Annotated in this window: 47 protein-coding genes and 1 pseudogene (1 of these 48 only partly in view); 35 read left to right on the forward strand and 13 right to left on the reverse strand. The window is 41.8% G+C overall.

Annotation, left to right across the window (positions count from 1 at the left end; all coding sequences use genetic code 11):
- From truB to H5183_RS07850, 12 genes are all read left to right on the forward strand, one after another.
- Positions 1-598, forward strand: the 3' portion of a protein-coding gene (gene truB, locus H5183_RS07795) for a tRNA pseudouridine(55) synthase TruB (protein WP_182731378.1). The gene continues 353 nt to the left of window position 1, outside the view; 598 of the gene's 951 nt are visible here — the last part of the coding sequence; its start codon lies beyond the left edge, outside the window; the stop codon is at positions 596-598.
- 108 nt (positions 599-706) lie between these two features.
- A complete protein-coding gene (gene rpsO, locus H5183_RS07800) occupies positions 707-976 on the forward strand; it encodes a 30S ribosomal protein S15 (protein WP_016707659.1) in 270 nt (89 codons plus the stop codon).
- 353 nt (positions 977-1,329) lie between these two features.
- A complete protein-coding gene (gene pnp, locus H5183_RS07805; RefSeq protein ID WP_145240442.1) occupies positions 1,330-3,456 on the forward strand; it encodes a polyribonucleotide nucleotidyltransferase in 2,127 nt (708 codons plus the stop codon).
- A gap of 138 nt (positions 3,457-3,594) precedes the next feature.
- Positions 3,595-4,473 (forward strand): lipoprotein NlpI, encoded by an 879-nt coding sequence (gene nlpI, locus H5183_RS07810; protein WP_182731379.1) that lies wholly within the window; start codon positions 3,595-3,597, stop codon positions 4,471-4,473.
- The gene (locus H5183_RS07815) at positions 4,457-5,668 is read left to right on the forward strand and encodes a hypothetical protein (protein ID WP_182731380.1); all 1,212 of its coding nucleotides are present in this window, start codon (positions 4,457-4,459) and stop codon (positions 5,666-5,668) included. The genes nlpI and H5183_RS07815 overlap by 17 nt, the downstream gene beginning before the upstream one ends.
- Positions 5,669-5,881: 213 nt before the next feature.
- Positions 5,882-8,674: a monovalent cation/H+ antiporter subunit A gene (locus tag H5183_RS07820; protein WP_149983002.1), complete on the forward strand. Its 2,793-nt coding sequence runs from the start codon at positions 5,882-5,884 to the stop codon at positions 8,672-8,674.
- Positions 8,674-9,021: a Na+/H+ antiporter subunit C gene (locus H5183_RS07825; protein WP_145240450.1), complete on the forward strand. Its 348-nt coding sequence runs from the start codon at positions 8,674-8,676 to the stop codon at positions 9,019-9,021. Before H5183_RS07820 ends, H5183_RS07825 begins: the two co-directional genes overlap by 1 nt.
- Positions 9,018-10,535 carry a monovalent cation/H+ antiporter subunit D gene (locus tag H5183_RS07830; protein ID WP_145240452.1) on the forward strand — a complete coding sequence of 506 codons (1,518 nt, stop codon included), beginning with the start codon at positions 9,018-9,020 and terminating at the stop codon, positions 10,533-10,535. Before H5183_RS07825 ends, H5183_RS07830 begins: the two co-directional genes overlap by 4 nt.
- On the forward strand, positions 10,535-11,071 hold the full coding sequence (locus H5183_RS07835) for a Na+/H+ antiporter subunit E (RefSeq protein ID WP_145240454.1): 537 nt from the start codon (positions 10,535-10,537) through the stop codon (positions 11,069-11,071). The genes H5183_RS07830 and H5183_RS07835 overlap by 1 nt, the downstream gene beginning before the upstream one ends.
- Positions 11,065-11,334, forward strand: a complete 270-nt coding sequence (locus H5183_RS07840) for a K+/H+ antiporter subunit F (protein WP_016707651.1) — start codon at positions 11,065-11,067, stop codon at positions 11,332-11,334. Before H5183_RS07835 ends, H5183_RS07840 begins: the two co-directional genes overlap by 7 nt.
- A gap of 11 nt (positions 11,335-11,345) precedes the next feature.
- A complete protein-coding gene (locus H5183_RS07845) occupies positions 11,346-11,678 on the forward strand; it encodes a Na+/H+ antiporter subunit G (RefSeq protein WP_145240456.1) in 333 nt (110 codons plus the stop codon).
- Positions 11,679-11,796: 118 nt separating this feature from the next.
- On the forward strand, positions 11,797-12,381 hold the full coding sequence (locus H5183_RS07850) for a hypothetical protein (protein WP_145240458.1): 585 nt from the start codon (positions 11,797-11,799) through the stop codon (positions 12,379-12,381).
- A 62-nt stretch (positions 12,382-12,443) separates the two neighbouring features.
- Here H5183_RS07850 and H5183_RS07855 read toward each other — a convergent pair whose 3' ends face one another.
- Both H5183_RS07855 and H5183_RS07860 read right to left on the reverse strand, forming a co-directional pair.
- On the reverse strand, positions 12,444-13,514 hold the full coding sequence (locus H5183_RS07855) for an efflux RND transporter periplasmic adaptor subunit (RefSeq protein WP_259397131.1): 1,071 nt from the start codon (positions 13,512-13,514) through the stop codon (positions 12,444-12,446).
- A 17-nt stretch (positions 13,515-13,531) separates the two neighbouring features.
- Positions 13,532-16,629, reverse strand: a pseudogene (locus tag H5183_RS07860) (efflux RND transporter permease subunit).
- 260 nt (positions 16,630-16,889) lie between these two features.
- Between H5183_RS07860 and H5183_RS07865 the strand changes: the two are divergent.
- Positions 16,890-17,918: a DUF2804 domain-containing protein gene (locus H5183_RS07865; RefSeq protein ID WP_220496291.1), complete on the forward strand. Its 1,029-nt coding sequence runs from the start codon at positions 16,890-16,892 to the stop codon at positions 17,916-17,918.
- 535 nt (positions 17,919-18,453) lie between these two features.
- Here H5183_RS07865 and H5183_RS07870 read toward each other — a convergent pair.
- The 4 genes from H5183_RS07870 to map form a co-directional block, all read right to left on the reverse strand.
- The gene (locus H5183_RS07870) at positions 18,454-19,467 is read right to left on the reverse strand and encodes a tetratricopeptide repeat protein (protein WP_257326216.1); all 1,014 of its coding nucleotides are present in this window, start codon (positions 19,465-19,467) and stop codon (positions 18,454-18,456) included.
- A gap of 240 nt (positions 19,468-19,707) precedes the next feature.
- Complete coding sequence (dapD, locus tag H5183_RS07875; RefSeq protein ID WP_145240464.1) at positions 19,708-20,535, reverse strand: 2,3,4,5-tetrahydropyridine-2,6-dicarboxylate N-succinyltransferase; 828 nt, start codon at positions 20,533-20,535, stop codon at positions 19,708-19,710.
- 9 nt (positions 20,536-20,544) lie between these two features.
- The gene (glnD, locus tag H5183_RS07880) at positions 20,545-23,163 is read right to left on the reverse strand and encodes a [protein-PII] uridylyltransferase (protein WP_145240466.1); all 2,619 of its coding nucleotides are present in this window, start codon (positions 23,161-23,163) and stop codon (positions 20,545-20,547) included.
- Between the two features lie 53 nt (positions 23,164-23,216).
- Positions 23,217-24,002 carry a type I methionyl aminopeptidase gene (gene map, locus H5183_RS07885; RefSeq protein WP_145240468.1) on the reverse strand — a complete coding sequence of 262 codons (786 nt, stop codon included), beginning with the start codon at positions 24,000-24,002 and terminating at the stop codon, positions 23,217-23,219.
- A 271-nt stretch (positions 24,003-24,273) separates the two neighbouring features.
- Here map and rpsB point away from each other — a divergent pair, with 271 nt between their 5' ends.
- The 14 genes from rpsB (at position 24,274) to H5183_RS07955 (ending at position 37,635) form a co-directional block, all read left to right on the forward strand.
- Positions 24,274-25,002: a 30S ribosomal protein S2 gene (gene rpsB / locus H5183_RS07890; protein WP_145240470.1), complete on the forward strand. Its 729-nt coding sequence runs from the start codon at positions 24,274-24,276 to the stop codon at positions 25,000-25,002.
- A 105-nt stretch (positions 25,003-25,107) separates the two neighbouring features.
- Positions 25,108-25,959 carry a translation elongation factor Ts gene (gene tsf / locus H5183_RS07895; protein WP_145240472.1) on the forward strand — a complete coding sequence of 284 codons (852 nt, stop codon included), beginning with the start codon at positions 25,108-25,110 and terminating at the stop codon, positions 25,957-25,959.
- 159 nt (positions 25,960-26,118) lie between these two features.
- The gene (pyrH, locus tag H5183_RS07900; protein WP_145240474.1) at positions 26,119-26,868 is read left to right on the forward strand and encodes a UMP kinase; all 750 of its coding nucleotides are present in this window, start codon (positions 26,119-26,121) and stop codon (positions 26,866-26,868) included.
- Positions 26,869-26,918: 50 nt separating this feature from the next.
- On the forward strand, positions 26,919-27,440 hold the full coding sequence (gene frr, locus H5183_RS07905; RefSeq protein WP_215909106.1) for a ribosome recycling factor: 522 nt from the start codon (positions 26,919-26,921) through the stop codon (positions 27,438-27,440).
- A 58-nt stretch (positions 27,441-27,498) separates the two neighbouring features.
- The gene (locus H5183_RS07910) at positions 27,499-28,278 is read left to right on the forward strand and encodes an isoprenyl transferase (protein ID WP_145240478.1); all 780 of its coding nucleotides are present in this window, start codon (positions 27,499-27,501) and stop codon (positions 28,276-28,278) included.
- A 17-nt stretch (positions 28,279-28,295) separates the two neighbouring features.
- Complete coding sequence (locus H5183_RS07915) at positions 28,296-29,162, forward strand: phosphatidate cytidylyltransferase (RefSeq protein ID WP_145240480.1); 867 nt, start codon at positions 28,296-28,298, stop codon at positions 29,160-29,162.
- On the forward strand, positions 29,159-30,364 hold the full coding sequence (gene ispC, locus H5183_RS07920; protein WP_145240482.1) for a 1-deoxy-D-xylulose-5-phosphate reductoisomerase: 1,206 nt from the start codon (positions 29,159-29,161) through the stop codon (positions 30,362-30,364). The genes H5183_RS07915 and ispC overlap by 4 nt, the downstream gene beginning before the upstream one ends.
- 1 nt (position 30,365) lies before the next feature.
- Positions 30,366-31,718: a sigma E protease regulator RseP gene (rseP, locus tag H5183_RS07925; protein ID WP_145240483.1), complete on the forward strand. Its 1,353-nt coding sequence runs from the start codon at positions 30,366-30,368 to the stop codon at positions 31,716-31,718.
- Positions 31,719-31,822: 104 nt separating this feature from the next.
- Positions 31,823-34,294 (forward strand): outer membrane protein assembly factor BamA, encoded by a 2,472-nt coding sequence (bamA, locus tag H5183_RS07930; RefSeq protein ID WP_182731381.1) that lies wholly within the window; start codon positions 31,823-31,825, stop codon positions 34,292-34,294.
- An 11-nt stretch (positions 34,295-34,305) separates the two neighbouring features.
- Positions 34,306-34,824: an OmpH family outer membrane protein gene (locus H5183_RS07935; protein ID WP_145240487.1), complete on the forward strand. Its 519-nt coding sequence runs from the start codon at positions 34,306-34,308 to the stop codon at positions 34,822-34,824.
- A gap of 10 nt (positions 34,825-34,834) precedes the next feature.
- A complete protein-coding gene (gene lpxD / locus H5183_RS07940; RefSeq protein ID WP_182731382.1) occupies positions 34,835-35,872 on the forward strand; it encodes a UDP-3-O-(3-hydroxymyristoyl)glucosamine N-acyltransferase in 1,038 nt (345 codons plus the stop codon).
- Positions 35,873-35,885: 13 nt separating this feature from the next.
- Complete coding sequence (gene fabZ, locus H5183_RS07945) at positions 35,886-36,338, forward strand: 3-hydroxyacyl-ACP dehydratase FabZ (RefSeq protein WP_145240491.1); 453 nt, start codon at positions 35,886-35,888, stop codon at positions 36,336-36,338.
- A gap of 2 nt (positions 36,339-36,340) precedes the next feature.
- Entirely contained in the window at positions 36,341-37,111 is a 771-nt protein-coding gene (gene lpxA, locus H5183_RS07950; protein ID WP_182731383.1) for an acyl-ACP--UDP-N-acetylglucosamine O-acyltransferase, read from the forward strand.
- Between the two features lie 140 nt (positions 37,112-37,251).
- Positions 37,252-37,635, forward strand: coding sequence for a septal ring lytic transglycosylase RlpA family protein (locus H5183_RS07955; protein ID WP_310736578.1), 384 nt, complete (start codon positions 37,252-37,254; stop codon positions 37,633-37,635).
- On the opposite strand, the gene cydC is transcribed toward H5183_RS07955, so the two are convergent.
- Genes cydC through H5183_RS07980 form a run of 5 tightly spaced genes read right to left on the reverse strand, consistent with a single transcriptional unit; the run spans position 37,632 to position 44,035 of the window.
- A complete protein-coding gene (gene cydC / locus H5183_RS07960; RefSeq protein WP_182731384.1) occupies positions 37,632-39,365 on the reverse strand; it encodes a thiol reductant ABC exporter subunit CydC in 1,734 nt (577 codons plus the stop codon). The two genes, H5183_RS07955 and cydC, sit on opposite strands and share 4 nt — an antisense overlap.
- Positions 39,358-41,142 (reverse strand): thiol reductant ABC exporter subunit CydD, encoded by a 1,785-nt coding sequence (gene cydD / locus H5183_RS07965; RefSeq protein WP_182731385.1) that lies wholly within the window; start codon positions 41,140-41,142, stop codon positions 39,358-39,360. The genes cydC and cydD overlap by 8 nt, the downstream gene beginning before the upstream one ends.
- Positions 41,132-41,284 carry a cytochrome bd-I oxidase subunit CydX gene (cydX, locus tag H5183_RS07970; RefSeq protein ID WP_064667585.1) on the reverse strand — a complete coding sequence of 51 codons (153 nt, stop codon included), beginning with the start codon at positions 41,282-41,284 and terminating at the stop codon, positions 41,132-41,134. The genes cydD and cydX overlap by 11 nt, the downstream gene beginning before the upstream one ends.
- A 13-nt stretch (positions 41,285-41,297) precedes the next feature.
- Positions 41,298-42,437 (reverse strand): cytochrome d ubiquinol oxidase subunit II, encoded by a 1,140-nt coding sequence (gene cydB, locus H5183_RS07975; protein ID WP_145240499.1) that lies wholly within the window; start codon positions 42,435-42,437, stop codon positions 41,298-41,300.
- Positions 42,434-44,035, reverse strand: a complete 1,602-nt coding sequence (locus H5183_RS07980; RefSeq protein ID WP_182731386.1) for a cytochrome ubiquinol oxidase subunit I — start codon at positions 44,033-44,035, stop codon at positions 42,434-42,436. Before H5183_RS07980 ends, cydB begins: the two co-directional genes overlap by 4 nt.
- A gap of 378 nt (positions 44,036-44,413) precedes the next feature.
- Between H5183_RS07980 and lpxB the strand changes: the two genes are divergently transcribed.
- The 6 genes from lpxB to H5183_RS08010 all read left to right on the forward strand — a co-directional run bounded on the left by lpxB (position 44,414) and on the right by H5183_RS08010 (position 52,380).
- The gene (lpxB, locus tag H5183_RS07985) at positions 44,414-45,571 is read left to right on the forward strand and encodes a lipid-A-disaccharide synthase (RefSeq protein WP_145240502.1); all 1,158 of its coding nucleotides are present in this window, start codon (positions 44,414-44,416) and stop codon (positions 45,569-45,571) included.
- Positions 45,561-46,157: a ribonuclease HII gene (gene rnhB, locus H5183_RS07990; RefSeq protein WP_145240504.1), complete on the forward strand. Its 597-nt coding sequence runs from the start codon at positions 45,561-45,563 to the stop codon at positions 46,155-46,157. The genes lpxB and rnhB overlap by 11 nt, the downstream gene beginning before the upstream one ends.
- Entirely contained in the window at positions 46,157-49,648 is a 3,492-nt protein-coding gene (gene dnaE, locus H5183_RS07995) for a DNA polymerase III subunit alpha (protein ID WP_145240506.1), read from the forward strand. The genes rnhB and dnaE overlap by 1 nt, the downstream gene beginning before the upstream one ends.
- 16 nt (positions 49,649-49,664) lie before the next feature.
- The gene (gene accA / locus H5183_RS08000) at positions 49,665-50,621 is read left to right on the forward strand and encodes an acetyl-CoA carboxylase carboxyl transferase subunit alpha (protein WP_145240508.1); all 957 of its coding nucleotides are present in this window, start codon (positions 49,665-49,667) and stop codon (positions 50,619-50,621) included.
- Positions 50,622-50,728: 107 nt separating this feature from the next.
- The gene (gene tilS / locus H5183_RS08005) at positions 50,729-52,036 is read left to right on the forward strand and encodes a tRNA lysidine(34) synthetase TilS (protein ID WP_182731387.1); all 1,308 of its coding nucleotides are present in this window, start codon (positions 50,729-50,731) and stop codon (positions 52,034-52,036) included.
- Positions 52,033-52,380 carry a hypothetical protein gene (locus tag H5183_RS08010; RefSeq protein WP_182731388.1) on the forward strand — a complete coding sequence of 116 codons (348 nt, stop codon included), beginning with the start codon at positions 52,033-52,035 and terminating at the stop codon, positions 52,378-52,380. Before tilS ends, H5183_RS08010 begins: the two co-directional genes overlap by 4 nt.
- Positions 52,381-52,427: 47 nt before the next feature.
- Here H5183_RS08010 and H5183_RS08015 read toward each other — a convergent pair whose 3' ends face one another.
- A complete protein-coding gene (locus H5183_RS08015) occupies positions 52,428-53,324 on the reverse strand; it encodes a GGDEF domain-containing protein (protein ID WP_145240514.1) in 897 nt (298 codons plus the stop codon).
- 150 nt (positions 53,325-53,474) lie between these two features.
- Between H5183_RS08015 and H5183_RS08020 the strand changes: the two genes are divergently transcribed.
- Complete coding sequence (locus H5183_RS08020) at positions 53,475-55,451, forward strand: monovalent cation:proton antiporter-2 (CPA2) family protein (protein WP_182731389.1); 1,977 nt, start codon at positions 53,475-53,477, stop codon at positions 55,449-55,451.
- A gap of 14 nt (positions 55,452-55,465) precedes the next feature.
- Here H5183_RS08020 and H5183_RS08025 read toward each other — a convergent pair whose 3' ends face one another.
- Positions 55,466-56,611, reverse strand: a complete 1,146-nt coding sequence (locus H5183_RS08025) for a patatin-like phospholipase family protein (protein WP_145240518.1) — start codon at positions 56,609-56,611, stop codon at positions 55,466-55,468.
- A gap of 184 nt (positions 56,612-56,795) precedes the next feature.
- On the opposite strand from H5183_RS08025, the gene H5183_RS08030 reads away from it, so the two are divergent.
- On the forward strand, positions 56,796-57,671 hold the full coding sequence (locus H5183_RS08030) for a DUF3014 domain-containing protein (protein WP_145240520.1): 876 nt from the start codon (positions 56,796-56,798) through the stop codon (positions 57,669-57,671).

Raw genomic sequence — 57,671 nt, forward strand, 5'->3', positions numbered from 1 at the left:
AGATCAATACCCGTCAATGTATTCAGCGTTAAAATATGAAGGCCGACCTTTATATAAATATGCGCGTGAAGGCATTGAAGTACCTCGCAAGTGCAGAAAAATCAACGTATTTAGTTTAACACTAGATGAGTTCGATGAAGCTAATAACGAAGTGCAAATGACCGCCCATGTTTCAAAAGGTACTTATATTCGCACTATCGTCGATGACTTAGGCGAAAACCTGGGTTGTGGCGCGCATGTGATCATGTTGCATCGCAGTGCGGTAGGGCATTACCCTGCTGACAAAATGGTGTCACTTGAGCAGTTAGAAGCGTTATTAGTAAAAGCGAAACAAGAAGAGCTTACGCCTTCTACTTATCTTGATGAACTATTACTGCCAATGGACACCGCATTAGTTGGTCTACCTGTGGTTGAGCTCAGTAAAGAGCAAGGTAGTTCTTTTAGCCATGGTCAGGCGGTTGTACTTGATATTAAACTGCCAGAAGGGGCAATTAAAGTGCTCGCTGATGGTGTGTTTATTGGCACTGGTGAACGTAATCCTGATGGCCATTTAAAGTCAAAACGTGGCTTATCAAATCAGCAAGAAACAACAGCGTAAAGTTTAGCTTGTAGTTATTGCCGTAGCTGGTAGAATACGTCCGCTAATCGTTTTGGCTGAATTAGTGATCGGCTAAGACACCTTTTAAATTTTATTTTTGGAGTTACTATGTCACTAAGCAATCAAGAAAAGATCGATATCATCGCAAAATTCGCACGTGCAGAAGGCGACACTGGTTCACCTGAAGTACAAGTTGCACTTCTTACTTTTGATATCAACAAGCTTCAAGGTCACTTTGCTGATCACAAGCATGACTTCCACTCACGTCGTGGTCTGCTTCGTAAAGTAAGCACTCGCCGTAAACTGCTTGATTACCTTAAAGGTAAAGACATTGCACGTTATACTGCGTTAATCCAAGAACTTGGCCTACGTCGCTAAGAACTAGATTACATAGAAAGGAGCTTTATAGCTCCTTTTTTTGTGCCTGAAATTTCTCACTCTCTCTGTCCACAACAATTAATTCTCTTGAAATATCAAATAAAAGCCACATAGTTAGTGACAGCAAAGCACACTTTTTAGCGCGCCTATTATCACCACTTTTATCTAGGGACTAAGCTCGCAATTTTGCATTACTTTGTTATATACTATGCGCGTAGATAAAAAGGTTTATCTACGCTTATTCACATCATTGCCAATTGTAGTACTTAATTGATTTCCAACTGAATACAATTATGTACTGTAATTGGTACTTTGATGGCAACTTATTAGAACACATTTAAGGAACATTTTAAGTGCAAGCAATTATTAAAGAATTTCAACTAGGTCAACATACAGTTACCCTAGAAACCGGTGCAATTGCTCGTCAAGCAGACGGCGCAGTACTAGCAAGTATTGGCGACACATCAGTATTAGTTACTGTTGTTGGTAAGCGTGAAGCACAACCTGGCCAAGATTTTTTCCCACTAACAGTTAACTACCAAGAGCGTATGTACGCTGCAGGTCGTATCCCTGGTGGTTTCTTAAAGCGTGAAGGTCGTCCTAACGACGGTGAAACACTTATTGCACGTCTTATTGACCGTCCAATTCGTCCACTTTTCCCAAATGGTTTTGTAAACGAAGTACAAGTTATTGCTACTGTTGTTTCTGTTAACCCTGAAATTCAACCTGATATGGTTGCGATGATCGGTACTTCAGCAGCACTTGCTATCTCTGGTATCCCATTCAGTGGTCCAATTGGTGCAGCGCGCGTTGGTTACATCAACGGCGAATACGTACTTAACCCAACGCTAAAAGAGCTTGAAGAAAGCCAACTTGATTTAGTTGTTGCTGGTACTGATAACGCAGTACTTATGGTTGAATCAGAAGCTGACGTACTTGCAGAAGACGTTATGCTAGGTGCGGTTGTATATGGTCATGAGCAATCTCAAGCTATCATCAACGCAATCAACGAATTCAAAGCAGAAGCTGGCAAGCCTACATGGGATTGGGCAGCACCTGAAAAGAACGTTGCTTTAGAAGATAAAGTAGCAGCAATCGCAGCTGATAAAGTAGGCGAAGCTTACCGCATCACTGATAAAGTGGCTCGTAAAGAAGCACTTGGCGTAGCTAAAGACGAAGTTGTTGCTGTATTAACAGCTGAGCTTGCTGAAGGCGAGTCACTAGACAAGCAAGAAGTTGGCAAAGTATTTGGTTCTCTTGAGAAGAAAATCGTACGTGGGCGCATCACTGCTGGCGAAAAACGTATCGATGGTCGTGAACCAGATATGATCCGTGCACTTGACGTAATGACTGGCGTATTGCCACGTACTCACGGTTCTGCAATCTTTACGCGTGGTGAAACACAAGCACTGGTAACAGCTACACTTGGTACAGAACGTGATTCACAGTTAATCGATGATTTAACTGGCACGCACAAAAACCACTTTATGCTTAACTATAACTTCCCTCCGTTCTGCGTAGGTGAAACAGGTTTTGTAGGTTCTCCTAAGCGTCGTGAAATCGGCCACGGTAACCTAGCTAAGCGCGGTATCCAAGCTGTAATGCCTACATTGACTGAGTTCCCTTACTCAATCCGTGTTGTATCTGAGATCACTGAATCAAATGGTTCATCTTCAATGGCATCAGTATGTGGTACTTCACTTGCACTTATGAATGCGGGTGTGCCAATTAAAGCGTCTGTTGCGGGTATCGCGATGGGTCTAGTTAAAGAAGACGAAAAATTCGTAGTTCTTTCTGACATCTTAGGTGATGAAGATCACTTAGGTGACATGGACTTTAAAGTAGCTGGTACTGCTGCAGGTATCACTGCACTACAGATGGATATCAAGATTGAAGGTATCACTCAAGAAATCATGCAAATTGCGCTTAAACAAGCAAAAGCTGCACGTTTACACATCTTAGGTGTGATGGACGAAGCGATTTCTGCACCATCTGAAGAGCTTTCAATGTTTGCTCCACGTATCTACACTATGAAGATACCACAGAAGAAAATCGCAGAAGTTATCGGTAAAGGCGGCGCAACTATTCGTCAACTTACTGAAGAAACAGGTACTACGATTGAAATCGGTGATGACGGTACAATCAAAATTGCAGCAACAGACGGTGAAAGCGCAGCAAATGCAATTAGCCGCATTGAGCAATTAACAGCTGAACTAGAAGTAGGTACTATCTACGAAGGTAAAGTTGTACGTATCGTTGATTTCGGTGCGTTTGTAAACATTCTTCCTGGTAAAGATGGCCTAGTGCATATCTCTCAGATCAGTACTGAGCGCGTAAATAACGTGACAGATCACCTATCTGAAGGTCAAGAAGTTAAAGTTAAAGTACTAGAAGTAGACCGTCAAGGTCGTGTACGTTTAAGTATCAAAGAAGCAATGGAATCAGCAGCTGCCGCAGCTGATGCACCAACTGACGCTTAATTGTTGATATTTAATCCAGATATTCTCTGGATAATATAAAAAGGGGCTGTATAGCCTCTTTTTTTATGCTTTAATGAAACCTCTTTGGATAGCACTTGTCCTATCAGTTTGCTACTTATCTTGGTATAAAGGATTTTAATGATACTTAAACACATAGCCTTGGCATCGTTTGCTATTCTGTCTTTAAGCGCCTGTCAATCTACTTCGCAAGCACAACCGACTGCGATTGTGAATGTGCCTTTCACTGCGCCTTTAGCGTCTGATTTTCGTAGTGAAATAGCGATAGCTCGTTATTCTGAATTATTAAATCGTGCTGATCTAGCGCCAGATCAACAAGCAAAATTATTTTATGACCGTGGCGTATTATTTGATAGTTTAGGTATGTCTACCTTGGCGCGGATTGATTTTAATCGTGCTGTGCAATTGAAGCCCGATTTAGCCGAAGTGTATAACTTTTTAGGTATTCACCATACCTTGATGCAACAATTTGAAAAAGCCTATGAATTTTTTGATTCAGCGTTAGAACTCAATGAGCAACACGAATATGCCTACTTAAATCGTGGTATTGCTCTTTACTATGGCGATAGAGCAAATCTTGCAGCGGCTGATCTTAAAGAGTTTTTATCACGTTCGCCAAGTGATCCTTACCGGGTATTATGGCTTTATCTAGCGCAAGCAAGCGCTGATCCTGTGCAAGCTATAGCAAACTTAAAAGCCAACGCACAAGGGCTGGATGATAGTCAATGGGCGTATAGTTTAATATCACTTTATTTGGGCGATATGAGCGAGCAGAGCTTTTTAACAAGTCTTGCCGATGGTGTTAAAACTGAACAAGAATATGCGCAGCGGCTATGCGAAGCTTACTTTTATTTAGCTAAAATATATCAAGCTAAAGGGCTTGATTATCAAGCCGCAGATTTCTTTCGTTTAGCACTTGCCACCAATGTGCATGAGTTTGTGGAATATAAATATGCCCGTTTAGAGCTTGAGCTAATGGCTGGTGAAAACGACAGTTAAATTATTTATTAGCGTTGTTGTTATGCTGAGTTTGGGATATTTACCAAGCTCAGTTAATCAGCATCGCGATATTGCCTTTTGGCATGTAAAACATACCCCAGATTCTATTCTTATTAGTTATTATCGTTTTATTGACGATTTTAATGCTCAGCTTAATTCATTGACTGATGCTACCTTATACTTATTAGCTATAAATGCTGTTACAGATGCACAATTTGCTTGGGCACTGCGGTTACTAACAAATGATCAAGCACAATCGGCTTTACCTTTTTGGCGTGTTAGCGTGGCTCGGCAAAGTGTTGATAAGCGCCGCAGACTCAGTGCATTGTTACTGCAATCAGAACGTTGGGATGATTTAACATCACTGGCAGAGCAACACCTGTTGCCTGCAAGTCATGCGGCAGAACAATTAAAATTACACCATGGCGCCACACCGGCGAGTATTGACCAAAGCTTTGCCAGTCATGAGGGATTTTTATTATCCTTTTCACAGCTGCAAGCGCAACCGCAGTGTCAGTTTAATGTGTTGATGATGACAGATCATCGCCAAGGTTTAGCAAAACTTAATGCATTTAAAATTCGTTATCAACAACACCCCCAACCGAGCTCAGGCAGTTTTTGTTTTAGTAAGCCGATTTATTTAGGGGACTCCATAAACTGCCAACAACAGCCGCAACATGCCGCTAAATGTGATTGGCAGCCTTTAGCTCACAATAAAGCTTGGCCAACGGGCTTTGATTTTATAGTGATGATGACCGCAACTGGCTCAGGCAATGTGCAAGGTGGCATAATGCACTTAAACTCGGCGAGTTATTACGGTTTATTTTTACATGAGCTGATGCACTTTAACGGCTTTGAAGATGAGTATCCATTACCCGCAGCGAAGCAGGCGTGGTTATGTAATCAAAAAGGCTTGGTGGCGCCGAACCTTTTTATTGCCAATGATCTTACACCACCGGCTGGCTGGCAGCTAAGTGATAGCTGTCAAACACCAATTAAAGCATATAAACCAAGTCATAACTGGTCAATAATGCAATATCAACAAATCCCTTTGTCAGTGCATTATCAACAATTATGGTTGCAACAAATTACTGATCCGAGCTATCAACCACTACGATTTAGCGACTATTTTCAGCAATTTAAAGCACCTATGAACTTTATAAACAAAATGACAAAAAAAAATATTGAGGGATAAAGTTGTAAATAATATGCTGTCAGCACTAAAATAGTACAAAATAACAGCAGGTAGAAGGGCTTACTATAGACAAAATCGTCGCTGATCAGTATAACTATATACCTATAAAGCGTTTATTGAAGCTAAAATTAAAACCATCCGAAATGACCAGTACTAAACTAAAACTAACTAGCAGTGTATTGATACTCTTATGACTTCAAAAGGTTTCTCTCTATGACTTTGCTCTGGATACCCCTGTTATCCTTAATTGGCAGTGTTATTTCTTCCTGCACCGGCAAATTGACTCGTAATCAATCTACGAGCTTAACTATGCTAGCGCCTTTATGCGCCTTAGCAATTGCGATTTATCACACGCCAGCGGTTTTAGCGGGTGAGACAATTCGCTTTACCACACAATGGATACCAGCGCTGGGTATGGAGCTGGCTTTTCGCCTAGATGGCTTAAGCTTATTGTTTATCTTTATGATCTTAGGGATCGGGTTGCTGGTTATTTTTTATACCCGTTATTACCTAAGTAATAATGACTCGATGCCAAAATTATACTGTTACTTAATGCTGTTTATGACTGCAATGCTAGGTATTGTGATGTCGAATAACGTGATTCAACTATGGCTGTTTTGGGAATTAACCAGTATTAGCTCATTTTTGTTAATCAGTTTTTGGTGGCATAAATCAGAGGCCCGCAAAGGGGCACGTATGGCATTAGCAGTCACTGGAGCCGGCGGATTAGCTCTACTAGGCGGCTTACTACTGCTTGGTGATATTGTTGGTAGCTATGATCTAGACGTTATCTTAGCTAGCAAAACATTGATCCAGTCACATGACTTATACGAAGTTGCATTAGTGTTGGTATTGCTAGGTGCATTTACTAAATCAGCTCAATTCCCATTTCATTTTTGGTTACCGCACGCAATGGCAGCCCCAACGCCAGTGAGTGCCTATTTGCATTCAGCGACTATGGTAAAAGCCGGTATCTTCCTACTTGCACGTTTTTATCCAGCGTTAGCTGGAACAGATATCTGGTTTATTTTGGTTGCCATGACCGGCTTAACAACGTTATTGGTCGGCGCCTACATCGCTTTATTTAAGCATGATTTAAAAGGGCTTCTGGCGTATTCAACCATTAGCCATTTAGGTTTGATCACTTTATTACTTGGGTTAGATACTGAACTTGCCACAGTAGCGGCAATATTTCATATTATTAACCATGCAACGTTTAAAGCGTCATTATTTATGGCCACCGGTATTATTGACCATGAAACTGGTACGCGAGATATGCGTAAGCTCAATGGTATGTGGCGATTTATGCCTTATACAGCGACACTGGCAATGGTTGCTGCAGCGGCAATGGCTGGGGTGCCGCTATTAAATGGTTTCTTGTCAAAAGAAATGTTTTTTGCAGAAACCTTACATCAACAAATACTTGGTTCTATGTCGTGGCTTATTCCTGTATTAGCAACTCTAGCGGCTGCTTTTTCTGTAGCATATTCGGCACGCTTTATTCACGATGTATTCTTTAATGGCGACCCAATCAATTTACCAAAAACACCGCATGAGCCTCCTCGCTATATGCGTGTGCCAATCGAAATACTAGTTGTGTTGTGTTTACTAGTCGGTATGTTTCCAAACTTTGTGGTTGATGGTATTTTGTCAGCGGCGTCGCTAGCAGTTCTTGGGGAAGCGACACCACAGTTTAAACTGTCAATTTGGCATGGTTTTAATTTACCATTGCTTATGAGTGCGATGGCTGTCGTGGGCGGTGTATTTATATATATTCAGCGTAAGCACTTATTTAAGTTTCAAGCATCACTACCTCCATTAAATGCTAAAAAAACCTTTGAGCGGTTTGTCTATGCGATCATTAAGTGGAGTCAAGAAAAAATCAGCAGCACCGAAAATGGTTCTCTGCAACGTTACATTGTTGTGATGTTGGGGGTCGTATTGTTGTGTGCTGGTTGGCCATTGTTTGAAATGAACGCTTTGGCGGGTACTGCGCCACGTACGCCGATCGATTTTCATAATGCCATTGGTGCAGGTTTAATGATCATCGGTGCCATTAGCACTGTGATTTGGCATCGCTCACGGATGGTATCGTTATTGATGATATCAATCGTAGGGTTAATGGTTTCAGTGGCATTTACTCGCTTCTCAGCGCCCGATTTAGCGCTTACACAGTTAACCGTAGAGGTAGTGACAGTCATTTTATTAATGCTGGCATTATTCTTCTTACCGCAACGCACCCCTAAAGAGTCGAGTTCATTACGTATTTTACGTGATTTAGGGATTGCCTCAGCAGTGGGGGTGGTTATTGCCAGTATTTGTTATGCATTATTAACGCGTCCGCTTGAGTCAATTTCAGATTTCTTTATCGCCAATGCAAAAACTGGCGGAGGCGGTACCAATGTCGTAAACGTTATTTTGGTTGATTTCAGGGGCTTTGATACCCTAGGGGAAATCACGGTACTGGGGATTGCAGCGTTAGGTATTTATAAAGTATTAACTAATTTACCATTGTTTATGCCAGCCAGCGACAGTGAAGGTCGCCCTTGGGCGCGAGAACGTCATCCACTGTTATTAGCCAGTATTTCACAAAGTTTATTGCCATTGGCGTTATTAGTCTCTGCGTATATCTTTTTGCGCGGTCATAACTTACCTGGTGGGGGCTTTATTGCCGGGTTAGTCACTGCAATTGCCTTTATTTTGCAGTATATGGCTCATGGTTCAATTTGGATCTCTGAGCGCTTTGATGTGAACTATCGAAAGATCATTGCCTCGGGTATCGCCATTGCAATGTTAACAGGGCTAGGAAGTTGGGCATTTGGACGACCGTTTTTAACCACTTGGTTTGAATATTTTGATGTGCCATTTATCGGCAAAGTAGAACTGGCCAGTGCCATCGTATTTGATTTAGGTGTTTACATGACCGTAGTCGGCGCGACCTTAATGATACTCGCAAGCCTAGGTAAGTTAACCGCAGATACACCTAAGAAAGAGGTAAATATTTAATGGAACTGTTATACGCATCATGCGTTGGTGTACTGGTGACTTGTGGGGTGTACTTGATCCTAAGAGCACGGACTTTTCCGGTAGTATTAGGGTTAACGATGCTGTCATACGCAGTGAACTTATTTTTATTCTCTGCGGGGCGCTTAACTATTAATAAAGCCGTCGTGCTTGGTACAGGCACTGACTATGCCGATCCGCTGCCGCAAGCGTTGGTACTGACAGCTATTGTAATTGGTTTTGCAATGACCGCCTTTGTCGTGATTTTGGCAATTCGTGGTCGTGCTGATTTAGGCAATGATCATGTAGATGGTCACTTAGGTAAAATTGAACACAAGGAGCACAAATGATCCAGCATCTAGCTTCTTGGCCAATTTTATTACCTATGCTTGCCGGCATTATTTTACTGTTACCTCCCTGTGGGAAAAGTATTCCTATTCGTCGTGTTGCCTCTGTAGTCATGGCATTATTAAACACTTTCGTCAGTGCGCTATTATTATGGCAAGTTTTCCAGTCAGGCATTATTGTGTATGCCATCGGCGGCTGGCAAGCCCCATTTGGGATCGTGCTGGTTGCTGATTTAGTGTCAGTCCTACTGGTGTTACTAACGTCATTTCTAGGTTTGGCTGTTACTGTTTACAGCTGTATGGGAGATGATGAAAAAGGGGGCTTTTTTCATCCTTTAGTACACTTTTTGGTACTGGGTGTTAACGGTGCGTTTTTAACAGGGGATTTATTCAACCTGTTTGTATTTTTTGAAGTGCTGTTAATTGCTTCCTACTCATTACTAATGCATGACGGTGATAAACACAAAACGCGATCAGCCATTCAATACGTGAGTTTAAACCTGATTGGATCGAGTGTGTTTTTGATTGCACTGGGTATTTTATATGGTGTATTAGGCACCTTGAATATTGCCGATATGGCACAAAAAGTGTCGCAGTTACAGGGCGATGACGTCTACCTTGCAAAAATTGGTGGGTTATTACTGCTGGTTGTTTTTGCGCTAAAAGGCGCATTGTTACCACTGCACTTATGGTTACCCAATACTTACGCTAGTGCAATGCCTGTGGTGGCAGCGTTATTCGCAATTATGACTAAAGTGGGTGTATACGCAATGCTGCGTGTCTATACCGTTATCTTTGGTGATGAAGCAGGGCAACTTGCACACATGGCACAACCATGGTTGTGGGGCTTGGCCGTTGCAACTATTATAGTTGGCTCCATTGGTGTTGTTGCCGCGCAAGATTTACGTAAGCTCACTGCTAATTTAGTGATTGTATCGGTGGGGACGTTAGTCGCCTTAGTCGCATTACAAAACATTAATGCCACAGCGGCGCTGTTGTATTACTTAGTGCATTCAACCTTAGTGTGCGCGGCCTTATTTTTAGTGGCCGACCTGATTGCTCATCAGCGTGGTAAAGTTGCGGATCGTTTTGCGCCAGGACGCGGCGTAGCGCAACCATACTTATTAGGCACGTGCTTTATTATTGCTGCTTTAGCTGTAGTCGGCATGCCACCACTGTCAGGGTTTATTGGTAAAGTGTGGATTTTAAAAACCACCTTAGATAGCGAAAAAGCATTGCTATTTTGGCCTGTTTACTTGCTTGCCAGCTTTGCATTATTGGTCGCATTATCTCGAGCGGGTACTACCTTGTTTTGGGAACGCAAACACCAAGACTGTGAACCGACTGAAGGAGTAAAAGCGCATCCATTGCAGATCACGGCAATAATTGCTTTATTAGTTTGTTCGCCTTTGTTAGTGATCTTTGGCGGCGCAGTAAGTGAATATATGATTGCTGCTGCTACGCAATTGCATGATATTACCGGTGGTATCAATACGGTACTTGGAGGGGGCTTATAATGCGTTTAGAATCACGTTTTCGTTGGTTACCAACACCTTTTCGCAGTGCATTATTGTTTGTCGTATGGCTGCTACTTAATAACAGCGTATCGGCAGGTCATATAGTGTTGGCTGTGATATTCGCTATTTTAATTCCTTTAGTCAGTTTTCCATTTCGCGAACCGCAACCGCTTATTATTAAGCCCGGTTTAGCGCTAAAGCAGTTAATTATCGTGATGTACGACATTATTACCGCCAATATGCAAGTCGCATTGCTTATTCTTGGGCCAGTTAAAAAACTGCGTCCCGCGTTTGTAAAAGTACCAATAGAGCTCAGCCATGCTATGCCTATAACTATTTTGGCAAGCACAGTATCGCTCACACCGGGCACCGTAAGTGCAGAGGTATATCCGATACCTGAATCTCTCGCTGAGGGTGAGCAACCAACGCAGCGTTATTTGCTTATTCATGTATTAGATTTAGATGACGAACAAGCATTGATCGACACCATTAAACAACGTTACGAAGCACCTCTTAAGGAGATATTTCAATGTTAGAAACGGTCTTTTTAATTGTTTTTGCAATGATTGGTTTATCGTTACTGCTTAACTTATGGCGTTTGGTGGTAGGCCCTTCGGTACCTGACCGCATTTTAGCGCTAGATACTATGTATATTAATACCATAGCGTTAATTATTTTATACGGTATGAGTATGGGCACAGGGTTGTATTTTGAAGCTGCACTGTTAATCGCGATGCTTGGCTTTGTAAGTACAGTAGCGGTATGTAAGTACTTGTTACGTGGCGACATCATCGAATAAAGGGTAATAACATGATCAGTGAATGGATAGTTTCTATATTATTATTAATCGGTGGTGCATTTATATTAATAGGCTCGATAGGCCTTATCAAAATGCCGGACTTTTTTATGCGTCTGCATGGTCCTACAAAAGCTACAACCCTTGGCATGGCTGGAATGCTAATCGCCGCGATGGTATTTTTTAGTAACACGCAAGATGGCGTTAGTGTCAAAGAATTATTGATCTCAATTTTCTTATTGATCACCGCACCGATCAGCGGTTACATGCTAATAAAATCAGCAATACACCATAAACTAAAAGCCAAAGACGGCACCAAAGGTTTGGATAACATCGAAGACGATTAATTTTTTGAAGATTGAAGATTGAAGATTAATATCAGCCCGTTAAGTTACTTTAACGGGCTTTTTATTCACGGTTTTTATTTGTACACTCAAACCTATCATCAACTGCCATCACTTATAAATGCTAAAACATAAAAAACTTATTATCGCGTGCTTGCTGATATTATTGCCGTTGCTAGATAGTTTATTTATACCAACGGCTTTTGGGCTGCAATGGCATAATGCAAAAAGCATGTATTTACTCAGTGCTTATATGATGCCGATTAAATTAATATTGGTGACTATCGGTGGCTTTTTGTTAGCAAGCCACGGTCATCCCCATCATGACGAGCCCCGAGTTTGGTATGCTAAATTATTTGATATCAGCTTTTTTATATTGGCAGGGATCCAATTTATTGTCCTAGCAATCATTAGTGCATTGTATCTAGTGGTTGGCACTCAAGCCGACGACTACCGGCAACAGGGGAATATTAGTGTGTATACCTCGGATGTTGGCGCGTTTGGCAAAGCAACGCATTATTTTTCTTATCAATGCACTGATAAAAATGGCTTTTATACTTTAACACCGATAGCCACCCTCGATTGGTTAGGGTCGTTCACATTTAGTGAAAAAGCGAATACCTTAATCATCAAGCATGACGATCACAGTGGTAAAGGCGAACAAATTAAACCAATAGATATCAGTGGATTTGGCTGTAAATACTGAGTTGTACCCAGCAACTTTGGGAAAAGTTGCTGGATGAAACGGCCTACTAGTTAGAGTTCTGATTATTTTATCTGTATCTCGACATCTTGCCCTGTTTGTAAACGTTCAGCACCACGCACAGCCACGTTATCTCCTGCATTTAAACCGTTATCTGCAATTGGCGAGACTTCGACAAGTGGCCCTTTTCCACTGCCAACGGTTACAGGAATTTTTATCGCTTGACTTTTCGCATCAATTTTAACCACATGTATGCCTTGCTTACGGATGATTAACGCATCTCGATTTACCAATAATACCGGATTTTTGCTGGTCAATGGCACGGTTACATCAACAAGTTGGCCAATTGCCCAAGCGTGTTGTGCATCTGCTTGTAAATTGGCGCGTATTTCAACTGTCTGAGAGCGTGGATCTGTAGATGGAATTACCGCAGTTATTATTGCTGCAGCTGTTTCTGGTTGCGATAAGTCACCCGCTTTAATGGGAAGTTCGATGCCTGTTCGTAAATATTTTAAGTATCTAACGGGTACATATATACGTACTTCTAAATGATGAATATCAAGTAGCGTAAGTAACTCATCAGCACGGTTTATTTCACGACCTGCGCGCTTAAAGCGCTCGCTTACAACGCCAGCAAATGGCGCATGAATAGTTGCTCTTGTTAGTTTGTCATCGATTACTTTAAGTTCGATCTTCGCAAGTGCTATGTCAGAGCGAGCCAGATCGTGCTTATTTTGCACTTCGTCTACTTGGCTTAGTGCGGCGCTGCTAGATTTTTCTAACTCTTTTAAGCGTTTTAGGTCTTGTTGATATAAACGTAAATTAATATTAGCGCGATTGAGCATTTCTTCTTGGCGTGCTTTATCTAATTCTAAAGGTAAGGTATCCATACGAACTAAAATATCATTTTTCTTGATCACGCTGCCAGGCTCGGCAACATAGATAAGACGGCCACTAATACCTGCTGTTAAAGTAACATCGTCTTTGCCAAACAGCGTACCATTAACTTCTATTTCACTGGTTAACGGCGCTTTAGTGACCTGTGCAACAGTCACAGGAATAACGGCAAAAACAGGTGCTATAAATAAACAGTTACATAGGATGAAAGACTGCATGGCTAGTTTAATTCTATTCATGATTAGGTTCTCTATACTCATTGGCTTGTAGCTAAACTTTTTGCTGTATTGTTTACTGATTGATTATTTGACGCAGGCGGTGTGCTTCGGCCTAGCTGTAACAAACTAGGCATTAAAATGAGAGTGAACAACGCACTGATCGCCATACCACCGACTATAACGGTTGCAAGCCCTCTGTAAATTTCAGAGCCTACACCTGGCATTAGCATCAATGGCAGCATGCCAAATAAGCTCGTAAGTGTACTTAAGTAAACAGGCCTTGCCCTTAGTAATATCGCTTGTTTGACCGCCGCCTCACGACTTAAACCTGATGTCATCGCTACCTTAGTTTGATCCACTAATAATATGGCATTGTTAACTACTAACCCTAACAAAATGATAAACCCTATCATGGTGAGCAAATCAAGCGATTGAAAAGTAAATAGGTTTAAAATAAACAGCGCTAATACGCCACCAGCAATGGCTAGAGGCATAACCAGTAAAACCAACGCACTGTCTTTTGCGGATTTAAACAGTGCTGTCATTAATAAAAATAAAATAAACAACGCCAACACAAAATTCAGCGCCATTTCGGTCATCGCCGAATTCATTTTTTGTGCGTTGCCAGCCAATATTGCTCCCGCATTACTTGGCAGGCTAGCTCTGACTTTAGGCATTACCTGTTCGCTTAAAATTGCTTGCGCTTGTTGTAAGCTCATATCAGCAGGTGGAGTTACGACTATGCTCACTGTACGGCGACCATTTACCCGACGTAACTGAGTGGGTCCCACAGTACGTTCAATGTTGGCAAGCTCGCCAAGGCTTTGTATACCTGCTTGTGGGGTAACAATCGGCAGTGCTTTTAGTTCTTCTGGGGTTTGCCAAGGAATGCCTCGTAAAATGACATTCATGCGTTCATTACCATCAAAATATTCATTCACAAATAAACCACCAGTATATGCTTGTACTGCTTGCGATACATCTCGACGAGTCAGGCCTGCTTGGGTAATACGGCGATCATTAGGTGTTAGTCTAAGTTCAGGTTCAGCCATATCAAGACGAGGCTGTGGCTGGGCGGTAGCATCTGGTAGAACTTCATTGACGGCGTTTAGTGCAATTTGTGCTGCATTAACTAAGTCATCCATGTTCGGCCCGGTTAGGTCAATATTGATATCGCGGCCATCACCACCGTTTGCAACTTGGATCATTGAACCACGAAAGAAAAATACTTGCGTGTCGGGTAAATCAATAAAAATCTCTTCTTTGGCTACTTTCATTAACTCTTCGACTCGTTGTGGATCGGCTGAGTAAATAAAGCCACCTGCATTTGAGCCAAAAGCATAAAAATTAAAATCTTTAATGCCAGGTTCTTTTTCGCCATTGAAGTAGGGCATGAGTCGTTTTTTAACTCTGAGTAAGAGCTCTTCTTCCATAAATTGCACATTCCCACCTGGTGGCGTGACCAAATTGAAAAAGAAGCCATCAGTAGGCGCGCGTGGCATAAAATCGGTTTTCGGTAGCATAGTTAATGTTGCTATCACTGAGCCGCCAAGTAATACGATAATCCACATAATTTGCTTAACGCGAGTGTTCGTTAACTTCATAATAAAATTACTGAGCTTTTGCCAATAGTAATGATATGGGTCCGCTTTGATTTGCGCATCGGGCCATAGATGATTCGCTAATGGGATAAGTGTAATTGCGCATATCATTGATGTGATAACCGCTACAGAGAGTGTCAGTGCTAAATCAGTTCAATACCAGCCATAAATAAAATAGGTAAAAATATTGCAACACTCGTTGTTGTTGATGCAAATAACGCCCCAGTAACTTGGGCCGCTCCTTTAAGCGCCGCTTTTTTATTATCTAGGCCTTCAGCGCGAAGCCTGGCGATATTTTCTTGTACTATAATAGCCGCATCTAACACTAAGCCAACAGCAAATGCCAGACCCGCGAGTGATATAACATTTAGACTACGGTCAAAAACATTAAGCGCTAAAAATGCCACCATCAATGAGATTGGAATAGTCGCTGCAATCACTAAAGTAGCTTTCAGGCCTCTAAAAAATAACCATAAAATTAAGCAAGACAAAATAACGCCAAGGCCTAAGTTACTTTTAACTAACGACAGTGCATTGCGTATATGCACCGAGGCATCAAAACTAAGCTCAATAGAGAGTCCATTCGCTGCCAGCGGCCCTTCATTTAGCTCTTTTATTGCTAGATTAATATCGTCAAGTAACGCAACCGTATTGGCTTTATTAGCGCGAGAAATACGGATGTAGTAGGCTGGTTTTCCATTACGTCCACTCATACCTAAGCGGTCAGAGTAAGTCCGTTCAACACTGGCTATATCGCCTAAATAAATAGGCCTATCATCTGAGTAACCAACGCGCATTTGTGCCATGCTAGATAAGTCATATTGTCCCGTAAAACGCACTGTATATTGGCGCCTACCTACATTAGCTAAGCCACCTGAAGTATCTCGTGAACTGGCAAGTACGTTACTAATTTTATCTAGGCTTATTCCTAAGGCTGCTGCTTTATGCGGATCAAACGTAATACGCAATTCTTTCGGGCGTTCACTGGCCAGATCCACCCGCGCAACACCTGGAATTTGCGCTAATCGTGGTTCGATAAACTCATCAATTTGTTTTTGAAACTGCGACATATCAAAATCTAAACTATCCGATTGATAATCTTTAGGTGTGATCAGTAAGGTTGCTGCCGCCTCACCATTATTTCCGCCAGCGAATACAACAGGGTCGAATGCGTCTAAAGGTAAAGGGGGAGCTTGATTAAGGCTGGTTAATACATCAAGCATGGCTTGTTGCATATTTTGGCCAACAGCAAAGGTTAGCGTAATAGCGCCATTGCCTCGGTTGATATTGGTATTTACTTCTAATGCGCCAGGTGTATTTTTAACTGCATTTTCAATGGGCTCAATGATAACCGATTCAATCTCTTCGGGTGCAGCTTGTCGCCAACCAGAGAAAATTGTAATTTGCGGTTGTTCAATATCAGGGGTTAATTGAATCGGCAACTTAAAAATGCTTAATATGCCAAACAACATAATTAGCACCAAGATAACAATGACACTCGCAGGGTTTTTTAGCGAACTACGTGTCAGGTTCATTGTGTGTCTTCCAATATTTGTTTTTGTGCATTGTAGTGATATGTAAAAAAAGCGCCACTATCATAAATAGAATGTATGTCAAAAAGTAACCAAGAAACCACTAAATCAGCCAAAAGAGGCAATTTTGTAATAACTTGTAACACTTTAAGTATAAATTCGGTGGCACTTTTTTAAGCGATCATTTTTAAGTTGTTTTGAGTTAGACTTACTAACAATATTTTTAATCGATAAAATGTTGTTTAAAAAGCAAGGAGCTTATTATGAAAAAGCATGAGCTGATTGACCAAGATGGACAAGCCGACTTTGGTATTTTTCCAGATGGAGTAGATGACATCAATTACTTGGATTTTGACCTGCGTAGTACTATGGGTAAATCCAGAAGTACGCTTTTTAAAAAGTTAAGCTTTAATCAATTTCAATTTATTAGTTTGAGTTGCGAGCAGTTAATTATTGGTTTAGCGATCGTTGATTTAAAAATTGCGAGTCAATGTTTTGTATATGTATACGACCCACAAACGACAGAATTCGATGAAGTCAGTTTTATCAGCTTACTGGCTTTAAATACGTGTATTGATAGCACACCAAACACCGGGCAAGCGACTTTTCGAAAAGGGCGTAACAGCGTAACTATTAATACAACCGCTAAGCCGCAAATACGCTCGGTAGAGGTAAATTTAAAGTCCGGGCTGAAAATTAGTGCCTGTATTGATGAATCGATAAATTATAACCCGCTTGCGGTGTGTGTTCGTGCCGGTTTTACAGGCTTTCATTTTACCCAAAAAACTGCCGCATTACCCTGTACTGGAACACTTCAGTGGCGTGGTAACAAATATGTATTTGAAGAGCTTAAAATACTGGCAAGTGTTGATTGGAGCGCGGGTTTCATGCGTCGCGAAACCTTTTGGAACTGGGGGAGTTTAGCCTGCACATTAGCTGATGGCCGCCGCTTAGGTTTAAATTTAAGTGCGGGGGTTATTGAAACAGGTTTTACCGAAAACGCCTTGTGGCTCGATGGCACGCTTTATAAAATTGATATGGTCGATTTTCAATTTGAGCGCTATGGTAATGCTAAAGCAACGAGTAAATGGCGGCTGCGTTCAAACGACGGTATCATCAATTTATACTTCGAACCAATAGGTAAACGCCAAGATAAAACCAACTTAATTATTATCGCGACTAACTTCACTCAACACTTCGGCCGTTACTATGGTGAAATAACTCTTGCAGACGAAGTTATCACACTTAACGGCGAATGGGGATTTACCGAAGACCACTATGCGAAGTGGTAAAGAGTACTTAATACCAATCGACTTAAATATTTAACCATTCTAGCGAGCTAAATAAAGCGCTAACTGCGTTATAATTTTTTCAAGTAGAACAACTGCATGTCAAAATTTATGCCTTGTTATCACTCCATTTATCTGTCGCTATAAATGGTCAGTAACTTTACACGATTGGTATAACCTGACTATCGTTTAAAAATGAACTTAACATCTATCCCAAGATCAGCTCGTTGCCGCGTCACTAAATTCAATTGATTTGTTCAACGACTATAGTGCTTAATGCACTGTGTGATAAACCAAATCGAATCTTGTATTAGGTAAACACCGACAGCACCCAACGTGAGTAAAGTCGCGGCAGCTTGCAACAGCAAATGCTGCGACACATGCTTCGCCAGCAAGCCGTTCTCCCCAGCAGTGAGCCAAGTCCCCAAAAAATCTCACTGTAACCAAATTGCTCAGGCGTGAACCCCAGCGCTGCGAAATTAAATCCACCCAGTTGGTAATAAGAAAAAAGGGAAATGTTGTAAAGTGCCACCAACAATTACCACTGACATTTTTTAACTAACTCAAACCAAGAACGAGTAAACTTTTTAGGGGGGATTTTCTTTGGTGGTACGATAGGGACTTCGAGCTTTTTAGCAAAGTAACGGTGTACAAAGGTTTTCATTTGATCGCTTTCTAATTGCTCGTAAGCTATTTGCAATTGTGCTACGTCCTTTCGGCTAACATAATTTCCTTTAAGTTTTTTAAAACGCATTTCCAGCCATAGTAATAAAGCTTGTTTAGCCTCATTGGGAAAGGCATGGGTTAAAGTGGATGTGGGTCCGTATAATCTTTCAAAGTTTATTGTTTGATCTTGGATCAAAAATACCATTAACAGATTTAATCCTGCAGAAATTTGTCCCGCTCGCTTGTCAATAATTTGATAACGGCTTAAGGCACTACGAAAATAATGTTCAGCTTCTGGGATTTTATTCTCATCAAGTGCCAAATAGCCCAAGTTACTTTCTATCATGGCGACAACGTTAGGGAGGTTTAAACGCACCGTGAAATTATAGCTTTCGGCATATAGGTTACGCGCTTCGTCATTGTTATTTTGTGCCATAGCGACCAGTGCCATACTGTTGGTAAGCGTCAAGCGTTGACGATCATTTTCAGCGTATTTATAACCACATTGAAAACTTAGTTGGGCATCGTCTAAATACTCTGCATAGCGTAGCCAAATACCTAACGCACTCATAATAGACGTTATTCTCTTTTTGAAATAAGGGGCTTGCTGCTGACTAAATATCGCATCTACAGACTGATGAAGGCGGTCAAATTGGCTGGTCGGAACGGCTGCTCGGGCGTTAATAAGATGCCAACGAATAAATAACTCAGGTGAAACTTTATCGATATCGTCAAGATTTTCAAGAATAATAATAGATTGCGCTGGGTTGACCACAAGGTAGTCTTCAGCTTCGTTTAACTTATTTTCAAAAGTGCTTAGTTCAGTAGCAAAAGCTTGCTGAAAACCAAGTAACAGGAACCAACATATAACGAAAAGCCGTAACAACTTGATCTCAATTACTTAATGATGTGATTGATAATTATAGTTGCCGCAGTCATACAAATCAAAGCTAATAAACCAGAATAAGTTCTCAGCTATCAAGTATGTTGTATTTAAAGGTGATATTTATCATAAAAGAGAAAATAACACAGATAGAAAAAGCCCTAGATCTATATAGATTTAGGGCTTTAATTTATTTACTGTTAATGTCAATCAGCTTATTGTTTAGAACTTTTCAGCTCTCTATTATTCGTCTATCGATCTCAATAATGCATTAATCCCTACTTTTTCGCGGGTTTGCTGATCTACTTTTTTCACGATAATTGCAGCGTACAAGCTGTGAGTACCGTCTTTTGATGGCAGTGCGCCTGGAACAACCACTGCACCTGCTGGTACGCGGCCGTAGTGGATCTCGCCAGTTTCGCGGTCGTAAATGCGAGTACTTTGGCTGATGTAAACACCCATTGAAATAACAGCGCCTTCTTCAACGATCACGCCTTCTACAATTTCAGAGCGTGCACCAATAAAACAGTTATCTTCAATGATAGTAGGATTGGCTTGTAATGGCTCTAAAACGCCACCTATGCCAACACCTCCTGACAAGTGTACGTTCTTACCAATTTGTGCACACGAGCCTACAGTGGCCCATGTATCAACCATAGTGCCATCATCAACGTAAGCACCAATGTTTACATATGATGGCATCAATACTACATTTTTACCGACAAAGCTGCCTTTACGGGCAACAGCGTTTGGTACAACGCGCATGCCACCTTGCTGAAATTGCTCCGGTGTATAGTCGCTAAATTTCAGTGGTACTTTGTCATAAAACTGGTTTACGCCGTCGTTCATTGGTTGATTGTCACGAATACGAAACGACAGTAACACGGCTTTTTTTAGCCATTGATGGACAACCCACTCACCACTGATTTTTTCAGCAACGCGTGCGGCACCACTATCAAGTAGCTCAAGTACATCGATTATGGCTTGTTTTACATCACTAGGTACTGTGCTCGGGCTGATGCTATCACGGTTATCCCAGGCGTTTTCAATGGTGGTTTTTAAATCTGACATAAGATCCTCTTATTCGGTTTCTGCGTTGAGTTTTTTACGCAATGCTTGATGAATTTTTGCTTGTTCTTCGTCGGTAAGAGCTTGGTATTCGTTATTCGATACCACGAAGAAATCTTCTGCACGTTCACCTACGGTGGTGATCCGCGCGGCGTGTATATGTAATAAATGGGCTTGAAACACTTCGGCAATTTTGGTTAATAAGCCAGGAATATCTACCGCTTGAATTTCGATTAAGCTGCGGTCTTTACGCGGGTGAGGGCGCAGGATAATTTTTGGTTTAATATTAAAATCTTTAAAGCGTTGTGAGCGATTCTTTTTAAAGCGAATTTTCTTTTTCGGATCAGCAAGCGCTTGATCAAGGCCGCGTTTGATTGACTGCGCTTGAGCGCTGGCAATCGGGTCGCCACTGACTTCAAGTACTACAAAGCTAAACAGCACATAGCCGTCGCGAGTGGTGAGCACTTGAGCATGTTGAATTTGCGCTTTTTTAGAGCCGATCACACTTACTAAACGGGCAAATAAACCGCCGGAGTAGGGGCTATAAACAAAAATCTGTGTACCGCCGTGCATGGCTGTATTTGATACCGCAACACTGGGTTGGCTTAAATCAACGCAGTTTAGTAAATGTTCGGTGTGCCATGATAGTTGTTGTTCACTAAAGGCCGTAAAGTAATTTGCTTTAAAACGGCTCCAAATTAAATCAATCTGATTTTCATCATAGCCATTGTTGATTAACCGTTGTTTGGCTTGATGCTTTTTATCGCGAATTTGGTCGCGCTGATCCATAGGATTTTCAAGGCCTAACCGTAACGCCCTTTGAGTATGCAGGTAAAGCTCACGCAACAAGGTGTTTTTCCAATCATTCCACAAGTTGTCGTTAGTGGCGCGAATATCTGCGACGGTTAAGCAGTATAGATAATCAAGTTGTCGTTCGGTTTTAACTCGAGTAGCAAAGTCTTTGATCACATCTGGGTCATTAATATCTTTACGCTGTGCAGTTACAGACATAAGTAAATGGTTACTAACTAGCCAAGCAATCAATTTGCCATCGGAAGTTGAAAAACGGTGTAATTTGGCAAAAGCAATGGCATCAACAGCACCGAGTTCTGAGTGATCGCCGCCACGGCCTTTGGCAATGTCATGGAAGATACCCGCTAAATACAGTAGCTCGGGCTTGTCCATGCGGGTGACTATTTCACAACAAATAGGAAACTCACTGACGTTTGCTTTATCAAAATATTGATAAATGTTATTGATCAACTTGTGAGTATGTTCATCCACAGTATAAGCGTGAAATAAGTCAAATTGCATCTGTCCAAAAATGTTTCGCCACTGGGGTAAATAAGCGGCAAGCATGCCGTGCTTGTGCATTAAAGTAAATGCACGGCCCATGCCGTTAGGGTGTTTAATTAGCCGTAAAAAGGCTTCACGACAGGCGGCATAATCTTGCAAATCTCCTAACAGACGACGGCGCACTTGGCGGATGGTACGGATAGTACTTGGGTAAATATGGGTAATTTCAGGGTTATCGGCAATATGTTCGAACAATACAAATAGTTGATCACGGCGAAAGAACACGGACGGATTTTTTACCCTAATTTGATGGCCAACACGTTCGAAATTACGATCGAGTTCAACTACTGCTTGTTCGTTACTTTCCGGTAAAATGCTTTGTTCAAAATATGATAACAACATTTGATTTAGCTCACGGACCCGGCTCATGATCCTAAATAATCGCTTCATCATCCGCTCAACTGAAGCTTTACCATCGCTACCAAAGCCAAGTAAATCAGCAGCCAGTGGTTGATGATCAAATAATAACCGGTTCTCAGAGCGTCCAGCGGCTAAATGCAGCGCAAAACGGATATTCCAGAGATTTTCTAAACACTCTAGGAGCTCTTGATATTCTTCATGAGTGAGATAGCCGTGGCTAATAAGCTCTTGTAAGGTTTCGGCTCTAAAATGTTTTTTAGCAACCCAAATGATGGTTTGCAGATCTCGCAGGCCACCGGGATTTTCTTTGATATTTGGTTCGAGGTTGTATGCTGTACCGTGACATTTTTTATGACGCAGTTGTTGCTCATGTACTTTTGCTAAAAAAAATTCGTCAGAGTGCCATACAGGCGTATCAAGAATATGCTCTTTGAGTTTTTCATATTCAATGTGATTACCGAACAGTAGTCGACTTTCAAGCAAGCTAGTGGCAAAAGTTACGTCGGCACGTTTTTGCTCAATCGCTTGCTCAATGGTACGCACACTGTGGCCAATTTCTAAATTAAGATCCCAGAGCATGGTCACAAATTGGCCGATTTTTTCACACACGGCATCACTAGGTTGCTCAGTAACTAGCAGTAAAAAATCGATATCTGAATAGGGATGCAGCTCACCGCGACCGTAACCGCCAACGGCGATCAAGGCTAAATCTGGCTCATGGGCTAAATCATAAACATGAAACAGTTTAATCAGTAAGCGGTCGATAAACTCAGCCCGGGCATTAATCAAATTACCGACTGGCTGTTTTGAAAACTCGTTTTGTAACCATTTATAAAAATAATTAGAACAATCGCGATAATCGGTTAATTGCTCAGCATCGCTGAGCAATTTTTTAACTTTATTGGGTAATGCCACGTGGGCTGGCTCCTTAGCATACTAATTTCACCCTAAGTCGGGTGAGTCAGTATTTAATGTTCAATGATCCGGTCAATCGTATCATCTGATCGAAGCGTTAAAATTTCAACACCATTTTCAGTTACTAATAAGGTGTGTTCCCATTGCGCAGACAAGCTACGGTCTTTAGTAACCACAGTCCAGTCATCTTTTAGTAGTTTACACTGGCGTTTACCCGCGTTAACCATTGGCTCAATAGTCAAACACATACCTGCTTTTAGGGCTTCGCCAGTACCAGCGCGGCCATAATGCATTATTTGTGGTTCTTCATGAAACTCTGCACCAATACCATGGCCGCAATATTCACGAACAATTGAGTAGTTAAAGCTCTCTGCATATTTTTGAATCGCTTCGCCGATATCACCTAAACGCACGCCTGGTTTAACCATTTTTATTGCTAAATAAAGGCTTTCTTGCGTTACTTCAGCAAGACGCTTGCCTTGGATGTTTGGCGTGCCAACATGAAACATTTTTGATGTGTCGCCGTGGTAGCCATCTTTGATAACCGTGATATCGATATTGACACTGTCGCCATCTTTTAATGCTTTGTCGTTAGGAATACCATGGCAAATTACATGGTTTACTGAGGTGCAAATTGATTTAGGAAAACCATGGTAATTTAGTGGGGCAGGAATTGCCTTTTGCACATCGACAATATAATTATGACAAATTGTATTTAGTTCATCAGTGGTTACACCGGGAACTACATGTGACTCTATCATTTCCAGGACATCTGCCGCTAAGCGCCCGGCTACACGCATTTTCTCTATTTCTTCAGGGGTCTTGATCACAGCACTCATGGAGGCTCCATTGTCGAGTTTTACACATTTATCGTCGCACAAATTTTGCACGCGACGTTGAATATTTGTTTTTAATATGGTATAAAGCGCGCCGTCTTTTTACAAATAAATTCTTAAATGATTTTTTGTATTTAAGGCAAACACAATTTTATTTTAACACACACACGTATCGTCACATACACTTGGGTGCATTTCAGTTTCATTTAACTGCGGTGTTGGTGCTATGGGGTATGTGGAGGCCTAACCCTAAACTAAACAGAGGAAATACAAAATGGCAAACGTTTCAATGCGCGACATGCTTCAAGCTGGTGTTCACTTCGGTCACCAAGCACGTTACTGGAATCCTAAGATGAAGCCTTTCATCTTCGGCGCACGTAACCGTGTTCATATCATCAACCTTGAGCAAACTGTTCCAATGTTCAACAACGCACTTAAGTTTTTAACTGGTGCTGCGTCAAACAAAGGTAAAGTTCTTTTCGTTGGTACTAAGCGCGCAGCAAGCGAGTCGGTTAAAGAAGCCGCTATCGCTAGTGATCAGTATTACGTAAATCACCGTTGGTTAGGTGGTATGTTGACTAACTGGAAAACAGTTCGTCAATCAATCAAGCGTCTTAAAGACCTTGAAATCCAAAGCCAAGACGGTACTTTCGAGAAGTTAACTAAGAAAGAAACGTTAATGCTTAACCGCGAAATGGAAAAGCTTGAAAAGAGCCTTGGCGGTATCAAAAACATGGGTGGTCTTCCTGACGCACTTTTCGTTATCGATGCAGACCACGAGCACATCGCTATCCGTGAAGCTAACAACCTAGGTATTCCAGTTGTTGCGATCGTTGATACTAACTCTAACCCAGACGGTGTTGATTTCATCGTACCTGGTAATGATGATGCTATCCGTGCAATCAACCTTTACACAGGCGCAGTTGCAGCAGCAATCACTGAAGGTCGTGAGAGCAATATCGTTGCTCAAGCTGAGAAAGACGACTTCGTAGAAGCTGAGTAATTAGCTGTCATCAAGTCTTCATCTAATTTTAGATGAAGACTTGCTATTCTTGTAGAGCGGGTAACCCGCTTATCTAAACCTGAATTCAGATTTGAGGATTTACTAATGGCTGTAACTACTGCCCTAGTTAAAGAATTACGCGAGCGTACCGGCGCTGGCATGATGGATTGTAAAAAAGCGTTAACTGAAACAGATGGTGACATCGAGTTAGCGATTGAAAATATGCGTAAAAGTGGCGCTGCAAAAGCTGCTAAAAAAGCAGGTAACATTGCTGCTGAAGGTACTATCATCATCAAGCAAAATGCAGGTGTTGCAGTACTAGTTGAAGTTAACTGTCAAACTGACTTCGTAGCAAAAGACGTAAGTTTCTTAGCATTTGCTAACAAAGTTGCTGATGCTGCTATTGCAGAAACGATTTCTATCGAAGACTTACAAGCTAAGTTCGAAGAAGATCGTGTTGAACTAGTTACTAAAATTGGCGAAAACATCAACGTACGTCGTTTACAGTACATTGCTGGTGAGCAACTAGTTGAGTACCGTCACGGTGAGCGTATTGGTGTTGTTGTTGCGGGTGTTGCTGATGAAGAAACACTTAAGCACGTTGCAATGCACGTTGCTGCTTCAAACCCAGAGTACCTAGCACCTGAAGATGTACCTGCTGACGTTGTTGAAAAAGAAAAGCAAGTACAAATCGAAATCGCGATGAACGAAGGCAAGCCTGCTGAAATCGCTGAGAAGATGGTTGTTGGTCGCATGAAAAAATTCACTGGTGAGGTTTCTCTTACTGGTCAAGCTTTCATCATGGAACCTAAAAAATCTGTTGGCGAAATTCTTAAAGAGAAAAACGCAACAGTTACTGGCTTCGTACGTGTAGAAGTTGGTGAAGGTATCGAGAAGAAAACTGAAGATTTTGCTGCTGAAGTTGCTGCACAGATTGCTGCTGCTAAAGGTCAATAAAATCGATTTCCTTTGACGAAAAAGTGAGTTAGATGAAATTATTCTGTTATTTGCTTTTGCGTCATCGCTGAAAATTCTTTAAAATAACCGCGCTCTTTATGTGAAAATCATAAGCGCGGTTATTTTTTATCCTTTTTTTATAAAGTTGGCCCAAATACTATGACAATCAATCGTAAACCTATTTTTAGACGCGTTCTTCTCAAATTAAGCGGTGAAGCACTGATGGGAGACGAAGGCTTCGGCATCGACCCAAAAGTATTAGACCGTATGGCGCAAGAAATCAAAGAGCTTGTAGAACTCGACGTAGAAGTGGGTTTAGTTATCGGTGGCGGTAACTTTTTACGTGGCGGCTCACTTGCTGAAGCAGGCATGAATCGCGTAGTTGGCGATCATATGGGGATGCTAGCAACTGTCATGAATGGTCTTGCAATGCGTGATGCGTTGCACCGTGCATTTGTAAATTGTCGTTTAATGTCAGCTATCCCACTTAACGGTGTGTGTGATGCATACAATTGGGCTGAGGCAATTAGCTTATTAAAAACGGGCCGTGTAGTTATTTTTGCAGCCGGTACTGGTAATCCATTCTTTACAACGGATTCGGCCGCGTGTTTACGTGGTATTGAAATTGAAGCCGATACCGTGATTAAAGCCACCAAGGTTGACGGTGTTTACAGTGATGATCCGGTAAAAAATCCAGAGGCGACACTTTACCGTCACTTGAGCTACAATGAAATCATTGAAAAAGAATTAAAAGTAATGGATCTTGCGGCATTCACTCTTGCGCGTGATCACAAGATGCCGTTGAGCGTATTTAATATGAATAAATCAGGCGCTTTAAAGCGTGTAATTATGGGCGAAGAAGAAGGCACTCTTATCTCTTCACAAGCCTCAGATGAAGTTATTAACTAGATTAGGATTGAACCGTGATAAACGATATTCAAAAAGATGCTGCAGAACGTATGCAGAAAAGTGTAACGGCACTTAGCAGTCAACTATCTAAAATCCGTACTGGCCGTGCTCATCCGGCAATATTAGATGGCATCATGGTGCCATACTACGGCGCACCAACGCCATTGAACCAAGTTGCCAATGTAACAATTGAAGATTCACGTACACTTGCGTTAAGTGTATTTGATAAATCGCTTGCACAAGCGGTAGAGAAAGCAATCATGGCATCTGACTTAGGTTTAAACCCAATGTCAGCAGGTTCTGTGATCCGTGTACCACTTCCTCCGCTAACTGAGGAACGTCGTAAAAACTTAATTAAAATCGTTCGTGGTGAAGTTGAAAGCGGCCGTGTTGCAATCCGTAATATTCGTCGTGATGCTAACGGTGACGTTAAAAACTTATTGAAAGATAAAGATATTTCTGAAGATGAAGCGCGTCAATCTGATGATGCAATTCAAAAGCTTACGGACAAATTCATTAAAGAGATGGACACTCAATTAGCGGCGAAAGAAGCCGAGTTGATGGAAATCTAAGCTAGTAAATTTATTAGTTTTGAAACGCCGTCTGGGGTATACTAGGCGGCGTTTTTTTATGGAATACTCGATATTTATGGTTCTTAACGCTGATAAAATTTCCCAGCAATGTTTACCCAAGCATGTCGCTATAATCATGGATGGCAATGGTCGTTGGGCACAAGCCAAGAATAGGCCACGTGTGTACGGTCATAAAAAAGGCGTGGATGCGGTTCGTCAGTCTGTGCAGTTTTGTACTAAATTAGGAGTAGAGTCATTGACTCTATTCGCTTTTAGTAGTGAAAACTGGCATCGCCCCGAAGATGAAGTCAGTACCTTGATGGAGCTGTTTTTGTTTGTGCTGAGTAAGGAAGTTAAAAAGCTACACAAAAATAATGTTAAGTTAACCATTATTGGTGACTTATCTCGTTTTTCAGATACTTTGCGCAGCAAGGTTGATGCAGCACATGAATTAACGGCTAATAATACTGGTTTGCAACTGAATGTAGCGGCAAATTATGGTGGTCGATGGGATATAACAAATGCTGCAAAGCAATTAGGTAAGCTGATTGCTGCAGGGACGTTAAACCCTGATGATATTACAGAGCACGATTTAGCCGCCCATATGAGTATGCAAGATCAGGCTGAACCTGACTTGTTGATCCGTACTGGTGGCGATTTACGCATAAGCAACTTTTTATTGTGGCAAGCTGCTTATGCTGAACTTTACTTTACCGATACGCTTTGGCCTGACTTCAATGAAGCAGCTTTTGCTGATGCTATCGCTTGTTACGTTGCCAGAGAGCGACGGTTTGGTTGTACTGGCGAACAAATAAAACAATTACTCGCTGAAACCTAATTAAAAAGGGTAACACTTTGCTAAAACAACGAATTTTAACCTCTTTAGTGCTAGCGCCTTTGGCACTGGTGTTGGTTTTTTATACACCTCTTACATTGTTTAGTTACATTGCTGGCGCGATTGTTTTATTAGGCGCGTGGGAATGGTCGGCATTTATGGGGTTATGCGATAAAGTTAAACGTTTTTCGTTTGTGACGTTTATTGGCTTGTTACTGGTACTGCTTAATTGGCATTGGCCAATTGATGGACTGTGGGTCGACGGCCAGCTCGTAGGAGACGCAAATTATATATTCACACTGTCATTTTCGTGGTGGATTGTAGCCACCTACCTAGTGTGGCGCTACCCAGCAATGGCTAAAGCATGGAACGAAGGAGTGGTTATGCGCGCTATTGCCGGTATTCTCACCTTAGTACCGCTGTGGCTTGCGCTTAATACACTGCGCAGTGCTAACTATGAGCAATCAACGCACTTTGGTTCGATGCTTATTTTAGTGGTACTGGGGATCGTATGGAGTGCTGACATTGGTGCATACTTTACGGGTAAAAACTTTGGCAAGCATAAGTTAATGCCAAAAGTGAGCCCTAATAAAACCATTGAAGGTTTAGCTGGTGGCTTAGTTGCTGCGGTAATTTTTGTTTTAGCGTTTTGTCATTTTACCAATGTAGATATGTCTGTTTGGCCAATTTACGCGATTATGACTGTATTCATCGCGTTATTCTCAGCTATTGGCGACTTACTCGAAAGTATGTTTAAACGCGAAGCTGGTCTTAAAGATAGTGGCTCATGTTTGCCTGGCCATGGGGGTATTTTAGATCGTCTTGACAGCCTAACTGCTGCAGCCCCCATTTTTGTGTTGTGCTATGCATGGACACTTAGTTTATGAGTTGTAGACAACAACTCGTCATTCTCGGCGCGACAGGTTCCATTGGTTTAAGTACCTTAGATGTTGTTGCGCGTAATCAAGAACAGTTTGCTGTATTTGCACTTGCGGCAGGTAATAATAGTGAATTGATGGCGCAATTGTGTATTGCTCATCAACCACGCTTTGCAGTGATGGCAGATGACAGCGCTGCAGCTAAGTTAAGCCAACACTTATCGGGCAGTGGCTGCAAAACAGTGATCCGCAGTGGCATTGCCGCCATGAGTGAACTGGCCGCTCACCCAGACGTTGACGCGGTAATGTCGGCGATTGTTGGTGCCGCAGGGCTCATACCTACACTCAGTGCGGTAGAAGCAGGTAAAAAAGTATTACTGGCGAATAAAGAATCTTTAGTCATGTCAGGTCAGTTGTTTATTGATAAAGTAAAACAACATAAAGCCACTTTACTACCGATTGACAGTGAACATAATGCCATATTCCAGTGCCTGCCAAGTGCACTGCAAGGCTCTAAAACTAATGCACAGTTACATGAGCATGGGGTAAGTAAAATTTTACTTACCGGTTCTGGTGGGCCTTTTTTAACGTGTGATATTGCCTCTTTAAAAGACGTTACTGTGGCACAAGCCGTGGCGCATCCAAATTGGTCGATGGGACAAAAGATATCTGTTGATTCAGCCACTATGATGAATAAAGGCCTTGAGTTTATTGAGGCTAAATGGCTATTTAACTGCCAGGCAAACGATATTGAAGTGGTCATTCACCCGCAAAGTATTATTCATTCAATGGTGCAATACCAAGATGGCTCGGTGCTAGCGCAAATGGGGAATCCAGATATGCGTACACCGATTGCTCATGCTTTAGCATACCCACAGCGTATTGATGCTGGAGTAACACCACTGGATTTTTCACAGCTTGCTGATTTTACTTTTACGAAACCAGATTTTGCCCGCTATCCCAATTTACAATTAGCTATTGCTGCGTGTAATGCTGGACAAGGTGCTACAACGACAGTTAATGCTGCCAATGAAATTGCTGTGCAGGCATTTTTACAAGGGCAGATAGGCTTTACTGATATATACCGCATTAATGCACAAACATTAGACACAACGGTTGATGTAAACGTACACACGCTCGATGAAATTCTTGAATGTGACCGTTTAGCTCGACTTCAAGCGACGCAACTCATTGCAAAGGTAGTACGCTAATATGTTCGATTTTCTGTGGAATTTAGGTTCTTTTATTCTAGCGCTGGGAATTTTAGTAACAGTGCATGAATATGGCCATTTTTGGGTTGCCCGCAAAGCGGGTGTGAAGGTGTTAAGGTTTTCTATTGGCTTTGGTAAACCGCTAATAAAATGGCACGATAAACACGACACTGAATATGTCATTGCAGCAATTCCTTTAGGTGGCTACGTGAAAATGCTTGATGAACGTGTTGATGAGGTGTCAGCTGAACAACGTCACTTATCATTTAATGCCAAGTCAGTACAAGCGCGTATCGCGATTGTAGCGGCAGGCCCGCTGGCTAACTTTATATTTGCTATCTTTGCTTTAGCTGCGATGTACATGGTTGGGGTTCAATCGGTGAAGCCGGTGGTTGGCTCAGTAAATGAGGGTAGCCGCGCTGAGCAAGCCGGTATTATGCCAAGTCAGCAAATTATAAAAATTGGCGATGATGATATTGCTACCTGGCAAGATGCTACGTTTGCGTTAATGGCCAGCCTAGGTGATAAAAGCGTTGCAGTTACCGTGCGTGACGAGCAATTTCAAGAACAGGTTAAAATGCTTGATATTGATGGTTGGAAACTTGATCAACAAGATGTGCCACCATTAGCTTCATTAGGTATTGTACCGTTTCGTCCGCAGGCGACTTTAACCGTTGCCACAATTTCGCCAAACTCTGCTGCAGCAGACGCTAATTTACAAGCAGGCGATGAAATTATCGCAGTAAATGGTGAAACAATAACCAGTTGGACGCAGTTAGTTAATGTTATTCAGCAATCCGCTAACAAATCATTACAATTTAGTGTAAAAAGACAAGATAGTATAGAGCTGCTAAATGTTACGCCGAAAGGACAACGTAATAGTGATGGCTTGCTACAAGGCTTTTTAGGTGTAGCGCCGGTGGTTGAAACATGGCCAGATGGTTACATTGAAACTAGACATTATGGTCCACTCGATAGTATGGTGCTGGGCGTAAGTGAAACATGGCGCTTGATCAGCCTAAGTTTTGATATGATTGGTAACTTAATTACTGGTCAAGTATCAGTGAAGAATTTAAGTGGTCCAGTTGGTATTGCTGTTGGAGCGGGAACTAGCGTAAGCTATGGCTTAGTAGCGTTTTTAGGCTTCTTAGCATTGATAAGTGTAAACCTGGGCGTATTTAATTTATTGCCCTTACCAGTGCTTGATGGTGGGCACTTAATGTATTACATAATTGAACTTTTTCGTAAAAAGCCGGTCTCTGAAAAGACACAAGAATTTGGTTTTAAAGTGGGTGCCTTGCTACTCATTTTTCTTACATGTTTCGCTTTGTTCAATGATGTATCGCGATTGTAAGCAATTGCGACAGTCTCGAATTAAAACACGATTGTAAAACACCGCTAAAGTATAATTTTAAGGTGTTGAGCGGTAATACCGTTGTAAAGGATAAAGATAATAAAATGGCTATAAAAAAACATTTGGCAGTAACAAGTTTATTAGGTGCTAGCTTTGCAGCCCTAGGCCAAAACTCCTTTATTGTTGACGATTTAAAAGTTGAAGGCTTACAGCGCGTTGCGTTGGGAGCGGCATTGACACATATTCCTATTAATGTGGGTGATAATGTTGATGACTACACAATTTCAAAAACGATTAAGTCTTTGTATAACTCAGGTCACTTCGACAACATCAAGGCACTACGTGATGGCAATAATGTTATTTTTAAAGTAACAGAGCGCCCAACAATTAGTGTTATTGAGTTTGAAGGTAATAAAGACATTAAAGACGAGCAGCTTACTCAGTCGCTTGATCAGCAAGATATTCGCCAAGGTGAACCACTGGATAAAACTGTGGTGGATAACATCGAGAAAGGCTTAATAGAGTTTTTCCACAGTATTGGTAAATACAACGCTAAAATTGATGTCAGTATCACTAAGTTACCGCGTAACCGCGTTAAGCTAAAACTTGAGTTTGATGAAGGCGATGCCGCATCTATTCGTCAGATCAACTTAGTTGGTAATGAATTATTTAGTGATGAAGACTTGTTAGCACTTGCTGAGTCACAACAAGATTTACCTTGGTGGCAGTTTATGGGCAGCGATCGCTACCAGAAACAAACCATTGAAGGCGATCTCGAGAAAATTCGTAGTTATTATTTAGACCGTGGTTACTTACGTTTTAATATTGACTCAACACAAGTATCAGTTAGTCCTGAGCGTGAATCTGTGTATGTAACAGCTAACATCACCGAAGGCGTTAAATACAAAGTGAAAGGCTTTGACTTCATTGGTGATTTACTTGGCCGTGAAGAACTGATCAAAAGCGTTATTCCACTTCGTGCCGGTGAACTTTATAATGGCTCAGTGGTTACCTCATCTGAAGAATTTATCAAAAGTTATTTAGCGCGTTTCGGTTATGCGAATGCGGAAGTTCGCACCATTCCTGAAATTGACGATGAAAATAAAGAAGTTCAGTTAACACTCTCAGTTAATCCTGGTCAGCGTGTTTATGTTCGTCGTATTATCGTTGGTGGTAACCAAAATACCGCAGATGAAGTATTACGTCGTGAAATGACCCAGCTGGAAGGCGCCTGGTTATCGAATCAGAATCTTGAGCGTTCAAAGCTACAAATTCAACGTCTTCCTTACATGGAAAGTGTTGATTTTAATGTTGTGCCAGTCCCTGGTATAGATGACCAAGTTGATGTCGATTTTACTGTTAAAGAGCAATCAGCAGGTAGCTTTAATGCAGGTCTTGCTTATGGTTCTTACTTAGGTCTGCAATTTAATATCGGTGTTACTGAGTCTAACTTCTTAGGCACGGGTAACCAGATTGGCTTTAACATCAATACCTCGCGTGGTTCAGAACGTGTTAGTTTATCGTATACCGACCCTTACTTCACCCCAGATGGTGTGTCGCAAGGCAGTAGTATTTTCTACAGTAATTACGATGCAAGTAAGTTTAGCCTCATCGATTACAAATCGAAAAGCTACGGGATTGGTACTAATATAGGATTCCCGATTGATGCGGTAAACCGTATCAACTTTGGTGTACGTTGGATCCAAGAAGAATTATCTGAAATTGCTGAATATGAGCAAACTCGTGTTATGCGTGAGACCTTCTTAGACCCGAATAATCCAGATAAAGGATTTGATTTTACTAAGTACGAACTCAGCGTTGGCTGGTCTCGTGTGACAGTAAACCGTGGCTTATTCCCAACTGCAGGTTCGCGTCAAACATTAAACTTAACAGGTACTACGCCAAACTCTGATTTAACTTACTTTAAGTTAAACTATGACTCGCGTTTTTATTGGCCGCTTTCGAATAACCATCGTTGGGTATTCTCAACCCGTGCTGCGCTTGGTTATGGTAACGGTTATGGCACAACCAATGGTTACGACCAAACATTGCCATTCCAAGAGTACTTTCGTATAACAGAAATGGAATTACGCGGTTTTGACCGTAATACTATATTGCCGCGCGCAATATCACGTACGCCACAGTTAATTCCGGGCACTTCGTTGCCAGATGGTGGCCTAACAGGCAATATAGGCGGTTCGCCAGAGTTTGATGTGTTAACACCACAAGGGCGTATTGGTGGTAATGCTAAAGCGGTTGCTGGCATGGAGTTAATTGTGCCAACTCCATTCTTGGATGAAGATAATACCAGTTCTGTACGTACCAGCTTCTTTATTGATGCTGCAAACGTATGGGATACTGAATTTAACGTTGATCGTTATAAAAATTTAGGGCCGGATGAACGCGCTAAGCTTGAGGATTATTCAGATCCGCTGCGCTTTAGGGTATCAACCGGTTTATCACTACAATGGATCTCACCTATGGGTCCTATGTTGATTAGTTTTGCGTATCCATTGCAACAAGAAGAAGATGACGATACGAAGACCATCAGCTTTAACATTAGTAATACATTCTAAAGGAGTTTTTTGTGAAAAAATCATTTAAATCATCGGCAATTGCCATTTTAGCTACACTTATGATGGGTACTTCTGCAAGTGCTTTTGCACATAAAGTAGGTATCGTAGATATGCAAGAAATCTACAAACAAATCCCACAAATGGCAAAAGTTGAGCAAACATTACAAGCTGAATTTGCTGAGCGTCGTCAAGAGCTTGAGAAGTTGCAGGGCGATATCCGCTTTGAAGCAGAAAAATTCAAGCGTGAAAGCACTACGATGAGCCAAGCGCAAAAAGATGCCTTACGTGAAAAAGTGGAAGGTATGCAAAAAAATCTTGCTGAAAAAGGTCGTCCTTTAGAGCAAGAAATTAAAGTTCGTCAAAATCAAGAATTAGCTAAAGTTCAAGGTCTTATCATCAAAGCAATCGAAGATATTGCCAAAGATGGTAAATATGATGAAGTTAAAGTTAAAGATACTACTATCTACTTTAACCCTAAAACGGTAGTTGATTTATCAAGTAAAGTTGTTGATCAAGTAAGTAAGCAATAGAACTTATTATATGCATAATTATACGCTTTCGCAGATTGCGGAACTTCTAGGCGCCGAGCTTGACGGTGACGGCGCTTGGGAAATCTCAAAAATTGCTACACTTGCAAATGCCCAATCTGGGCATATTGCATTTTTAGCGAATAAGAAATATCGCTCACAACTTAGTGATACTCAAGCGGGGGCAGTGATCTTATCTGCCGCAGATGCAGAGTATTATCAAGGTAATAAGCTCATCGTTGCTAACCCCTATGTTTGCTACGCGAAATTAGCTCAGTTACTCGATACCACGCCACGTTCAGCGTCATCAGGTATACACCCAAGTGCGGTGATCCACCCTGATGCCACGGTTGCAAGCACAGCCGCTGTTGCCGCTAATGCGGTGATTGAAGCCGGAGCGGTAATTGGTGATAACGTGCAAATAGGTGCTAATTGCTTTATTGGTGAAAACACAAAAATTGGCAATGGCACAAAACTGTGGGCAAATGTCAGTGTTTATCATGATGTAGAGATTGGCAATGATTGTTTATTTCAATCAAGTAGCGTAATCGGCAGTGATGGCTTTGGCTATGCAAACGATAAAGGACAATGGATAAAAATCCCTCAGCTTGGTCGCGTTATTATTAGTGACAAGGTTGAAATTGGTGCAGGTACTACGGTTGATCGCGGCGCAATAGACGACACAATCATTCACAGCAATGTGATTATCGATAACCAATGTCAAATTGCTCATAATGTTGAAATTGGTTCAGGCACAGCAATTGCTGGCTGTACCGTGATAGCTGGTAGTACAACTATTGGTAAAAATTGCCAGATTGCGGGGCTTGTAGGCATAAATGGTCACATAGATATCTGTGATGGTGTTATACTTACGGGTATGAGCATGGTGACTAAAGCGATTACGGAACCTGGTGTTTATTCCTCAGGGCTTCCACACTCTTCAAATAAAGAGTGGCGCAGAAACATTGCCCATTTACGTAATCTGCCAGAGATGAAAGTTCGCCTTAAAGCGCTAGAGACTCTGACTAAGTCATTAAACGTTGATCATTAATAAGGATGCTATTTTGGCAAACGAATTAAATAGCCTTGATATACAAGAAATTTTAAGCTTACTTCCGCATCGTTACCCGATGCTACTAGTTGACCGTGTGCTTGATTACACCCCTGGTGAATCATTACATGCAATTAAGAACGTAACTTTTAATGAACCGATTTTTACCGGCCATTTCCCTAACCAGCCAATTTTTCCTGGTGTATTAATTTTAGAAGCCATGGCACAGGCAACCGGTTTATTGGGTTTTAAAACTGTCGAAAATCGCAGTGAAAATGAACTATATTTATTTGCAGCGATAGATAATGCGCGCTTTAAACAACCAGTAACGCCTGGTGACACCATGCATTTACACGTTCAATTTTTAAAAGAGCGTCGTAATATTTGGAAGTTTGCAGCAGAAGCAAAAGTTGATGGCAAAATAGTATGTAGTGCCGAAATCATGTGTGCGAGAAGAGAGCTTTAATTGTGATCCATCCTACAGCGATAATCGAACCAGGTGCAAAGTTAGGTAATAATGTATCAGTTGGCCCTTACAGCTACATTGGCAACGATGTGGTTATTGGTGACAACTGCATTATCGAATCCCATGTTGTGGTCAAAGGTCCGTCAACAATAGGTTCAGGCAATCATATATTTCAATTTGCGTCTGTAGGTGAAGCCTGCCAAGACAAAAAATATAATAATGAGCCAACCACACTTATCATTGGCGATAACAATGTTATTCGTGAATGCGCGACTATCCACCGAGGTACAATTCAAGACCAAGGTGTGACTAAGATTGGTAGCAATAATTTATTTATGGCTTACACTCACGTAGCTCATGATGCAGTGATTGGCGATAACGTTATTTTTGCTAATAATGCATCTGTTGCAGGCCATGTACATATTGGTGACTGGGTTATCTTAGCGGGTAATTCAGGTATTCATCAATTCTGTAAAGTGGGGGCACATGCCTTTGTAGGTATGTACTCTGGCGTCAACAAAGATGTGCCGCCGTTTGTAACAACCATAGGTACGCCAGCAGGTCCTGTTGCAATTAATACTGAAGGCATGAAGCGCCGTGGTTTTGAAAGCGATGAAGTAATGGCAACACGTCGTGCTTATAAAACATTATACCGCAAGAGCTTAGGTGTTGAAGAGGCACTTGCAGCGCTTGCTGATGATGCCGCTAAGTACCCAGCAGTACAGTTAATGGTTGATTTTGTGAAAAATTCTGAACGCGGTATTATTCGTTAATTCGTTTATGCTGTGTATAAAAGCCACCAGTTATTAAGTTAACTTGGTGGCTTTTTTGTATTCACTGTTTTGTATTTACTTTAATTCAGTTGCAGCTCAGTTGATACCTGCTACCTTTATGCATTCTAAGGGAGCGTTGAATTTTGATTAAAGCACTTTTAATTAGCTTATCACTGGCTATTTTAGCTGGCTGTAGTAGCTCGCAGACAAACTATTCTGCAACAAGCACAGGTATTCGTGAGCAGGGAAATGCTAGCTTTTATGCCGATAAATACCATGGTCGGCTGACCGCTAGTGGTGAAAAGTTTGACCAACAAGCCATGACTGCGGCGCACAAACAGCTCCCTTTTAACAGCAAAGTTAAAGTCACAAACACAGCAAATAACCGTTCAGTGGTCGTTCGAGTGAATGATCGCGGTCCTTTTATTCGCGGCCGTATCATCGATTTAACAAAGCATGCGTTTGAGCAACTCGCAGAGCCAAGCTCGGGCGTTATTAACGTAACCGTTGAAGTAATTGATTAAAAGCGTGTGATCAAGTTCACGTACTCAGGTTGCTCTGCTAATAGTTGCTGATGCGTTGCAATCGCTTTTATTTGCCCTTGCTCTAACCAAATTACGTTATCCATATTGGCAAGTAAGGCAGGGTCGTGAGTTATGCTGATCACAGTACAGTGCTGCATGCTGGTTAATATCGCATCCATAACTTGATGCTTCGATTGATTGTCGAGGCCTTCGGTTGGCTCATCAAGCACTAAAATAGCCGGTGCTCTGAGTAAGGCTTGCGCTAACGCTAAACGCCGCGATTGCCCACGCGACAAACTTCTGCCACCTGTGCCTAAGCGGGTGTCTAATCCTAGTTTTAACTCGCTAAGCCAATCACCTAACTGTGCTTGTTGACAGGCTGTGCGCATTTGTTGTTTAGTTGCTGAGGGCGCCGCATAGCGTAAGTTTTCAGCAATGGTGCCATCAAAAATATGATGTTGTTGTGCTACTATGTTAATCAGTTCGCAGCGATTTTGTTGACTGATCGTGTTAATTGCTATGGTTTTGTCTGCTGAAGTTAGATTTATCTCACCATTTTGCTGTGGCCATAAACCACTGAGTAAATTAACCAGCGTACTTTTCCCACTGCCGCTTTGCCCCACAATCGCGACTTTTTGCAGTGGCTCAATCGCAAAACTTAAGTTGTTAAGCGCAAAAGTATCACTGTGGTAACAATAACTAAGATCTTTAAATTCAAGCCCTAAAGGTTGCACTGATAACGACTCCTGAACGCTTGTAGTTTCAGGGCGCAGTTTATCTTCTAAATCAAAAATACGCTTTGCAGCGCTTAGCGCTACGGGCAATTGAATAAACGCATTTGGCAGCGTTAGCACTGTTTCAAAACTAGCAAGCACAAATAAACTAAGCATTGCCAGTTCAACATTGGCCATAGCTCCGCTGTAAACTAGCGGTGCAATTATCATAATGGCACCGAGCATACTCAGTTGTACTATTAATAGTGATACGCCATTACTATGTGCTTCGGCGCTATGGCGAACAAATAGTTGCCGATTATAGCGTTCACTGGCTGCCCGACATTGCTCAATTTGTTGCTCGGTGGCTTGATAGATAGCCAGCTCTCGTAAGCCACTTAGGGTATCTGATAATTCAGCACGTAAAGTCGCCGAATAGTGAGTTTCGAGGTCGGCAGTTTGCTGAAGTTGTTTACTCAGTATGATCGGCAGGGCAACGCCTACTATTAAGAGTGCAGTAAAGCATAGTAGCGCTACATTACTGTTGTAGGCTGCCATAATTGCAACCACAATTGGCACGCTGATTAGCGCAACAATCATTGGTAATAATACGTTTAAGTAAAATTTATCGAGCGCTTCAACGTCATTTTGCATGCGGTTAAATAGATCGGCGCTGCGGCTCATGGCTAAATCAACATTGCTTAGCTGGCTTAGCGTGTTAAAAACACTGACACGAATTTCACTTAATAATAAAAAGGTGGCGTTGTGGGTTACCAATCGCTCGCCGTAACGAGAGGCGGTTCTTACGATTGCCAAAAATCTAATTGTGCCGGCTGGTGTGAAGTAATTCATTTGCGTGCCGGCCAAGCCAGCCGCAGCCATGGCGGCTAAAAACCAACCAGAAATAGCCAATAAGCCAACGTTTGCCAGTACTGTTAAGGTTGCTAAAAATGCCCCTAACAGCATTGCACCTAGGTGCGGTCTACACAGTTTTAATAAACGTAAAAAATTAGTCATGCTGTTTACTCCTTGCATGCACTAAATCAAACAGCGCGCCTTGGTTATCGATGAGGGTTTTAAAGCTACCTTGTTCAATAACAGCACCATCTTTCATTACAATAACTTGTTTAGCTTGTGCAATGGTATTTAAGCGATGGGCTATCACCACAACGAGATGTTGCTGTGCATAATGATTGATAGCCGCTTGCACCTGTTGCTCAGTTTGGCTATCGAGGTGTGCGGTTGGCTCATCAAGGATCAAAATTGGCGCTTGTTTTAAAAATGCCCGAGCTAAAGCGATCCGCTGCTTTTGCCCGCCTGAGAGTCCTTCGCCTTGTTCACCAATTTGAGTGTCAAAGCCCTCTGGTAATTGATTGATAAACTCAAGTGCACCAGCTTGCTCTGCTGCAGTTTCTAGCTGCGTGAGTGTGGCATCCGGTTTGGCCAATAGTAAGTTAGCTTTGATACTGTTAAACAATAAAGTAGGTTGTTGTGGGATCCAGGCAATATGTTGCTGCCATTGCTTAATGTGTGATGCGGCTAATTGTTGTTGATTTACCGTAACAGCACCGATCACCTGAGGATGAAACCCTAATAAACAATCGAGTAAGGTGCTTTTACCAGCACCACTTTGACCAACGATGGCATACAGGCCTGTGCCTGCAAATGTTAGGTTTATATTGTTAACGCCTTCATTACTTTGTGGGTAATGAAAATTTAAATTATCAATATTTAGTTGTTCGATACTTGGTAAGTTTAAGCTATTTTGAGTATTTGGTTGTATGTTCTCAAGAGCCTTAGCAGGGAGTGGCTCATTCAATATTTTTAGCATATCAGCGGCGGCACTAATCCCTTCTAATCGGGCATGGTAATGGCTGCCGAGTTGGCGCAGCGGTAAATAAAACTCCGGGGCAAGTAACAGTACAACAAAGCCGGTCGAAAAATCTAAGGTACCAAAAAACAACCGAAAACCGATTATCACCGCTACTAACGCGACACTAATGGTCGCTAAAAACTCGAGTGCGAAAGATGATAAAAATGCGATTTTTAATACGTTTAAAGTCGCATGGCGAAAGTCATCGGAAATTTTGGCAATTTGTTTTAGTTCGCGCGTAGTCGCATTAAATAACTTTAGTTGGGTTAAGCCTTGTAAGCGGTCAAAAAAGTAATTACCCAACACAGCTAGTTGTTGCCAACGTTGTTGATTCAGTTGTTCTGCTTTGTGGCCAACCAAAATCATAAAAAACGGAATTAGGGGGGCGGTGAATAAAAAAATCAACCCAGCTTTCCAATCGGTAGGAAAAATCACCATCAGGATAGCCAAAGGAATAAGCGCACTGTAAGCCACGCTCGGTAAATAATTAGCATAATAATCGTGCAGTGCTTCAACACCATTGTGTAGGGTGTTTAAAGTCGCGCCATGACCTTGTTGTTCAATATAACTTGGCCCAAGTAAGGTGAGTTTCTCGAGTAAAGCATGGCGCATTGCAGTTTTAATTTTAAGTGCGGCTTGGGCACTTATGCACTGCGAAAATCCAAGCAATATTCCGCGCCCTAAAATCAATGCTGCTAATGGCCAAAGTAAAGGGGTAATAGTGGCTAAATTGGCGTGTTCAAACATCACTAAATGAATTGATCGTGCCACTAAATAAGCACTGGCAATCATCAATAATGCGTTAAATGTTCCTAGCGCAATACTGATTTTTAAAAGACTGCCAGCGTGATTGGAATGCGTTTTTAAAAACGCGCGTAGCGTAGTTTGCTGCGCGCGATTTGGTCGGGGGTTAGTCGTCATTTTGGCGATTAAGCCTATCGTGTAATTCTTGTTCGTCGTCAGCGATACTGTCTTTGTTCTGGCCAAATTCGTACCACATAACGTTGATCACACCTAACGTACAGGCTAATAAAACACCGAGTATCCAAGCAAAATACCACATAGATCAAATCTCCTTAGTAACTGCCATGGCTGTTATTTTCAATTTCTTCTACGGTTACTTTGCGCCACATTTTCACATAACACCATGTGGTGTAAAGTAAAATAAGTGGCACAAAAATACTTACTGCAATAAACATTACATTCAATGTTCTATGGCTAGAAACCGCATCCCATATTGTTAAACTAATATCAGGGTGATTACTTGATGGCATAATAAATGGGAATAAGGACATTCCAGCCGTCATGATCACACCGCCAAGCATTAAGCTTGTTGCTATTAATGCCAGGCCCGGTCTATTAATTTTTGAACATATCCACGCTAATGCAGCCATTAAAAAAGCGACCGCAGGGAACAGCATAGTTAAAGGCATTTGTTGATAATTGTTTAACCAAGCACCTGCAGAGGTGGTTACTGTTTTATCTAGTGGGTTTGCAAAGCCTTGCGTATCACCCATCGAGATTATTTGGTAACCATCAAGATTAGCAATCCAAATACCTGCAACAGCAAATAACACGATGAATGCTAACAGTGCATAACGACCATATTGCGCTGAGCGACGAGCAACATCACTGTCTGTACGCAGCTGTAACCACATACCGCCATGGGCAAGTAACATAGTTACGCTGATCAAGCCGGCTAATAAGGCAAATGGATTTAATAATGCAAAGAAAGATCCTTGGTAGCTGGTTCTAAGGTATTCATCAATACTAAATGGCACACCTAAAAACAGATTGCCAAAGGCCACGCCAAATACCAGAGCAGGAATGGCACTGCCAGCAAATAAGCCCCAATCCCAATTGTTACGCCAGCGCGGAGAGTCAATTTTGCTGCGATAGTCAAAACCCAAAGGTCTAAAAAATAAGGCAAACAATACCAACATCATAGCAAAGTAAAAGCCCGAAAATGCAGCCGCATAAACCATCGGCCACGCTGCAAATAAGGCACCACCTGCGGTGATAAACCATACTTGGTTACCATCCCAGTGTGGACCTACCGTATTGATCACCACACGGCGTTCACTGTCGGTTTTACCAACTAACTTGATAAGCATAGCCACGCCCATGTCCATACCATCGGTGATTGCAAAACCAATTAACAATACGCCGATGATAACCCACCAAAGTAACTTTAACGTTTCATAATCGAAAATCATGATTTTGCTCCTTGCTCGTCAGTTATTTGGTCGCCATTAGTATGGTCATCTAAATGTTCAAAGTGATATTTACCAGTGTGCAATGAACTTGGTCCTATTTTTACAAATCGCAGCATCAGCCAGCCTTCGACAATAGCAAGGCCGGTGTAGAATACGATAAAGCCGGTTAAGCTTATTAAAATATCATTGACAGTCAGTGACGAGGTCGCTAAAAAGGTCGGCAGTATTTCTGAAATTGCCCACGGCTGACGGCCATACTCGGCAACTATCCAGCCAAATTCAATTGCTATCCAAGGTAGAGGGATACTCCACACCGCAGCCCACAATAACCAACGTTTTTGTTCAATCACACGATGTGCATTGTAATAAAAAGACAATACAAATACGCCCAGCATAATCACACCACAGCCAACCATGATCCTAAATGACCAAAACATCGGGCCTACTTGAGGGAACGAATCTTTAACGGCTTGCTGAATTTGTGCTTCAGTTGCATCCACTACATTTGGTGTATAACGCTTTAACAATAAGCCGTAGCCTAAATCAGCTTTGAGGGTGTCAAACTTAGCAATATTCTCAGCTGAGTCATCACCACTGCGCAGTTTTTCAAGGTATTTATAAGCGATCATACCGTTACGAATACGCACTTCGTGTTGTTTTTCTAAATCATTAATGCCGGTAACTTGCTCATCTAACGAGCGGGTCGCTATTAAGCCTAGCGCATACGGGATTTTAACGGCGGCATGGGTCACCTGTTTATCGGAATCAGGGATCCCCACTAACGTAAACGCAGCGGGTGCTTCCTCGGTGTGCCATTCAGCTTCAATGGTTGCCAGTTTTACTTTTTGTACTTCACCGACTTCATAGCCTGATTCATCGCCAAGTAAAATAACACACAATACTGAGGCTAAACCAAAGCCGCTAGCGACTGAAAAAGAGCGTTTTGCAAAAGCGAGATCACGGCCCTTAAGGATATACCAACTACTGATCCCCAATACGAACATGGATGCGGCAACATAGCCCGCAGACACAGTATGAATAAACTTAACTTGTGCGACAGGGTTAAACACAAGCTCGGCAAAACTCGTCATTTCCATGCGCATAGTTTGATAGTTAAATTCAGCACCGACAGGGTTTTGCATCCAACCATTAGCGACTAATATCCACAGCGCAGACATATTAGTACCAATAGCCATTAAAAAGGTTGCACCTAAATGCTGGCGTTTACTGAGCCGCTCCCAGCCTAAAAAAAACATACCCACAAAGGTCGATTCTAAAAAGAATGCCATTAACCCTTCTATCGCAAGGGGAGCGCCAAATACATCGCCCACATAATGAGAGTAATAAGACCAGTTAGTACCAAATTCAAACTCCATGGTAAGGCCTGTGGCTACACCAATGGCGAAGTTAATGCCAAATAGTTTACCCCAAAACTTGGTCATATCACGGTAGATTTCTCGGCCGGTCATTACATAAACCGACTCCATGATCACTAAAATCCAGGTCATACCTAGAGTCAGTGGTACAAATAAAAAGTGAAACAGGGCGGTGACAGCAAACTGTAATCGCGATAGATCCACAAAGGTTTCATCTATCATTTTTTATAGCTCCTTGTATGTGCGGGCGAGTCACAAAACAAATAAAGTAAGCAAAAGTTAGTTAATGAAGTTTCAGTAATTATTGAAACTTTATGCATTATTCTCTTTTGGTTAATTATTGTCAATCACAACATGGATAAATATTACCCCATTATGATTAATGCGACGCTTTTTAATCGGCTTTAGTTAGTGAAACACAGAGCTTAACTATTTACCAATATATGTTTGAAAAACAGGCAAATAGTTCTGATTGTATCAGTAAAGGTACGTTGCTGAAGGTTTCTCTAATTTATTCAGGGTGTGTCATTTAATCGCGCAGTAAAACAAGCTAGACTACTGCCTATGACCGTCTTGTTGACTTGTGAATAAAAAACAGCCATGAATAAAGATAAACAGCCACTACGTATAGCGATTGTAGTTGGAGAGCTCTCTGGTGATATTTTAGGTGAAGGCCTAATTAAAGCATTGAAACAGCGCTACCCTGATGCCATTTTTGAAGGTATTGCAGGGCCGAAAATGCAGGCGCAAGGCTGTAGTAGCTTATTTGATATGGAAGAGTTAGCTGTAATGGGCTTAGTGGAAGTGCTAGGCCGATTACCGCGGTTATTAAAAATTCGCAAGCAACTAGTCCAACACTTTATTGATAACCCGCCAGACGTTTATATAGGTATTGATGCACCTGACTTTAATTTACGGGTTGAAAAGCCGTTAAAAGATGCTGGGATTAAAACGATTCAATATGTAAGTCCATCAGTGTGGGCATGGCGAGAAAAACGTATCCACAAAATCAGCGCTGCAACCAATATGGTGCTGGCTTTATTACCGTTTGAAAAAGCATTTTACGATAAACATAATGTGCCATGTACTTTTGTTGGCCATACACTGGCTGATGATATTGCCCTTGAGCATGACGACAGCGCAGCGCGTCAACAATTGGGTTTAAGCCTTGATGATAAAGTACTGGCATTATTGCCAGGTAGTCGAGGCTCAGAAGTAGGGTTGCTTAGTGAAACTTACCTTAAAACAGCGGCCGGGCTACAAGCTAAAAATCCTGATTTAAAAATAGTGGTGCCATTAGTAAATGAGCAACGCAAAGCACAATTTAGTGCTATTTTGGCAGCTACAGCGCCACAACTAAATATTCAGTTGTTGGATGGGCAATCGAACCTTGCAATGCAAGCGGCAGATGTGATTTTAATTGCATCAGGTACCGCGACCCTGGAAGGGATGCTTTATAAAAAACCTATGGTGGTTGGCTATAAAATAAAAGCCCTAAGTTATTGGATTTTTAAAAGTTTATTCACTTTTAATATTAAATACTTTTCGTTACCAAACTTATTAGCTGACGAAGAGCTAGTGCCTGAATTTATGCAGCATGATTGCAGCGTTGAAAACCTAACGAACGCCCTTGAACCAATGCTAAATAGTGATAATCGCGAGTTAAAAGCGCGTTTTTTAGCCATTCACCAGCAAATACGCTTAAATGCTAGTGAGCAAGCAGCCACTGCTGTTGCGGAGATTATAGATGCAAATTGAACGACCTAACCTCAGCTTTATCGCTGGCGTTGATGAAGTCGGCCGTGGGCCATTAGTTGGCGATGTAGTGACCGCTGCGGTGATCCTCGATCCAGCTAAACCGATAGCTGGTCTTGCGGATTCAAAAAAGTTAACCGATAAAAAACGCCAAGCACTAGCAATTGAGATCAAAGAAAAAGCGCTGTGTTGGTCCATTGGCCGATGTAGCCCCACAGAAATCGACGAGTTAAATATTCTCCATGCCACTATGCTGGCAATGACTCGTGCGGTTGAAGGCTTAAGTACCACCCCTGAGTTTGTATTTGTCGATGGCAATCGCCTACCTGCGCTCAGTATGCCGGCACAAGCCGTAATAAAAGGCGACAGTCTAGTGGCAGAGATCTCAGCAGCATCCATTATTGCTAAAGTTGCCCGTGATGATGAAATGATTGAGCTTGATAAACGCTATCCAGAATATGGTTTTGCAGGTCATAAAGGCTACCCAACCAAGGCACATTTTGCTGCTCTTGAGCAGTACGGCGCCATTAGTGAACATCGTAAAAGCTTTAAACCAGTACAACGTGTACTGGCGATGCAGGAGAAGTAATGGCAGCTCCAGATTTTGTGCATTTACGGGTACATTCAGACTTTTCAATGGTCGATGGTTTAGCGAAAACTAAACCGATTGTCGCCAAAGCGCAGGAATTACAATTACCGGCATTGGCCATTACCGACCAAATGAACTTATGTGGTTTAGTGCGCTTTTACGACACCGCTCATAATGCGGGTATTAAACCAATTGTTGGTGCTGATTTTTGGTTACACAGCCCAGAGTTTCCAGAAGGGCCTTGTCGGTTAGTTATTTTAGCTAAAGATAATGTCGGTTATAAAAATCTTACCCTTTTAATCTCTAAAGCGTATCAACGTGGGCATTTATTTCATCGCCCTGTTATTGAACGAGATTGGTTAGTTGAGCACAAAGAAGGGCTTATTTTACTCTCTGGTGCCAAAGATGGCGATTTAGGTAAAGCGCTATTAAAAGGCAACCCAGCCACAGTTGAGTCGGTGGTTAGTTTTTATAAACAGCATTTTAGTGATAACTACTATATTGAGTTGATACGTACTAAGCGTACACAAGAAGAAGACTATTTACACTTAGCGGTTGAGCTTGCAACCGTTGAGCAATTGCCAGTGGTGGCTACCAACGAAGTGGTATTTTTGAAGCCTGAAAACTTCGAGGCCCACGAAATACGCGTAGCAATATTTGACGGCTATACGCTTGATGATAAACGCCGACCAAAGCGCTTCTCTGAAGAGCAGTACTTAAAAACCCCAGCACAAATGGCTGAGCTGTTTAGTGATATCCCAGAAGCGCTGCAAAACAGTGTGGAAATCGCCAAACGCTGTAATGTGACGGTGCAGCTTGGTACGTATTTCTTACCAGATTACCCAACCGGCTCATTAAAAATTGAAGACTTCTTGGTGAAAGTATCCCGAGACGGTCTTGAAGAGCGCCTACAGTTTTTATTCCCTGATGAAGCTGACCGAGCAGAAAAACGTGTTGAATACGACGAGCGTTTACAAATCGAGCTCGATGTAATTAACCAAATGGGTTTCCCTGGTTACTTCTTGATCGTAATGGAGTTCATCCAGTGGAGTAAAGATAACAATATTCCAGTTGGGCCAGGGCGTGGTTCAGGTGCGGGTTCGTTAGTGGCGTACGCGCTGAAAATTACCGATCTTGATCCGCTTGAATTTGATTTACTTTTCGAGCGCTTCTTGAACCCTGAACGTGTATCAATGCCGGATTTCGACGTCGATTTCTGTATGGATAGACGCGATGAAGTAATCGATCACGTATCGGCTCTATATGGACGAGACGCGGTATCACAGATCATTACTTTTGGTACTATGGCAGCAAAAGCGGTAATACGCGATGTTGGCCGAGTACTTGGCCACCCGTACGGATTTGTTGACCGTATATCAAAACTGATCCCAGGCGATCCCGGCATGACGTTGGCAAAAGCGTTTGATGTTGAGCCGCGCCTGCAAGAAGCTTACGATGGCGATACAGAAGTAAAAGACTTAATCGATATGTGTCGCATCCTTGAAGGCTGTACACGTAACGCTGGTAAACATGCCGGTGGTGTGGTTATTTCACCGACTACAATTACTGATTTTGCCGCCCTGTATTGTGACGATGAAGGTAAGTTTCCGGTTACTCAGTTTGATAAAAATGACGTAGAGACCGCCGGATTAGTAAAGTTTGACTTCTTAGGTCTACGAACCCTGACCATTTTGCAATGGGCAGTTGATATGACTAATGAGCGCTTAACCCGAGAGGGCAAAGAGTCAATAGATATCAACACCATTCCACTGAATGATAAAAAGAGTATAGAGCTGCTATTAAGAGCAGAAACTACCGCGGTATTCCAACTTGAATCCCGTGGTATGAAAGACTTAGTAAGGCGCTTAAAGCCCGATTGCTTTGAAGATATGATCGCCTTGGTAGCCTTGTTTCGTCCCGGGCCATTGCAGTCAGGCATGGTAGATAACTTTATCGACCGAAAACTTGGTCGCGAAGAAATTTCTTATCCAGATGCACAATATCAACACGAAAGCTTAAAGCCTATTTTGGAGCCGACTTACGGCATTATCTTGTATCAAGAACAAGTAATGCAAATTGCTCAGGTACTGGCTGGTTACACCCTAGGTGGCGCCGATATGTTACGTCGTGCAATGGGTAAGAAAAAGCCAGAAGAGATGGCAAAACAGCGTTCAACATTTGAAGATGGTGCGCGAAATAACGGCATTGACGGCGAACTGGCGATTAAGATCTTCGACTTGGTAGAGAAGTTCGCAGGCTACGGTTTCAATAAATCGCACTCCGCAGCCTATGCGTTAGTATCGTACCAAACGCTGTGGATGAAAACCCATTATCCTGCTGAATTTATGGCGGCGGTGATGTCGGCTGATATGGATAACACTGAAAAAATCGTCACCTTGGTTGATGAATGTGAGAATATGAAACTCACTTTATTACCGCCTGATGTAAATGCCGGTGCCTATAAGTTTACAGTAAACCTCAAGGGTGAAATTGTTTATGGTATTGGTGCTATCAAAGGCGTGGGTGAAGCGCCTGTAGATGCAATTTTAGAAGCGCGAAGTAACGGTGGGCCATTTAAAGACCTATTCGATTTTTGTGCGCGGGTAGATTTAAAACGTATCAATAAACGCGTAACCGAAAAACTTATTTACGCCGGTGCGCTTGATCAACTCGGTCCCGAGAAAACGCAACCAGCGCGTGCTACGTTATTGGCAAGCTTAAAAGACGCGATGAAAGCGGCTGATCAGCATCATAAAGCAGAGTCGTTAGGGCAAACTGATTTATTTGGTTTATTAGCGACAGAGCCGGATGAAGTCGAGCAAGCATTTATAAAAGCCACGCCACTGACTGATAACCAATGGCTTGATGGGGAAAAAGAAACCTTAGGCTTATATTTAACCGGGCACCCAATAAATCAGTATCGTAAAGAGCTGAAATATTACACCAGTGGTAAATTAGTGGATTTACAGCCAACTAATCGTGATGTGCAATCAACCGCTGCAGGCCTTGTTATAGCTGCACGTACACTAGTAAATAAAAAGGGAAATCGTTGGGGGCTTGTAACTTTAGATGACAAGAGTGCCCGTATTGATGTACGCTTATTCCCAGAACAGTTTGAAATGTACCAAGATATGCTGCAAATCAACAATATCTTGGTAATATCTGGACAGGTCAGCTTTGATAACTTCTCCGGTGGTATTACAATGACCGCCAGAGACATATGCACCATCGCGCAAGCGCGCGAAAAACGTATTAAAGCGATTAAAATGACGCTAAATATGGTGCAAATCGAAGCCAACTTCTTCGATAAATTACAAAAAGTACTCGAACCTTATAAGTTTGGTACTTGTCCGATTAAGGTTTACTATCAGCGTCCAGATGCGTTGGCACAGTTAACCCTCGGGACAGAATGGTGTGTTACGCCTAGTGATGACTTAATTCATAAGTTATCGTTAATGGCGGCGCAAGATGTAGAACTAGAATTTAACTAATTAGGTAGTTTAGAGCATGAGCCTCAATTATCTTGATTTTGAGCTTCCAATCGCAGAGTTAGAAGCAAAAATTGAAGAGTTACAAAATATAAGCCGCGCTGGCGATTTAGACCTTGAGTTAGAAGAGGAAGTCAGTCGATTAAAAGAGAAAAGCGCTAAAATGAAAGAGGAAATATTCTCTAAATTAGGTGCTTGGCAGGTGTCTCAGTTAGCCCGTCATCCGTTGCGTCCTTATACTCGAGATTATATCGAGCGTATTTTCACGGAATTTGACGAGTTTGCTGGCGATCGTACTTTTGCGAATGATCCGGCAATTTTAGGCGGTGTTGCACGCTTTGAAGGTCAACCAGTGATGGTTATTGGCCAACAAAAAGGCCGTGACACAGCTGAAAAAATTAAACGCAACTTTGGTATGCCAAAGCCTGAAGGTTACCGTAAAGCATTACGCTTAATGGAAATGGCAGAGCGTTTTAAAATGCCAATTATGACCTTTATCGACACCCCAGGTGCATACCCTGGTGTTGGCGCTGAAGAGCGAGGCCAATCTGAAGCAATCGCACGTAACCTTAAAGTGATGGCAGCATTAAAAGTGCCAACAATTTGTACGGTTATTGGTGAAGGTGGCTCAGGTGGTGCTCTAGCCATTGGTGTAGGTGATCGCGTTAACATGTTGCAGTACAGTACTTACTCGGTGATTTCACCAGAAGGTTGTGCATCAATTTTGTGGAAGAGCGCTGATAAAGCTCCTCTTGCTGCAGAAGCGATGGGTGTAACCGCTGAGCGTGTTAAAGAGCTTGATTTGATCAACAGCTTAGTTGAAGAGCCATTAGGTGGCGCACACCGTAACTACGAAGGTATGGCGCGTAACCTGAAAAATCAACTTAAGCGCGATTTAGCTGATTTACAAGCTCTGTCACTGGATGAGATGCTTGATCAACGCTATAAACGTTTAATGTCGTTTGGTTATTGTTAAGATAAACAAAACAACCAAATTGATGAAAAAAAGCCGCTATTGCGGCTTTTTTGTTTTAGAATGCTTTGGAGCTTGGATCACTACTAAATTTAAGTTGATGGTTACTCATGCAAACAACATCGTTATACCAACAAGTAAAAAATGCCATTACGCCTTATACCGATGAGCACAAAACCGCATTTACGGTAGCGCTCTCTGGTGGTGTGGATTCGGTGGTATTACTGCATATAATGAATGCGCTAAAAGCTGAAATACCGCAACTGCAATTAAGCGCAGTTTATGTTAATCATGGTTTAAGTCAGTATGGCGACGATTGGCAGCATTTTTGCGAAAAACTATGTGCAATAGTAAAAGTTCCTTTTTACTCGGCTCAGGTAAAAATCACCAATAAATCACGCACGAGTCTAGAAGAGCTCGCCCGCGATGCTCGGTATCAGGCACTTGATCAGCATAGCCCAAGCGGCAGTATTATTTTGCTAGGGCAGCACTTAAATGATCAACTAGAAACGTTTTTATTGAGACTAAAACGGGGCTCAGGATTACAAGGCCTATCATCTATGCGGCAAACTCGCACCTTGAGTTCTGGGCGAGAATGTTTACGGCCACTGCTGAACACCACACGACACAGTATTGAACAATTTGCTACCGAGTTTAAGCTTGAGCATATTACCGATGATTCAAATACGGATGAGCGCTTTGATCGCAACTTTATTCGTCAGCAAATAGTGCCTCTATTAAGTGAACGATTTACCGGCTTTGAGAAAAGCGCAGCGCGCAGTGTTAACCTTCTTCAACAGCAGCAAGATGTACTTGATGAATACACTCAGTTAGATTTAAGCCAATGCCAAAATACCCAGCAAGGGTTAAGTTGTTTACAGCTAGCAAATTTTAGCGCTGCGCGCCAAGCAAATGTTTTGCGTTGTTGGCTTGGACAATTTACGACGCTTATGCCATCACAACAACAAACTCAGCAAATACTTACACAAGGTTTAACAGCAAAAGCTGATGCGCAGCTACTTATTCAGTTAACGGATGGGCAAGTTCGCCGGCATCAAAAATTTTTATATTTTGTACGTGAAACAACCGTTCCTGACAGCCAATCACTAACTGCTCAAAACCAGTTACTTTCAGATGGTCGTACCCTAATACAATTATCAGGTATAGGAGTTAGAAAACCATTGCTTGATGAACACGTTTCTGTCCAGTTTAATTGTCCACAGGCGCGTATTAAACCGCTTAAAAAACCGGGTCACAACAGCATTAAACATTGGTTTAAAGATGCAAAAGTAGCGCCATGGTTACGTGCTAATGTGCCACTTATTTTTTATAATGAGCAATTAGTTTATGTCGTAGGGCATTTTATAAGTGCAGAACACGCCGATGAAAAAGGTATATTTTGGGAGATAAAAACATGACAACGTCACAGCCACATGTTGGTTTATCACTAGTCAATAAAGCACCGTTAGGGCTAATAGTTACAGCCGTTATAGCGGGCATTGCCACGGTAATGTTTGAGCTTGCGCTATTAACGTTAGCGTATTCGGTTTTAGGTGGTTTGGTGTGTGCAATTATTTTAATTGCGTACTGGTTAGGTAAAGGTGGACTATTTTTTATTGTTGGGGTGAGTATTCCATTATTAATGGTCATTGTTGTACCACTAACCAGCATGGCTGCTTTGTTATACCTAATTAGTGGTTTCTTTTTTGGTTTTTGCTTAGCACTATTAGGTTATAAGTTATTAGCCAAGTCAGATAATTAGTATAATTATAAAAGAAAGCCTAGTGGGGGAACTAGGCTTACCTTTAATTAATACGCTTTAGCGCAGTTACGCCCTGATGCTTTGGCCTTGTATAAACCTTTATCGGCGCGGGCAAAAATCTCATTCTCACAATCTTTGCTGTTTGCCAAAGTAAATCCAATGCTGGTGGTGACTTCATATTGTTTCATTAAACTTGACTGAGTCACTAACTGCATTACTCGCTGAGCAATCACTTTATTTGTGGTAAATTCAGGATCATCGATTAATACTGCAAACTCATCACCACCAAAACGAAATACAGAATCAGTCCCGCGAATACTACTGCATAAAACGTTGGCAAACTCTTGTAATACGTCATCGCCAATTTTATGACCGTAGCTATCATTAACTTGTTTAAAGTTATCTAAATCTAACAACATTAGACTAAATGGACGATGATGGCGGCGAAAACGCTCTAATTTCTGAGCCAAAATAGCATCAAACTGACTACGATTATTAAGTCCTGTTAAAGTGTCTTTAGTAGCTAGCTTTAGCACGCGGCTATACATTAATGCATTACGTAATGGATAAACCAATACGCTGTGTAAGCCAACTAACTTTTGCTTGATACTTCCCGAAAGCGGGTATTGGCAAAAATAGATCAGCTGCCCTAAATGTTCATTATTTATGTCTAAATTAAATGAATATGGCGGTTTACTATTATCACTATTAGGGATTTGTGCCACTCCAAGAGACGACTGAAACTGCAAGCCTGAAAAATTTATGATTTGTTTTGCATGCTCAGCATAAATCGTTAATAGCTCTTCTATATTTAACGTTGTTTGCAGTTTTTCGAGCAAACTATGAATAGCAGCAGGTTCATTATTACGGTAATGCTCTGCCGAAAACGGCAGAAACTCGCCACGTGCCGAGATGCGCTGCGTCAAAATATGGACATTTTCCATGGTTTTCTCCCCCTAGGAGTTTGTTATTACTTTTCTAAGCGATTTTTGTGCCACTATTCCAAACTGGCTGAAAAACAGATAGTTGCTATAGTTAACTCTTAAGTAGCTAAAATTTTGACGGTATGGCAACAGTATAAATAGGAGGTTTATTTGCAAAGTGTATTGGCTCAAATATTTGGCTTATTACTGGCTGCTGTGGTGCTGGTATGGTTATTTAAGCGCATTGGCTTACCGCCGATCCTCGCCTACCTTGCTACTGGCTTATTAGCGGGTAGTCATGGCATTGGCTGGATGGCGCAAAGTCATGAAATACATTTTGTAGCTGAGCTTGGTATTGTATTTTTATTATTTAGTTTAGGGCTGGAGTTTTCTGTTGGCCGCTTAATGGCAATGCGCAATATTGTATTTGGCTTGGGCACGTTGCAAGTAATTGTCACAAGTATTGTGTTTATGCTGATTTTATTGTTGATGGATTTGTCTTTGTTGAGCAGTTTCACTATTGCGACATTAATGGCGTTGTCATCAACAGCGGTGGTGGTTAAATTACTTAAAGAAACCGGCGAACTTAAACAGCGGCGAGGGCAGCTCGCTATCGGAATGTTATTATTTCAAGATATTGCGGTGGTGCCGTTACTGATTACTTTACCTTTACTGGCCCAAAGCAGTGATACTGAAGGCATTGCCTGGGCCCTGACTTTCGCTTTAACTAAAGGCGCATTTGTATGTTTATTGTTATGGATGATAGGCAAGTGGGTATTGCCAAAAGTCTTTAGCGAAGTTGCATTAATGCGCACCGATGAATTGTTTGTTTTGACCACCTTAGTGGTTGCCTTATTTGCCGCAGGCTTAACGTATTTATTTGGCTTATCGATGGCGCTGGGCGCATTTTTAGCAGGAATGATGCTCGGCGAAAGCCAGTACCGACATCAATTAGAAGCTGATATTCGACCATTTCGCGATATTTTAATGGGCCTATTTTTTGTCACTGTCGGTATGCAGCTCGATATTTTATATGTGTTTGGCGTATGGTATTGGATAGTGGCTGCATTAGCGCTAATGCTAGTATTAAAAATTGGTGTTATTACTTTTTTAGCGCAACTGATGGGCGAGCGAAAACAAGATGCAATTGCAGCAGCCATCATGCTATGGCAAATGGGCGAGTTTGGTTTTGTATTAATTGCGCTTGCTACTAAACACCAATTATTAGCTTTAGATCACGCCTCATTTTTAATTGCTATTGCAGTCATGTCGATGGGCTTAACGCCTTATTTAATAGAATCGACGCCTTGGTTATTAAAACAACTTGGGGTATTAAAAAATCCCAACGGTGAGTGGCAGCAACAGCCTAACAGTAGCACCTTGTATCAAAACCATGTAGTGATCTGTGGGTTCTCTCGGGTTGGGCAAACTATTGCGCGGTTTTTAAAGCCAGAAGCAATAGAGTACGTTGCTGTTGAAAGTAACCCAATACTAGTTCAAGAGGCCAAAGCAGCTGGAGAGCCCGTTATTTTTGGTCATGTAAAACAAAAAGATATTTTAAAATCAGCAGGAGTCGAACGAGCTCGACTAGTGATCATTACTTTCACCGATTTTGAACATGCGCAAATCGTGATCGATGCGATAAAGCAAATAGCTCCTGACGTGAAAATACTGGTACGCATGCGCGATGATAGTCATCTCGAAGCACTCAAAGAGCTTGGCGTGACTGAGGTGGTGCCAGAAACACTGGAAGCGAGCTTAATGTTAGTGTCGCACGTGTTGTCTATGTCGGGCGTGCCGATGTCGCGTATTGTTAGGCGGGTTAGCAAAGAGCGGCGTAACCGTTACCAATTTTTACATGGTTTTTTTGCTGGAGATCAATTTGATAGTGAAGAAAACAACGCCGAGCGGCTTGAGTATTTACACGTTATGGCACTGCCAGAAAACGCCTTTGCGGTTGCTAAAAATATTAATGAATTAAATCTCGAAAAACGTAAAGTATCAGTGCGAGCATTACGACGCAAAGACCGTGAAATTGATAGTCCATCGCTGCACACTGTTTTACTCGCCGGAGATATTCTTGTACTACAAGGTAAACCCCGACGAGTAGAGCGGGTAGAGTGCTATTTACTCGATGGTACGGATTAGTGAATAGTTAACTGTTAATCGAGCTCTAAAAATTCGCGTATCTGTGGCAGTTTCTCTAAACCATCTTTATAACCAATTTCAATCAAATGCTGGGTATAGCGTTTTTCAAACAATAAGTAACTGGTTAAACTCGATTGAGAACGTTTTTTAACCCCGATCATGCGCAGTAATATTTTAATGGCTAAAGGCATATCACTGTAATAGTTTGCAGCAATGGCATTAAAGTTTTCTGATGGATTGATCACAAAACTTTGTATTTGCTTTAATTCTTGGTGTTTATCACGCCCAGGTAACAAACCTAAAGTTCGGTTAATTCGTTCAAGGCGCTCAAGATCTGACTGTAAGGTGTCGGTAAACACACTGTCGAGCAAATGGCCCGCAATCGAGGATAACCCTGGGAAGTGAGGTAGATAACCCGGCGGATGAGCTTCTTTGGGCTGATCAACACCGATAATAAATATTTTTTCAGCGCCTAAATGGACACATGGACTCAGAGGCGATAATTGGTGAATAGAGCCATCACCAAAGTAGTGGTTGTATACATTTACGCTCGGAAACACCATAGGAATTGCACTGGACGCCATTAAATGTTCAACGTTAATACGTGCCGCTTGGCCTTCGCGTTTAGCGCGCCGCCAAGGTGACTGTGTATTAGATTGAAAAAACGCCACAGAATCACCCGTGGTATAGCTTGATGCGGTGATTGACAGCGCATCTAAATAATTACGGTGTAAATTACGCTCAATGCGAGTTAAATCTAAAATTTCATTAAGTAAATTACGTAAAGGCTGATTATTCAACAAGCTCGCTGGTGGATGATTAATATGTTCAGATTGAAAACTAGTCAGCATGTTACGCATTAAATGGCCAAACACGCTGATAAAATCACTTTTATATACCATTGACGTAGAAAAGTTTTTCCAAACAGATTCCAGTTTACGTACCGCCAAATGGGTGCATGAAGCATAGCTTGCTAGCGCGGCTGAATTGATCGCTCCGGCAGATGTACCATTAATAATAGTAAATGGCAGCGGGGCGGTACGCGGCATACTTTGCGCGAGCGCTTTAAGAACCCCAACTTGGTAAGCGGCACGTGCACCACCACCGGTCAGTAACAGAGCAACTTTAGGTTTGTTTTTATCGATTTGCTTGATTTTCATAGTTGAGTTTCGTCGTTGCAATTAAGCGGTTAAGCGTCTTTACTTTATTTATTAACTGTAAGTCTTTAAGCTAGAAGAATCAAAGGATACCTTAGCTACGTTAATAATTATTAGTGTAGGCTATGAATTAAATCCATTTAGGGTACTCTTACTGTTATCGCATTTTAATATTTATGGAGTTCGTATGTCAGATCAACCATCAGCGTCAGATGTTCAAAAACGTCCACCGAATAATAACCTTTTATTTGCAGGCATCATTTTAATTATTATCATTATTGCTGCAGCGTTTGTGTTATTAAACTCAAGTGATGAGTCACAAACAGCAACCGAAGTTGAGCAACCCGTAGCAGAGCGCCCCATGATGGAGCTAAAACCAGAGAACGATCCGGTTGTTAATGCCCCATCTGTTAATCCTGAAAAGCCTGCTGATTTAGCCGTGCCAACACCACGCCCAGTAGAGCCTGAGCCGCAAGTAGAACCACTACCTACTCTTGATGAAAGCGATCCTGTCGTTGTTGCTAAGTTAGACGAATACTTAGGTGATGCAGCTATGAGTTTGGTTATAAACGACGATGTTATTCGTCGCGGTGTGGTATTTATAGATAATCTTGCCAAAGGTAAAATTGCCCAAAAACACACTCCTGTTATTAAGTTAGAAGAAGGCTTTAGTGTAGTAGAGGGTGATATTCTTACCATTGATCCAAACAGCTATGAGCGTTATACCCCTTATGTAAAAATCTTTACTAGCATGAGTGCAGCACAAATCGTACGTTTATACGATGAGTACAAACCACTTATCAATGATGCGTATACAGAAATTGGCTATCAAGGTGATGCGTTTAATCAAACACTTACTGACGCCATAGAATTGCTGCTAGATACCCCAGAGCCAAAAGGGGATATGCCACTGTTACGTGATTCAGTAACTTATCAATATGCTTACTCAGAATGGGAACGCCTACCGGCGGCACAAAAACAACTGCTACGCATGGGCCCTGAAAACATGAAAAAAATAAAAGCTGTACTACGTAACGTAAAAAAAGAGTTAGATAATCAATAA

Origin of the sequence: Pseudoalteromonas sp. SR44-8, from assembly GCF_014163635.1 — a bacterium.
Lineage (GTDB): Bacteria > Pseudomonadota > Gammaproteobacteria > Enterobacterales > Alteromonadaceae > Pseudoalteromonas > Pseudoalteromonas rhizosphaerae.

Bases quoted from the DNA above. Each gene is read 5' to 3' on its own strand.
- rpsO (WP_016707659.1), top strand. From the start codon at position 707: ATGTCACTAAGCAATCAAGAAAAGATCGATATCATCGCAAAATTCGCA.
- nlpI (WP_182731379.1), top strand. From the start codon at position 3,595: ATGATACTTAAACACATAGCCTTGGCATCGTTTGCTATTCTGTCTTTA.
- H5183_RS07820 (WP_149983002.1), top strand. From the start codon at position 5,882: ATGACTTTGCTCTGGATACCCCTGTTATCCTTAATTGGCAGTGTTATT.
- H5183_RS07825 (WP_145240450.1), top strand. From the start codon at position 8,674: ATGGAACTGTTATACGCATCATGCGTTGGTGTACTGGTGACTTGTGGG.
- H5183_RS07830 (WP_145240452.1), top strand. From the start codon at position 9,018: ATGATCCAGCATCTAGCTTCTTGGCCAATTTTATTACCTATGCTTGCC.
- H5183_RS07835 (WP_145240454.1), top strand. From the start codon at position 10,535: ATGCGTTTAGAATCACGTTTTCGTTGGTTACCAACACCTTTTCGCAGT.
- H5183_RS07840 (WP_016707651.1), top strand. From the start codon at position 11,065: ATGTTAGAAACGGTCTTTTTAATTGTTTTTGCAATGATTGGTTTATCG.
- H5183_RS07845 (WP_145240456.1), top strand. From the start codon at position 11,346: ATGATCAGTGAATGGATAGTTTCTATATTATTATTAATCGGTGGTGCA.
- H5183_RS07850 (WP_145240458.1), top strand. From the start codon at position 11,797: ATGCTAAAACATAAAAAACTTATTATCGCGTGCTTGCTGATATTATTG.
- H5183_RS07855 (WP_259397131.1), bottom strand. From the start codon at position 13,514: ATGAATAGAATTAAACTAGCCATGCAGTCTTTCATCCTATGTAACTGT.
- H5183_RS07865 (WP_220496291.1), top strand. From the start codon at position 16,890: ATGAAAAAGCATGAGCTGATTGACCAAGATGGACAAGCCGACTTTGGT.
- dapD (WP_145240464.1), bottom strand. From the start codon at position 20,535: ATGTCAGATTTAAAAACCACCATTGAAAACGCCTGGGATAACCGTGAT.
- map (WP_145240468.1), bottom strand. From the start codon at position 24,002: ATGAGTGCTGTGATCAAGACCCCTGAAGAAATAGAGAAAATGCGTGTA.
- rpsB (WP_145240470.1), top strand. From the start codon at position 24,274: ATGGCAAACGTTTCAATGCGCGACATGCTTCAAGCTGGTGTTCACTTC.
- tsf (WP_145240472.1), top strand. From the start codon at position 25,108: ATGGCTGTAACTACTGCCCTAGTTAAAGAATTACGCGAGCGTACCGGC.
- pyrH (WP_145240474.1), top strand. From the start codon at position 26,119: ATGACAATCAATCGTAAACCTATTTTTAGACGCGTTCTTCTCAAATTA.
- frr (WP_215909106.1), top strand. From the start codon at position 26,919: ATGCAGAAAAGTGTAACGGCACTTAGCAGTCAACTATCTAAAATCCGT.
- H5183_RS07910 (WP_145240478.1), top strand. From the start codon at position 27,499: ATGGAATACTCGATATTTATGGTTCTTAACGCTGATAAAATTTCCCAG.
- ispC (WP_145240482.1), top strand. From the start codon at position 29,159: ATGAGTTGTAGACAACAACTCGTCATTCTCGGCGCGACAGGTTCCATT.
- rseP (WP_145240483.1), top strand. From the start codon at position 30,366: ATGTTCGATTTTCTGTGGAATTTAGGTTCTTTTATTCTAGCGCTGGGA.
- bamA (WP_182731381.1), top strand. From the start codon at position 31,823: ATGGCTATAAAAAAACATTTGGCAGTAACAAGTTTATTAGGTGCTAGC.
- lpxD (WP_182731382.1), top strand. From the start codon at position 34,835: ATGCATAATTATACGCTTTCGCAGATTGCGGAACTTCTAGGCGCCGAG.
- cydC (WP_182731384.1), bottom strand. From the start codon at position 39,365: ATGACTAATTTTTTACGTTTATTAAAACTGTGTAGACCGCACCTAGGT.
- cydD (WP_182731385.1), bottom strand. From the start codon at position 41,142: ATGACGACTAACCCCCGACCAAATCGCGCGCAGCAAACTACGCTACGC.
- cydX (WP_064667585.1), bottom strand. From the start codon at position 41,284: ATGTGGTATTTTGCTTGGATACTCGGTGTTTTATTAGCCTGTACGTTA.
- cydB (WP_145240499.1), bottom strand. From the start codon at position 42,437: ATGATTTTCGATTATGAAACGTTAAAGTTACTTTGGTGGGTTATCATC.
- H5183_RS07980 (WP_182731386.1), bottom strand. From the start codon at position 44,035: ATGATAGATGAAACCTTTGTGGATCTATCGCGATTACAGTTTGCTGTC.
- lpxB (WP_145240502.1), top strand. From the start codon at position 44,414: ATGAATAAAGATAAACAGCCACTACGTATAGCGATTGTAGTTGGAGAG.
- rnhB (WP_145240504.1), top strand. From the start codon at position 45,561: ATGCAAATTGAACGACCTAACCTCAGCTTTATCGCTGGCGTTGATGAA.
- dnaE (WP_145240506.1), top strand. From the start codon at position 46,157: ATGGCAGCTCCAGATTTTGTGCATTTACGGGTACATTCAGACTTTTCA.
- accA (WP_145240508.1), top strand. From the start codon at position 49,665: ATGAGCCTCAATTATCTTGATTTTGAGCTTCCAATCGCAGAGTTAGAA.
- tilS (WP_182731387.1), top strand. From the start codon at position 50,729: ATGCAAACAACATCGTTATACCAACAAGTAAAAAATGCCATTACGCCT.
- H5183_RS08010 (WP_182731388.1), top strand. From the start codon at position 52,033: ATGACAACGTCACAGCCACATGTTGGTTTATCACTAGTCAATAAAGCA.
- H5183_RS08015 (WP_145240514.1), bottom strand. From the start codon at position 53,324: ATGGAAAATGTCCATATTTTGACGCAGCGCATCTCGGCACGTGGCGAG.
- H5183_RS08025 (WP_145240518.1), bottom strand. From the start codon at position 56,611: ATGAAAATCAAGCAAATCGATAAAAACAAACCTAAAGTTGCTCTGTTA.
- H5183_RS08030 (WP_145240520.1), top strand. From the start codon at position 56,796: ATGTCAGATCAACCATCAGCGTCAGATGTTCAAAAACGTCCACCGAAT.